Annotated in this window: 53 protein-coding genes and 1 pseudogene (1 of these 54 running past the window's edge); 26 read left to right on the plus strand and 28 right to left on the minus strand. The window is 54.0% G+C overall.

Going from position 1 to position 57,671, the window contains the following annotated elements:
• The coding region (locus tag RHK62_RS03170; protein ID WP_310453261.1) for a transposase at positions 1-191 on the plus strand (191 nt) is incomplete at its 5' end.
• A gap of 199 nt (positions 192-390) precedes the next feature.
• Positions 391-702: pseudogene (locus tag RHK62_RS03175) on the plus strand (transposase); the annotation flags it as partial.
• On the opposite strand, the gene mreD reads toward RHK62_RS03175, so the two are convergent.
• From mreD to RHK62_RS03200, 5 genes are all read right to left on the minus strand, one after another.
• Positions 654-1,181 (minus strand): rod shape-determining protein MreD, encoded by a 528-nt coding sequence (gene mreD, locus RHK62_RS03180; RefSeq protein WP_310437856.1) that lies wholly within the window; start codon positions 1,179-1,181, stop codon positions 654-656. The pseudogene RHK62_RS03175 and the gene mreD sit on opposite strands and share 49 nt — an antisense overlap.
• Positions 1,147-1,911: a rod shape-determining protein MreC gene (gene mreC, locus RHK62_RS03185; protein WP_302676619.1), complete on the minus strand. Its 765-nt coding sequence runs from the start codon at positions 1,909-1,911 to the stop codon at positions 1,147-1,149. Before mreC ends, mreD begins: the two co-directional genes overlap by 35 nt.
• A gap of 12 nt (positions 1,912-1,923) precedes the next feature.
• Positions 1,924-2,964, minus strand: a complete 1,041-nt coding sequence (locus RHK62_RS03190) for a rod shape-determining protein (RefSeq protein ID WP_302679000.1) — start codon at positions 2,962-2,964, stop codon at positions 1,924-1,926.
• A gap of 188 nt (positions 2,965-3,152) precedes the next feature.
• The gene (locus RHK62_RS03195) at positions 3,153-3,512 is read right to left on the minus strand and encodes a YtxH domain-containing protein (protein WP_206201310.1); all 360 of its coding nucleotides are present in this window, start codon (positions 3,510-3,512) and stop codon (positions 3,153-3,155) included.
• On the minus strand, positions 3,509-3,823 hold the full coding sequence (locus RHK62_RS03200) for a hypothetical protein (protein ID WP_302676622.1): 315 nt from the start codon (positions 3,821-3,823) through the stop codon (positions 3,509-3,511). The genes RHK62_RS03195 and RHK62_RS03200 overlap by 4 nt, the downstream gene beginning before the upstream one ends.
• A gap of 232 nt (positions 3,824-4,055) precedes the next feature.
• Here RHK62_RS03200 and RHK62_RS03205 point away from each other — a divergent pair, with 232 nt between their 5' ends.
• From RHK62_RS03205 to RHK62_RS03220, 4 genes are read left to right on the plus strand one after another with little or no spacing between them, the layout of a single operon-like run.
• The gene (locus RHK62_RS03205) at positions 4,056-6,164 is read left to right on the plus strand and encodes a transglycosylase SLT domain-containing protein (protein ID WP_302678999.1); all 2,109 of its coding nucleotides are present in this window, start codon (positions 4,056-4,058) and stop codon (positions 6,162-6,164) included.
• A gap of 41 nt (positions 6,165-6,205) precedes the next feature.
• Positions 6,206-6,928 carry a M15 family metallopeptidase gene (locus RHK62_RS03210; RefSeq protein ID WP_302678998.1) on the plus strand — a complete coding sequence of 241 codons (723 nt, stop codon included), beginning with the start codon at positions 6,206-6,208 and terminating at the stop codon, positions 6,926-6,928.
• Positions 6,925-7,629: a 3-oxoacyl-ACP reductase FabG gene (fabG, locus tag RHK62_RS03215; protein WP_206201306.1), complete on the plus strand. Its 705-nt coding sequence runs from the start codon at positions 6,925-6,927 to the stop codon at positions 7,627-7,629. Before RHK62_RS03210 ends, fabG begins: the two co-directional genes overlap by 4 nt.
• Positions 7,630-7,640: 11 nt before the next feature.
• Complete coding sequence (locus tag RHK62_RS03220) at positions 7,641-7,802, plus strand: hypothetical protein (protein WP_190278145.1); 162 nt, start codon at positions 7,641-7,643, stop codon at positions 7,800-7,802.
• On the opposite strand, the gene RHK62_RS03225 is transcribed toward RHK62_RS03220, so the two are convergent.
• The 4 genes from RHK62_RS03225 to RHK62_RS03240 are packed head-to-tail and all read right to left on the minus strand — an operon-like array spanning position 7,789 to position 12,990.
• Positions 7,789-8,988, minus strand: a complete 1,200-nt coding sequence (locus tag RHK62_RS03225; protein ID WP_206201305.1) for an LL-diaminopimelate aminotransferase — start codon at positions 8,986-8,988, stop codon at positions 7,789-7,791. The genes RHK62_RS03220 and RHK62_RS03225 overlap by 14 nt on opposite strands.
• The gene (ftsY, locus tag RHK62_RS03230; RefSeq protein WP_206201304.1) at positions 8,985-10,370 is read right to left on the minus strand and encodes a signal recognition particle-docking protein FtsY; all 1,386 of its coding nucleotides are present in this window, start codon (positions 10,368-10,370) and stop codon (positions 8,985-8,987) included. The genes RHK62_RS03225 and ftsY overlap by 4 nt, the downstream gene beginning before the upstream one ends.
• 28 nt (positions 10,371-10,398) lie before the next feature.
• On the minus strand, positions 10,399-11,259 hold the full coding sequence (locus tag RHK62_RS03235; protein ID WP_310453262.1) for a 3'(2'),5'-bisphosphate nucleotidase CysQ: 861 nt from the start codon (positions 11,257-11,259) through the stop codon (positions 10,399-10,401).
• On the minus strand, positions 11,260-12,990 hold the full coding sequence (locus tag RHK62_RS03240; RefSeq protein WP_302678996.1) for an ABC transporter ATP-binding protein: 1,731 nt from the start codon (positions 12,988-12,990) through the stop codon (positions 11,260-11,262). It abuts the gene before it with no gap.
• A gap of 57 nt (positions 12,991-13,047) precedes the next feature.
• Here RHK62_RS03240 and RHK62_RS03245 point away from each other — a divergent pair, with 57 nt between their 5' ends.
• The gene (locus RHK62_RS03245; protein ID WP_206201301.1) at positions 13,048-14,310 is read left to right on the plus strand and encodes a PAS domain-containing sensor histidine kinase; all 1,263 of its coding nucleotides are present in this window, start codon (positions 13,048-13,050) and stop codon (positions 14,308-14,310) included.
• Here the strand turns inward: RHK62_RS03245 and RHK62_RS03250 are convergent.
• Entirely contained in the window at positions 14,305-16,623 is a 2,319-nt protein-coding gene (locus tag RHK62_RS03250; protein ID WP_310453263.1) for a diguanylate cyclase domain-containing protein, read from the minus strand. The two genes, RHK62_RS03245 and RHK62_RS03250, sit on opposite strands and share 6 nt — an antisense overlap.
• 443 nt (positions 16,624-17,066) lie before the next feature.
• Between RHK62_RS03250 and RHK62_RS03255 the strand changes: the two genes are divergently transcribed.
• From RHK62_RS03255 to RHK62_RS03280, 6 genes are all read left to right on the plus strand, one after another.
• A complete protein-coding gene (locus tag RHK62_RS03255; protein WP_310453264.1) occupies positions 17,067-18,938 on the plus strand; it encodes a serine/threonine-protein phosphatase in 1,872 nt (623 codons plus the stop codon).
• Positions 18,938-20,002: a tRNA preQ1(34) S-adenosylmethionine ribosyltransferase-isomerase QueA gene (gene queA / locus RHK62_RS03260; RefSeq protein ID WP_206201298.1), complete on the plus strand. Its 1,065-nt coding sequence runs from the start codon at positions 18,938-18,940 to the stop codon at positions 20,000-20,002. Before RHK62_RS03255 ends, queA begins: the two co-directional genes overlap by 1 nt.
• A 444-nt stretch (positions 20,003-20,446) precedes the next feature.
• Entirely contained in the window at positions 20,447-20,644 is a 198-nt protein-coding gene (locus tag RHK62_RS03265) for a hypothetical protein (RefSeq protein ID WP_206201297.1), read from the plus strand.
• 60 nt (positions 20,645-20,704) lie between these two features.
• Complete coding sequence (locus RHK62_RS03270; RefSeq protein WP_302676632.1) at positions 20,705-21,517, plus strand: carbon-nitrogen hydrolase family protein; 813 nt, start codon at positions 20,705-20,707, stop codon at positions 21,515-21,517.
• 120 nt (positions 21,518-21,637) lie between these two features.
• A complete protein-coding gene (locus RHK62_RS03275; protein ID WP_206201295.1) occupies positions 21,638-21,835 on the plus strand; it encodes a hypothetical protein in 198 nt (65 codons plus the stop codon).
• 173 nt (positions 21,836-22,008) lie between these two features.
• Positions 22,009-22,875, plus strand: coding sequence for an alpha/beta hydrolase (locus RHK62_RS03280; protein WP_310453265.1), 867 nt, complete (start codon positions 22,009-22,011; stop codon positions 22,873-22,875).
• A gap of 12 nt (positions 22,876-22,887) precedes the next feature.
• Here the strand turns inward: RHK62_RS03280 and RHK62_RS03285 are convergent, their stop codons facing one another.
• Positions 22,888-23,421, minus strand: a complete 534-nt coding sequence (locus RHK62_RS03285; RefSeq protein ID WP_206201293.1) for a P-loop NTPase family protein — start codon at positions 23,419-23,421, stop codon at positions 22,888-22,890.
• Between the two features lie 163 nt (positions 23,422-23,584).
• On the opposite strand from RHK62_RS03285, the gene RHK62_RS03290 reads away from it, so the two are divergent.
• From RHK62_RS03290 to RHK62_RS03310, 5 genes are all read left to right on the plus strand, one after another.
• Positions 23,585-24,232, plus strand: a complete 648-nt coding sequence (locus RHK62_RS03290) for a DUF3386 domain-containing protein (protein ID WP_302678993.1) — start codon at positions 23,585-23,587, stop codon at positions 24,230-24,232.
• Between the two features lie 2 nt (positions 24,233-24,234).
• On the plus strand, positions 24,235-25,443 hold the full coding sequence (locus RHK62_RS03295) for a ribonuclease Z (protein ID WP_310437861.1): 1,209 nt from the start codon (positions 24,235-24,237) through the stop codon (positions 25,441-25,443).
• Between the two features lie 135 nt (positions 25,444-25,578).
• A complete protein-coding gene (locus tag RHK62_RS03300; RefSeq protein ID WP_149817400.1) occupies positions 25,579-25,809 on the plus strand; it encodes a hypothetical protein in 231 nt (76 codons plus the stop codon).
• Positions 25,810-25,863: 54 nt separating this feature from the next.
• Positions 25,864-27,033, plus strand: coding sequence for a cysteine desulfurase family protein (locus tag RHK62_RS03305; protein WP_310453266.1), 1,170 nt, complete (start codon positions 25,864-25,866; stop codon positions 27,031-27,033).
• Positions 27,034-27,042: 9 nt separating this feature from the next.
• Positions 27,043-27,492, plus strand: coding sequence for a hypothetical protein (locus RHK62_RS03310; protein WP_206201289.1), 450 nt, complete (start codon positions 27,043-27,045; stop codon positions 27,490-27,492).
• On the opposite strand, the gene RHK62_RS03315 is transcribed toward RHK62_RS03310, so the two are convergent.
• Positions 27,489-31,211, minus strand: coding sequence for an EAL domain-containing protein (locus RHK62_RS03315; protein WP_310453267.1), 3,723 nt, complete (start codon positions 31,209-31,211; stop codon positions 27,489-27,491). The two genes, RHK62_RS03310 and RHK62_RS03315, sit on opposite strands and share 4 nt — an antisense overlap.
• A gap of 712 nt (positions 31,212-31,923) precedes the next feature.
• Between RHK62_RS03315 and RHK62_RS03320 the strand changes: the two genes are divergently transcribed.
• The 4 genes from RHK62_RS03320 to RHK62_RS03335 are packed head-to-tail and all read left to right on the plus strand — an operon-like array spanning position 31,924 to position 34,467.
• Entirely contained in the window at positions 31,924-32,079 is a 156-nt protein-coding gene (locus RHK62_RS03320) for a hypothetical protein (RefSeq protein WP_206201287.1), read from the plus strand.
• Between the two features lie 44 nt (positions 32,080-32,123).
• Positions 32,124-32,372, plus strand: a complete 249-nt coding sequence (locus RHK62_RS03325) for a hypothetical protein (RefSeq protein ID WP_310453268.1) — start codon at positions 32,124-32,126, stop codon at positions 32,370-32,372.
• Positions 32,373-32,385: 13 nt separating this feature from the next.
• Positions 32,386-33,762: a magnesium transporter gene (gene mgtE, locus RHK62_RS03330; protein ID WP_302676640.1), complete on the plus strand. Its 1,377-nt coding sequence runs from the start codon at positions 32,386-32,388 to the stop codon at positions 33,760-33,762.
• Positions 33,763-33,765: 3 nt separating this feature from the next.
• The gene (locus RHK62_RS03335; protein WP_310437864.1) at positions 33,766-34,467 is read left to right on the plus strand and encodes an MgtC/SapB family protein; all 702 of its coding nucleotides are present in this window, start codon (positions 33,766-33,768) and stop codon (positions 34,465-34,467) included.
• Positions 34,468-34,472: 5 nt separating this feature from the next.
• Here the strand turns inward: RHK62_RS03335 and RHK62_RS03340 are convergent, their stop codons facing one another.
• The 10 genes from RHK62_RS03340 to RHK62_RS03385 form a co-directional block, all read right to left on the minus strand.
• Complete coding sequence (locus tag RHK62_RS03340; RefSeq protein WP_206201284.1) at positions 34,473-34,874, minus strand: hypothetical protein; 402 nt, start codon at positions 34,872-34,874, stop codon at positions 34,473-34,475.
• 139 nt (positions 34,875-35,013) lie between these two features.
• The gene (leuC, locus tag RHK62_RS03345) at positions 35,014-36,417 is read right to left on the minus strand and encodes a 3-isopropylmalate dehydratase large subunit (RefSeq protein WP_310437865.1); all 1,404 of its coding nucleotides are present in this window, start codon (positions 36,415-36,417) and stop codon (positions 35,014-35,016) included.
• Between the two features lie 145 nt (positions 36,418-36,562).
• On the minus strand, positions 36,563-37,228 hold the full coding sequence (locus RHK62_RS03350; protein WP_310453269.1) for a hypothetical protein: 666 nt from the start codon (positions 37,226-37,228) through the stop codon (positions 36,563-36,565).
• Positions 37,229-37,245: 17 nt separating this feature from the next.
• Entirely contained in the window at positions 37,246-38,247 is a 1,002-nt protein-coding gene (locus RHK62_RS03355) for a DNA methyltransferase (RefSeq protein ID WP_310454353.1), read from the minus strand.
• 67 nt (positions 38,248-38,314) lie between these two features.
• Positions 38,315-39,271, minus strand: a complete 957-nt coding sequence (gshB, locus tag RHK62_RS03360; protein ID WP_310437889.1) for a glutathione synthase — start codon at positions 39,269-39,271, stop codon at positions 38,315-38,317.
• A gap of 5 nt (positions 39,272-39,276) precedes the next feature.
• Positions 39,277-39,540 (minus strand): glutaredoxin 3, encoded by a 264-nt coding sequence (gene grxC / locus RHK62_RS03365; protein ID WP_250682073.1) that lies wholly within the window; start codon positions 39,538-39,540, stop codon positions 39,277-39,279.
• Positions 39,541-39,636: 96 nt separating this feature from the next.
• On the minus strand, positions 39,637-40,950 hold the full coding sequence (locus RHK62_RS03370; protein ID WP_310437868.1) for a CO2 hydration protein: 1,314 nt from the start codon (positions 40,948-40,950) through the stop codon (positions 39,637-39,639).
• A gap of 15 nt (positions 40,951-40,965) precedes the next feature.
• A complete protein-coding gene (locus RHK62_RS03375) occupies positions 40,966-42,441 on the minus strand; it encodes an NADH-quinone oxidoreductase subunit M (RefSeq protein WP_206201277.1) in 1,476 nt (491 codons plus the stop codon).
• 27 nt (positions 42,442-42,468) lie between these two features.
• A complete protein-coding gene (locus tag RHK62_RS03380; RefSeq protein WP_310437869.1) occupies positions 42,469-44,304 on the minus strand; it encodes an NAD(P)H-quinone oxidoreductase subunit F in 1,836 nt (611 codons plus the stop codon).
• 163 nt (positions 44,305-44,467) lie between these two features.
• A complete protein-coding gene (locus RHK62_RS03385) occupies positions 44,468-45,802 on the minus strand; it encodes an HlyD family efflux transporter periplasmic adaptor subunit (RefSeq protein ID WP_310437870.1) in 1,335 nt (444 codons plus the stop codon).
• Positions 45,803-46,099: 297 nt separating this feature from the next.
• Here RHK62_RS03385 and RHK62_RS03390 point away from each other — a divergent pair, with 297 nt between their 5' ends.
• Positions 46,100-46,474 (plus strand): FHA domain-containing protein, encoded by a 375-nt coding sequence (locus tag RHK62_RS03390; RefSeq protein WP_206201274.1) that lies wholly within the window; start codon positions 46,100-46,102, stop codon positions 46,472-46,474.
• A complete protein-coding gene (locus RHK62_RS03395; protein ID WP_399377943.1) occupies positions 46,465-47,091 on the plus strand; it encodes a biotin transporter BioY in 627 nt (208 codons plus the stop codon). The genes RHK62_RS03390 and RHK62_RS03395 overlap by 10 nt, the downstream gene beginning before the upstream one ends.
• A 10-nt stretch (positions 47,092-47,101) precedes the next feature.
• On the opposite strand, the gene cobN is transcribed toward RHK62_RS03395, so the two are convergent.
• Positions 47,102-50,779: a cobaltochelatase subunit CobN gene (gene cobN / locus RHK62_RS03400; RefSeq protein WP_310453271.1), complete on the minus strand. Its 3,678-nt coding sequence runs from the start codon at positions 50,777-50,779 to the stop codon at positions 47,102-47,104.
• 158 nt (positions 50,780-50,937) lie between these two features.
• Here cobN and RHK62_RS03405 point away from each other — a divergent pair, with 158 nt between their 5' ends.
• Positions 50,938-53,130 (plus strand): ATP-binding protein, encoded by a 2,193-nt coding sequence (locus tag RHK62_RS03405; RefSeq protein ID WP_302678986.1) that lies wholly within the window; start codon positions 50,938-50,940, stop codon positions 53,128-53,130.
• Here RHK62_RS03405 and coaE read toward each other — a convergent pair.
• The 3 genes from coaE to RHK62_RS03420 all read right to left on the minus strand — a co-directional run bounded on the left by coaE (position 53,101) and on the right by RHK62_RS03420 (position 55,291).
• The gene (gene coaE, locus RHK62_RS03410) at positions 53,101-53,712 is read right to left on the minus strand and encodes a dephospho-CoA kinase (protein WP_206201271.1); all 612 of its coding nucleotides are present in this window, start codon (positions 53,710-53,712) and stop codon (positions 53,101-53,103) included. The genes RHK62_RS03405 and coaE overlap by 30 nt on opposite strands.
• Complete coding sequence (locus RHK62_RS03415) at positions 53,705-54,268, minus strand: FxLYD domain-containing protein (RefSeq protein ID WP_206201270.1); 564 nt, start codon at positions 54,266-54,268, stop codon at positions 53,705-53,707. The genes coaE and RHK62_RS03415 overlap by 8 nt, the downstream gene beginning before the upstream one ends.
• A 99-nt stretch (positions 54,269-54,367) precedes the next feature.
• Positions 54,368-55,291, minus strand: a complete 924-nt coding sequence (locus RHK62_RS03420) for a DUF928 domain-containing protein (RefSeq protein ID WP_310453272.1) — start codon at positions 55,289-55,291, stop codon at positions 54,368-54,370.
• A gap of 156 nt (positions 55,292-55,447) precedes the next feature.
• Here RHK62_RS03420 and RHK62_RS03425 point away from each other — a divergent pair, with 156 nt between their 5' ends.
• Positions 55,448-56,185: a 7-carboxy-7-deazaguanine synthase QueE gene (locus tag RHK62_RS03425; RefSeq protein WP_225901699.1), complete on the plus strand. Its 738-nt coding sequence runs from the start codon at positions 55,448-55,450 to the stop codon at positions 56,183-56,185.
• A gap of 13 nt (positions 56,186-56,198) precedes the next feature.
• Here the strand turns inward: RHK62_RS03425 and RHK62_RS03430 are convergent, their stop codons facing one another.
• Together RHK62_RS03430 and RHK62_RS03435 are read right to left on the minus strand one after the other, a co-directional pair.
• Positions 56,199-57,383 (minus strand): hypothetical protein, encoded by a 1,185-nt coding sequence (locus tag RHK62_RS03430; protein ID WP_206201267.1) that lies wholly within the window; start codon positions 57,381-57,383, stop codon positions 56,199-56,201.
• A gap of 113 nt (positions 57,384-57,496) precedes the next feature.
• On the minus strand, positions 57,497-57,671 hold the end of the coding sequence (locus tag RHK62_RS03435; RefSeq protein ID WP_302678983.1) for a PAS domain-containing protein. It continues 839 nt past the right edge of the window; only the last 175 of its 1,014 coding nucleotides appear in the window; its start codon lies beyond the right edge, outside the window; the stop codon is at positions 57,497-57,499.

Here is a 57,671-nt window from a genome sequence, read left to right on the forward strand (position 1 = left end):
CACCGATTCATCCAAAAGGGGCGATTCAGGCAGTGGTGAAAGCGGCGGGTCACGAGGTGTTATTTTTACCGAAATACTCTCCTGATTTGAATGTGATTGAGCACGACTTTAGTGCGCTGAAGCGAGCGCGGATGTATGCAGGGTCAAACAGTTCGATTGATGAGGTGATTCGCAAGTATTGTGCTGGATGATATCTCATTCCTTATTGGAATAGCTATACAACTTCAGTTGAATTTCATCAAAACCACCATTCAGTGACCTTCATAAACGCTCAGAACGCCGACTGTCCGAGTGGGGATACTGCAACAGACGAATGCCAGAGCAGCAGAAAGCGTGAAGCCAACGGTAGAAGCACTCGGAGACTGGGGATTTTGCTGATTCCACGCGGCGGGCAGCCGTCTACGAGCAGAGTTAGAGACCCTATTAAGTGAGGGATTTGCAGGGGTACTCGTCTCGGATGACTTCAGCGTGTATAACGGTGATGAGGTGAAAGGGCAACAGAAATGTCTGGCGCATCTGAGGCGAAGTTCAAAAGGTGGGCAAGCTCAAACAGGGGCATCGAATGGGCATTCGGCTTTATGGGTGAAGTGCAAGCAGCGATTGAGTAGTGGCTGCCGCAAGTTGGGCATGAGGCGGGTTTATTGTTGCGCTCTCTACTCCTGCTGTCGCAACCACGTCCACCAGCGATTCAGGGGGGCATAGAGCAAGGGTGCCCAAAGACTACTCATAATGGCTGAACTAAGCGCGACTTGCCGATGGTGCTGCCAAATCTCCTCGAGGGGAAAGCTACTGCCAAGGCTCATTTGCATTGCCATGACCGTTTGCTGAAGAATGGCCATTGCAAAGGTAATCAAAGCAACCGAAATAAAATCCTCAGAAACAAAGCGCTGCTTTTGCATCAGGGCGGTCAGCCCTCCCACCAAAGCTAAGCTGACTGCGTGGCTAGGATGAGCACTGACCAAGCCATCTTGAATCCAGCCAAGGGCAATACCCGCCAGTACCCCTTGCCACCACGATCGCTTGACACTCCACACCACCACCCAGATTAAAAACCAGTCGGGCACCAATAGATGCAGGTTGGGTAAGTGAATAAAGCTCAGCAGGGCACAGAGTCCCACAGAGCTAATAATAATCAACCAGTTGAGGCTAGTTCGGCGTAAACGTGTCTGTCGGTTCAGCATAGGGAATGACGGTGACCCACTCAAGGCGATCAATCGGTGCGCCCAGAATAACAGTGGCATGGGGGCGGGTGGGATCGCTCAGTTCTACCGATTGCACCTCACCAATGGGAATGCCCGCTGGATAGAGACTACTCAAGGCTGAGGTATAGAGGACATCCTTGGGCTGTACCTTCGGGTCTTTCTCTAAAAACTCGACAATCACCTGCTGGTTGAGTTGTCCCCGCAGAATCCCCATCTGCCGCGTCCGACCCACCACAACCCCCACTCGACTGGCGGGATCCGTGAGCAACATCACCCGACTGGTATTGGGGGTAATGCTGGTAATGCGCCCGACAAGGCCACCGTTGCCCACCACGACTGAACCGATGGTGAGACCCTGACGACTGCCTTCCCCCAAGAGGAGCGATCGCCACCACTGATCGGAACTGCGACCAATCACCGGCACAACGCGGCCATTGAAATTGGCCAGCATCGGTGCATTCAGCATTTGCCGCAACCGCTGGTTTTCCGCTTGGACGGCGGCCAGTTGCTGCTCCAGTTGCCACGTACGGGCTTGAATCAAGGCTTGCTGATCGTCCACTGTGCCTTGAAAGGGCAAACTAAGAAGGCGGTACAGTTCACGAATCGCTGCCCCATTGGTCTCACGCAAAATCCAAGCACTTGTGAGTACCAAAGCAACAAGGACTAAGCCACCTGCATATCGTCCCCACCAGCGCAGCAGAAAAGCCATAGCTGCTGATCCTTAACCAATCACTGCCGATTGTGTGGAAAAGACACGAGCGAGGTCTTTGAAGTTTTCCAGTACCCGACCGGTACCCATGACCACACACCGCAGGGGATCCGCTGCTACATGAACGACAATGCCCGTTTCATGGCTAATCAGAGTATCGAGACCCCGTAGCAGAGCACCGCCGCCAGCCAGCATAATCCCGCGATCCACAATGTCTGCGGCTAGTTCTGGGGGCGTCCGCTCAAGGGTACGCTTGATGGCTTCAATAATCGCCGAGAGGGGCTCGGCCATGCTTTCGCGAATTTCTTCTGCTTTGACCGTAACTGTGCGTGGTAGGCCAGAGAGTTGGTGCAGTCCGCGCACTTCCATGGCTTCGGAGTCATAGCTGTCATTGGGGTAGGCAGAGCCAATGCGAATCTTGATCTCCTCAGCCGTGCGTTCACCAATAATCAGGTTGTGTACTTTTTTCAAATACTGGACGATCGCCTCAGAAATTTCATCGCCAGCAACGCGGACGGATTCACTCAAAACGGTGCCCTGCAAACTGAGAACCGCCACTTCAGTCGTGCCACCACCAATGTCCACAATCATGTTGCCCGTCGGTTCTTCCACGGGTAAACCCGCACCAAAGGCGGCGGCAACGGGTTCATCAATCAAATACACTTCCCGCGCCCCAGCACCCCGCGCAGCATCCTCAATGGCACGGCGTTCGACACCGGTCACGCCACTAGGAATCCCAATCACCACACGGGGGGCAAACAAATTCTTACCGCCGTGCACTTGGCGCATAAAGTGCTTGAGCATCAGTTCCGCACGTTCAAAATCCGCAATCACACCATCCCGCAGAGGACGCACGGCCACCACATTGCCCGGTGTCCGCCCCAGCATTCGCTTTGCCTCAACGCCAACGGCAAGGGGTTGTTTGGTATTTTGGTCAATAGCAACAACAGAGGGTTCCTCTAAAACCACCCCCCGCCCAGACACATAAACTAGGGTGTTGGCTGTGCCCAAGTCAATGCCGATGTCTCGTGATAGCCGACTAAATACTCCCACGATGGTGTACCCCTTCTTTGAATCCTGTTGGTTGTAACAGTGCTGTTACCAAAAAACGTGATGGCAAGATTGTATTACGTTTTGTTTGGAAAATCTCGGTGGGTTCTCCCTCGGTCGAGATTGTTTGATAAAGGGATAACTCCTCATTATCTTGGCTCATGATTTCTTGACTCATGACCCACCGCAGGCTATTGATTGACAGCATCCTCTTCGTCAGGGTCACTCAAGGCCATGCCATTGGCTTCGCGCCGCAGGGTTTGCCGCTGCTGCTGCGTGACTTCGATACCGACGGCGATCGCTTCCTTGAGCCGTTCTAAGGTGGCTTGCCAGCGTTCTTGGGTGGTTTCTGAGAGGCGATCGCGATGTTGCTCAAAACTCGCAGTAATGTCTTCGAGCAGTTCGGGCAGGGCATCAGCGGATTTGCGCAGGAGTTGTCGGGTTTCCTTGCCAGAGCGGGGAGCCATCAACAGCCCCACGACTGTCCCGATCGCGCTCCCTAGGAGCAGTCCCCCCCAAAAAGCACCACCGCCACCCTGTTGCTGACTCATCGCTTTCTCCTTTGCAGGCGGATACCATGTCGCCCTATCCAGCTTATCAAGGTTAAAAACAGACGAACATTGCGCTGTTGCCGCCGCCATTTGGGCAATTGCGATCGCAAGCCCGACACCCCCCGCTGGCCAATGATAATCACCTCAGGGGCACCGCCTAAGACCCCGTGGGTACTCCGCTCCGCATCTAGTAGCGCACGGGACACCCCCCGCAGAATCTGGCGCAGCTTGACCAACTGCCATGCCAACCACAGGGCAATTAGCGCAATCAGGCAATTGCAGCCAATCACAATCCAGACCATTCGTGGCATAGGGGGCATCGAAGTTTACGATTGTTGGTTTATCTTTTCATAGATTGCCATAGTGGAGGGCGATGTGCGGGTGAGGTCGTTAATTCGATTTCCTTCAGCGCGATCGCCCCTCGCTAGCACCCAGTTGCCACTGCTGCATCCAAGACCGCCACATACTTAATAAGAATAGGGTTGTACTCCCTAGTTTACTGTGGAGATTGGAGAGCGGGGTTGCTGGCTGGAATTGCAAATTATGGTTAAATCACTCCCAAAACGAAAGCAGCGGCGAGGCATACGGCCTTGGCTGGTGTCGCTGTTGTTGGCGGCACTGATGGTTGGCGGTGGGCTGTTCAGTTGGTACCATTGGCGATCGCCTTCGCCCCTTTACACGCTGACTGTTGAAGCGCCGCCCCAAAGTCCGCAAGAGTTAAAGCAATGGGCAGAGTCTGCGGATCCCCTCAAGCGCGATCGCGCCCGCTATCTTTTGGCCGTAGAAAGCCTGAGTCAACAGCAACCCCAAGCTGCCCTGCAGTGGCTCCAAGATCTTGAGCAGACTTACCGTCCCATGGCCGCACCCATTCTCCTGCTGCGAGCGGAGGCCTATCGGCAACGGGGAGATAACCGCAAGGCGAAGGAAACGTGGGAACAGTTGCTACGGGAGTATGGCAGTGAACCTGAAGCGGCAGTGGCACTCCTGAGCCTCAATCAACCGCAAAAGGCGATCGAACGCTTTCCACAGCATCCTGCCGTCGTCAACTATGTGGCGCAACAGTTAGAGAAAAATCCCGATCAAGTGCCCTACCTGAAGCTGGTGGCACGCCACGGCCTCTTTCTTAAGGCATACGGCACCTACCTTGAAATTTTGCGGCAGCGCTACGCCGATCAACTGACGCCCGCCGATTGGGAAGCGATCGCCTTTGGCTATTGGGAGAAAATGCAGTATGCTCGGGCAGCAGCGGCCTATGCCAAGGCACCACCAACCCCCTTGAATCTCTATCGGGTGGGCCGGGGACGCCAATTGAGTGAGGACACCTCTGGGGCGATCGCCGCCTATCAAGCCCTGATCAACCGCTTTCCCCAAAGTTCCGAAGCAGCCCTTGCCCAACTGCGCCTTGCCCGTTTAGTCAAAACACCGGCGGAGCGTCTCCCTTTGCTGGCCAAGTGTCTTCAGTTAGCGAGGCAAAATCAAGCACCCGCGATCGCTGCCGATGCCCTTCTGGCACAGTACCAAGCTCATCAGGAACTAGGCAACACCAAGGGGGCACAACAAAGCCAACAACAACTCTTCAAGACCTATCCCCAAAGCAGCGCCGCAGCGGAACTGCGCTGGCAACTGGCCCAAGGGGCTGCCCAAAAACGGCAGTGGTCTCAGGCACAACAGTGGGTTAGCGAAATTCTCAAATTGAACCCTGAGAGTGAGCTGGCACCGCGAGCCGCCTTTTGGCAAGGAAAATGGCAAGGGGAAGCAGGACAACCCCAAGGGCAACGCCAAACTTGGCAACTGGTCATAGAGCGCTATCCCCACACCTACTATGCTTGGCGAGCCGCCAGTCTGCTCAAGAAACCCGTGGGCACCTTTACAACCCTGCGACAACAGCGACCCTCAGTGGCGAGCGATCGCAAGCCCCTCCTTCCCTTGGCCACGGGGAGTGCCACCCTACGCGAACTGTACCTGCTGCGGCAATTTCAGGAGGCTTGGCAGCGCTGGCAGTGGGAATTCCACAATCGGGTGACACCGACAGCGGCAGAACAACTCACTGATGGCCTGATTCGCCTTGGCGTTGGGGAATACCTCGATGGCATCTTTATGCTGCAAAACTTGTTTACGCGCTCAGCCAGTGAACCGGAGGTGGCAACGTTCTTTGCGCCCATTCGCCGCGATGTCCGCTTCTGGTATGCCCTTTACCCCCTGCCCTACTGGGAATTAGTGGAAAAGTGGTCCCTAGCTCGCAACTTAAATCCTCTATTGGTGATGGCCTTGATTCGCCAAGAATCTCGCTTTGAAAAGCAGATCCGCTCAGTGGTGGGGGCAACGGGGTTGATGCAGTTGATGCCAGAGACGGCTGCTTGGATTGCCGAAAAGTTGAACCTAGAGAGCTATTCCCTTGTGGATCCAGAGGACAATATCCGCTTGGGCACATGGTACGTTGACTACACCCACAATCAGTACAATCAAAACACGCTCTTAGCCTTGGCCAGTTACAATGCCGGGCCGGGAAATGTCAATCAGTGGTTGCAGCGTTTTGATATGACCGATAGCGATCGCTTTGTGGAATCGATTCCCTTTCCTGAGACCTATGGCTATGTCAAGAGTGTCTTGGAGAACTACTGGAACTACTGGCAACTGTATGCCCAGCCCTAGGAAAAATCGTCTATTCTCATAAAAAGGCACGGGACTGCGTCATGGATCAAGATATTCCTGTTGCGGAGCGGCTACAACCAATCACTCAGGGCAAAGTAGAACCTCGGCGAGGGGGGTGGGCGATCGCCAGCACCCTTGTCCTTGTGGGCCTAATGGGCGTGGGAGCTGTGTGGTTCCTCAATCGTCCCACGGAATCGCCAACGGCTACGGAAACGGAGCCAACGCTAACGCCAACAGAAAATCTGCTGGGACATCTGCCCTATGAAGAGGCGCCCCTCTCAGAACTTGAACCGGTGAGTGCCGATGGCCAAATTAAATTACGGCGAGCCGCAGCAGAACGGTTCCGGGCGATGGTCGCCGCTGCGCAGCAGGAGGGGGTGGTGTTGATGCCCCTCTCTGGATTTCGCTCCAAACAGGATCAGGACTATCTTTTTTTTGAGGTCAAGGAGCAACGGGCACAACGGGCAAGTGAGCGGGCATTGGTGAGTGCGCCCCCCGGCTATAGCGAACACCATACGGGCTATGCCATTGATATTGGCGATGGCGCCCGACCAGACACCCATCTCAAGGAGACTTTTGAGGACACCCCCGCCTTTCGCTGGCTGGAAAAAAATGCAGCGCGTTTTAGCTTTGAACTGTCCTTTCCCCGTCATAACCCGCAGGGGGTGAGTTATGAGCCTTGGCACTGGCGATTCGTTGGCGATCGCCACAGTTTGCAAACCTTCTACAGAGCACGACAACTCACACCGAGGGATCAGCCATGAGGGGATTTGCCCATCGCGCGGTTTTAGTGACAGGCGGCACAGGCGGACTCGGTCAAGGGGTAGTGCCGGTTCTCCTCAGTCAAGGCTATACGCTGACGGTGCCCTACATTGATGCGGCTGCCCGAGACGCCCTCGAAAAGCAATTGGCGGCAGCGGAGTTGGCCAACGTGCGGTTTGTGGCAGCGGATTTGAACAATGAAAGTGAAGTGGCCGCTCTCGTGGAGCGCATGCCGCAATTGGATGCCGTGGTTCACCTTGTCGGTGGCTTTAGCATGGGCGCAACGGCACAATTTGCCCTCAGTGATTGGCAGCAGAGTTTTCGCCTCAATGTCGAGACCACCTTCTTGGTTTGTAAGCACGCCCTCAAACGTATGCAGACTCAGCAATATGGGCGCATTGTCACCATTGGCTCACGGGGTGCCGTTGAACCAGCGGCTGAACTGGCTGCCTATTGTGCTGCTAAAGCCGCAGTCGTGGCCTTCACGCGGGCGATCGCTGCCGAAACCAAAGGCAAAAACATTACCGCCAATGTCATCCTTCCCAGCATTATCGATACCCCTGCCAATCGGGCAGCGATGGGCGAAGCGCAAGCGGTCAATTGGGTGAGTCCTCGGGCGATCGGTGACCTGATTGCCTATCTCATTTCCGAGGGAGCGGCTGCGATCAGTGGTGCCGTGATTCCCATCTATGGCAATGCCTAGAGCGAGTTGCCATGTTCTTTATCATTTTGCTCATTCTTCTTTGTACGGTCACCCATCTCTTTACGGAGGTGCTAGTTTTAACTCCCCTAGAGGTGTTGCGCTCCATTCATATTCCTGCAATTGTCCTTTGGGGCGGCCTGATCCTACTCTTGGCATGGATCATGGGCGATTAGCGCCCGACACCTGAACGACCGTTTGGCTAAATTCGGCAATTTGGGCAGCCGCCACTTCTAAACAGGGGCGATCGCGCACGAGGGCAAAGCGCACATACCCCTCTCCCCCTTGACCAAAGCCAGAGCCTGGAGCGGCGGCAATCCCTGTTGCCTTAACAAGGGCTTGGCAAAATCCCAGGGAATCCCGCTGCCAAGGGTCAGGGAGTTTTGCCCACACGTACATTGTCGCTGGCGGGAGGGGCACCGGCCAGCCATGGTCGCAAAGCGCTTGGACAAAGGTATCACGCCGCTGGCGAAAGATCTGCCGCGTTTGCTGGACACAGGTTTGATCTCCCGTGAGGGCGGCAATCGCACCCCGCAGGATGCCAGCGTATTGGTTAAAATCAATCACCGATTTAATTTGGCGCAGGGCAGCAATAATGTCGGCACGGCCAATGGCAAAGCCAATGCGAAACCCACCCATGTTGTAGGACTTAGACAGGCTATAGAATTCAATGCCCACTTGGCGATCGCGATCCACTTCAAAGATCGAGGGTGCCCGCTCCGCATCAAAGACGAGATCAATGTAGGGAAAATCATGCACCAGTAAAATCCCGTGGCGATCGCAAAACTCAACTGCTGTCTTGAAAAAGTCCAAGGGCGCAACCGCCGTGGTGGGATTGTGGGGATAGCTGAGAATGAGAAGTTTGGCCTGCTCTCGCACCGGCAACGGAATGGCCTCTAAATCCGGCAAAAAGTGATTTTCTGCCCGCAAGCGCAAGGGATACAGTTGTCCCCCCGCAAGATACACCCCCCCCGCATGGGAGGGATACCCCGGATCAAGCACTAGCGCATACTCTTGGGGATTCATCACTGCAAGGGGCAAGTGCGCCGTCCCCTCCTGTGAACCAATCAGCGTCAGCACTTCCCGCTCGGGATCTACCCTGAGGCCAAAGCGGCGTTCAAACCAAGTGGCCACTGCCTGTCGAAAGGCCGCTGTACTGGCAAAGAGTTGATAGCCGTAGGTACTGGCATCACGCACGGAAGCTTCAATGGCTGCAAGAATATGATCCGCTACCGGTAGATCTGCAGACCCCAAGGAGAGATCAACAATTGGCTGTCCCGTGGCCGCCACCGCCGCCTTCGCCCGATCCATGGCGTCAAAGACATTGCCTTGGAAATACCGCAGGCGATCGGCCAGCTTCATGCTGCCACCTCCACCTCACTGGAGAGCAAGGCCTCGACAAATTCAAAACTGGAAAAGGGGCGCAGATCCTTAATGCCCTCGCCCGCACCAATGAAGCGAATCGGTAGTCCCAATTCCTGCACTACCGCCAAGGCCACTCCCCCTTTGGCCGTCCCGTCCAGCTTGGTTAAGATCACGCCAGTGAGTTGCGCCGCTTCTGCAAACACCTGTGCTTGGCGCAAGCCATTTTGGCCGAGGGTGGCATCGAGAACCAGTAGCGATTCAATTTGAGCATCACCCGCTTTTTTATCAATGATGCGACGGATTTTCTTGAGTTCCTCCATCAGGTTGGCCTTGTTTTGCAAGCGGCCAGCGGTATCCACTAGCAGCAATTCTGTGCCTCGGGCTTGGGCAGCGCCAATGGCATCAAAGACCACAGCAGCAGGATCGGTATTTTTGCCGGGGTTGGCAATCACCTCGACATCGGAGCGCTGTCCCCAAATTTTCACCTGCTCCGTGGCGGCTGCCCGAAAGGTATCTGCCGCTGCAATCAGACAGCGATAGCCTGACTGGGTGGCAATGTGGGCCAGTTTACCAATGGTGGTGGTTTTACCAACGCCGTTGACACCGGCAATCAACCAGATATTCAGCGTGCCTTTTTTCGGAGCAAAGTCGCGGCGGTAGCCGGCTTCAAAGGGGCGATCGAGAATGTCCCGCAGAATTTCCTTCAGGTAGGCGATCGCCTGATCGGCAGGGAGTGTTTCTTGGCGAATTTTTGTTTGCAGCGCCGCAATAATCTGATCCGTGGCCTTGACCCCCACATCCGACTGCAACAGCAGCATCTCAATTTCTTCGACGGCATCCCGACTTAAGGGGCCTTGGCCGACGATCGCCCGCAGTTGATGTACTAGGCCACGACGGGTTTTGCCCAGACCTTGGCGCAGACGTTGCAACCAAGTAATTTCCTCAATATCCACCTCCTCTGGGCGCCGGCCTTGGGCGGCAAGCACCTCCGCCGACCACAAAAAGCCCTCATCAAGGACAAGGGAGGAGTCTGGTTCTACCGACTCAGCTTCCACAACGGGCTGGACAGGGGCAGGTTCAGCAACAGCGGTCTCTTCAGACTCGATAGAGACGGGAACGGGGGCATCATCGGCAGGCGGTGTTTCTTGAGTTTCTTCAGCGGTTTCAATGGTTTCAATCGTCGCGGCACTCTCCGATTGCTGTCGCGCTTGAATCGACTGGAGTGCCGTTTTTGCCCAGTTGAGGATGCCGGGGGAAGCAGTGGATTCAGTTGTAGATTGCGGGGATTCTGCGGATGGCGCTGCCGTTGGGGTTTCTGCAGGGGGCGATGGCTCCTCACCACTGCCACCAAACTTGCGTCGAAACCAATTAAAAACCATGGCCTATCCTCTGTGCGACTGAACTTGCCTATTTCCCAGAATAGCCTTGATTTTCGTGTAAAAAGGCTTGCAGGCGATCGCCCACCGTGCGACTCAAAGCTGGATGACACACCACTAGGGGCGGCCAATGCTGCACATCGGCGCGATTGTAGCGGGGCAACTCACCATTGGCATAGGTAAAGGCTCCCCCCGCCTCCTGCATGATCAAATCCGGTGCCGCTAAATCCCAGTCCTTCGGGGCACTGCGCCCTGTGAGATTGACGTACAGATCTGCATCCCCTTGGCAAATACTCGCCGTTTTACAGCCCATACTCCCCATCGGAATTTGCTGTACGCATCCTAGGGTTCTTAAAAAGGCCTGTAGGCGCTCTCCGCCGTGGCTCCGACTCATCACCACCCGCAACGACTGCCCCTCAGTGGGGGGTTGTACCCGCAGTCGCGTCGTACCTTGGCGCGTCTCTCGATAGGCACCTGCGCCGGCAATGGCAGTGTAGATCACCTCCTGCTCTGGCCAGACGACAGCGGCTAAACAAGGGCGATGTTCATGGACAAGGGCAACGTGAATCGCATACTCCCCCGTTTGCTGCAAAAAGTCGTAGGTGCCATCGAGGGGGTCAATGATCCACTGGTAGGGCTGGGGCAAGGGCTGCCCTGGGGTGTAGGTCTCTTCGGTTAAATAACCAAACTGCGTCGGCGGAAAATGAGCTTGGAGGGCGTGGCGCAAAAAGCAATCAACCGTTTCATCGGCAAGGGTGACAGGATCACCGCCTTTGTCCTGCACCGTTAGATCCTGCACCTGACGGTAAAACTGGCGCAGTTGCTCAAGGGCTTGCCAAAGAAGCGGGCGCAGGGTGGCAAGGGTATTCTCAAGATCAAGGGCGGGGGACATCTAGGCTGCCTCAAGGGAAAGACCACGGGGAATCGCGGCAATTAGCGTGCGAGTATAGTCGTGCTGTGGCTGTTGGTAAACGGTTTCCGCGTCACCCATTTCCACAATTTCGCCATTGTACATAACCATGAGGCGATCGCTCATGAATTTCACCACACTGAGATCGTGGGAAATGAAGAGGTAGGTCAGTTGAAACTCCCGCTGGAGTTCTTTGAGCAAATTCAGGACTTGCGCCTGCACCGACACATCCAAGGCCGACACTGACTCATCACAAACGACAAACTCAGGATTCAAGGCCAAGGCACGGGCAATACAAATTCGCTGCCGCTGCCCCCCGGAAAATTCATGGGGATAGCGATTCTGGGCTTGGGGGTCAATGCCCACCCGTTCAAGGAGATAGGCCACCCGCTCTTGGTGTTGCCGTCGCGACTGATGACGGCGGTGAATCCGCAGGGGTTCTGCCACCAACTCGCCAATGGTCATGCGGGGATCTAGGGAACTATAGGGGTCTTGGAAAATGAGTTGCATCCGTTGCCGCAGGGGACGCAATTGGCGAGGCGATAAATGGCTGATGTCGCGATCGCCAAAGATAATTTTTCCCTGTGCGGGTTCTAGGAGGCGCAAGAGGGTCCGTCCCAGTGTTGTTTTGCCACAGCCCGATTCCCCCACCAAGCCAAGGGTCTCCCCGGCGCGAATCGTAAACGAGACATCCCTGACGGCAGTGACAAAGCGCTGCTTGCCCGCCACGGGATACTTGACCCAGAGATGTTCAACCCGCACCAAGGGGGGTTGGCTCGCCAAATGCGCCAAGCGTTCCTGCTGCTGCGCTGCGGAAATCACTTCTAATCGCGGGGGCGTGGCCGCTAGAAAATCCGCCACTGTTGGCAGAATCGCCAGACGCTGATCCAAGCGGGGACGACAAGCCAGTAGCCCCTTGGTATACGGATGTTGGGGGTGACGAAAGACCTGCTGAACTGTCCCCGATTCAACAATTTGCCCTTGGTACATGACAACGACCTGATCCGCCAATTCCGCAATCAGATTCAAATCATGGCTGACAAAAATCAATGAGAGAGGGTACTGCTGCTGCAACTCCCGCAACAGCCGTAGGATCGCCGCTTGGACAGTGACATCGAGGGCAGTGGTGGGTTCATCGGCAATTAAAAGCGCTGGCGAAGCGGCCATGGCCATGGCAATCATGACCCGCTGAATTTGTCCCCCAGAGAGTTGGTGCGGATAGCGACGGAGAAACCGCTTTTTCTCCTCCAGGGGGGCTGCCGCTTTGAGAAGATGCACCTGCTCAAGGAGAGCGATCGCCCGCTGTTGACATTGCCCTTGGGGCAGTCGTTGCTGCGGATCAATGGCCTCTGCCAGTTGAAAGCCAATGGAATAGACCGGATTGAGAGAACTCATCGGTTCTTGGAAGACCATACTGATTTGGCGACCCCGAATCTGTTGCATTTGGCGGGGGGGGCAGCGCAGCAAGTCAATGGCCTCCCCCTCTGGCTCTGGCTGAAACCACGCTTCGCCGTGGCTGATCTGTCCCGGCGGCAGGAGTAACTGCAAAAGTGCCAAACAGGTCACCGACTTCCCTGACCCCGACTCACCCACAATGCCAAGGGTCTGACCCCGCTCCAAGCGAAAGGAAATGCCATCCACTGCCCGTAGGGTTTGATCGGCTTGGCGAAAGTCAACGGTAAGTGCTTCCACACGCAAAAGGGGTGATGACATCACAGGGCAAACCAACTCGGAATAATCCTAGAATAGAGGCGATTCTGACACTTAGGCATGGAGTTGATCTTTTTTGGGGTTGGCCTGCTGTTGGGGCTAATGGTCTGGTTCTGGCAGTGGCAGCAAGTGCGACACGCTTTGGAGACGCTCCTTGAGCAGTACGCGGCTCGCCCCTTCAAATCCTCACCGTGGCAACGCTTGCGAACCCTACTCAGCCAACAGCTTCAGGAACAAGAACGCTGCCGTCAGAAAATGCTGCGCTGTCAAACGCTCCTTGAATATGCCCCCATTGCCTATTTGGAGGTGGATGAGGCCAATTGCGTGGTCTGCTGTAACGAAGCGGCGCGATCGCTCCTTGGTTTGGTGCATCCCGAAGGCCGCCTTGTTTTGGAACTGGTGCGCTCCTATGAATTGGACTGTCTCATCCAAGAGGTGCGCCAAGAGGAAACGATGCGGGAGCAGGAATGGCTCTATGCCTACCTCACACCGACGGGGCAAACCAAGCGCAAACCCCTGCGGGCACGGGGACTCTGCCTTGGCGAGGGGCATGTGGGTGTATTTATTGAGGACTGCGAAGAGGTGGTGCGGCTGCGGGATGAGCGCGATCGCTGGGCAGCGGATGTCGCCCATGAACTGAAAACCCCCTTGACCTCCCTGCGCTTGGTGACTGAAACCCTACAACAACGGGTGCCGGAGTCCTTACGGGATTGGGTCGATCGCCTCCTTGAGGAAATTATTCGCCTCAGCCTCCTTGTTCAAGAACTCCTAGAGTTAAACCGCCTGAGTCACACTCCCGCCGATAGCCTTGAGCGGCATCCCCTTGACCTTGTCCAACTCATTGATACTGCGTGGCAATCCCTCGCCCCCCTCGCTGCGGCTAAAAACATTCACCACGAGTACACAGGCCCAGAGCAATTTTCCTACTGCGGCAATGAATCGCAACTGTTTCGGCTCCTGGTCAATCTTTACGACAACGCCATTAAATACGGCCCTGTGGGTGGTCAAGTGCTGACGCGGCTGCTGAGCGATCGCGAGGGGGGCTATCTGTGTCTCGAAGTCATTGATACGGGCAGTGGCTTTCCCCCCAAGGACTTACCCTATGTGTTTGAACGCTTTTATCGGGCACAGGCACGGCGGCATCGCTTTGTGATTCCTACGGATAGTGAAGGACGGATGCCCCCCGTCGGTAGTGGTAGTGGCCTAGGATTAGCCATTGCTCGCCAAATTGTTGAATGCCATGGCGGCTATATGCAGGCGGCGAATCATCCCGACTATGGCGGCGCATGGCTGCGTATTTATCTGCCTCTGACTTCGCTATAGTTCCTTGGCGACCCAGCGATCGCGCCCAAGGGTCTTCGCCTCGTAGAGACACTGATCCGCCAGATGCAACAACATGGCTGGCTCATGCTCTGGAGTGGGCAGCGTCGTTGCAATCCCAAAGCTGGCCGTTAGCTTTGGCCCAACGGTACTTTTAGCATGGGTGATATTAGCCTCCGCCAGCGCTGCCTGAATCTTCTCAACAATATGGATAGCTCCCCTTTGGTCGGTACTGGGCAGCAAGAGGGCAAACTCTTCCCCACCAAAGCGCGCGGCCAAATCCCCTGCCCGCTGCAGATGGCTTTCTAAAATTTCTGCTACCTGCTTGAGAATTTGATCGCCCTGCAAATGGCCGTAGTGATCGTTGTAGGCTTTGAAGCAATCAATATCCAGCATCACTAAACTTAACGGTTGTTGCTCCCGTTGACAGCGCCGCCATTCCTTTGCAAAGAGTTCATCAAAGCAGCGGCGATTGCCAATATCCGTTAGACTGTCAATGTACACCATCTGCTGCAGATTGGCATTGGCGGCTTCCAATGCGGCATACATCTCCGCCTGCTGCAGTGCCACTGTTAGGGGTTCAGCAATCCGTTGCAGTAGGAACAACTCCTCCCGCTGCCAGAGGCGAGGGCCACGACACTGGTGGGCAATTAGGAGTCCCCACAGGTTATGCCCTTGCAGCAGGGGCACTACTAGATTCGCCTGAACTTGCAAGCTACTTAGGAGCTCACGATAGCAATCCTGTAATTGCGCTTGATTGACATCGCTAATGGTCACAGTGCGCCCTTCCAGAAACCGCTGCGCTGTCTCTTTACTAAAACAGGGATCGTGAATCACTTGACCTAGGATTGAATACTGCGGCGAGGTGGTGGCTTCCACTTCCACAACGCCACTGCCATCGGCTAAAAAGCGGTAAATCAGTACGCGATCGCTCAGAAGCAGTTGTTGAATACTGGTGACTGCCCGCTGCAAAATGTCCTCTAAGCGAATCGACTGGCGAATGTCCTGAATGATTGTGCTGACAATCATTTCCCGCTCTAGGGCAGTTTTTAGCCGCTCTTCTGTGCGCTGTTGCTCCGACACATCTAACAGCACCCCATGGAGCATGTGACTCTGGGGATCTAGCTGCCCGCGATCGCTCAACCAGCGGAAACAACCATCGCGGTGTTGAATGCGATAGGTGGTACTGTAGGCACGCTGCTGCCGAATTGCCTGTTCAATATCCCGTTCCGCCAAGGCCAAATCCGGCGCTGGGATAATCTGGCGCAGATCCGGTAAATCTTGGGGAAAGTAACCCGTGAGGTGATAAATCTGATCGCTAACATAGCTAAACCGCCACAGGCGATCGCGATCGCGCCGATAGATCGCAACGGGCAAATGACTAATCAGAGTGTTATAGCGCTGTTCGCTCTCCGTAATCGCCACCGTAATCGCCTGTTGCCGTGACAGTTGCCAGCGCAGTTCCGCCGTGGCCTTATTGAGCTCTTGGGTTAGCACCTGAATCACCCCTTGAGCTTCCGTAATGTCAATGGCCGCCAAAAGATTACTTTGGGTCACAATCCCCACCATTTGACCATCATCGTCCACAACCACCACCCGCCGCACTTGGTGCTCCTTGAGGAAATGATTCACCTGCCACAAACTTTGATTGGGCTTCACGGTCAGCACGGGCTGAGACATAATACTGCCAACGGTTCCTGTGAGCACTCCCCCTTGGCCCTGCAGTGCCTCAAAAATATCCTTTTCCGTAATAATGCCGCGCGGCAGCACACCCGAGGCGGATGTCTCAGGAACCACTAAACTGGTGACCCCCCGTTCGGTCATCAGGACAGCGGCCTCCTGTAGCGAAGCTTCCGCTGCAATGGTGGCCACATCGGGTACCATCACCTCCGCCACCCGTTTAATTCGCAGGAGATCCACAGGGCGCAGGCTCTCCCGAAAGGCTTGGCGGGTCAGCAGTCCTTCAACCCGTCCCGATTCATTGACCACGGCAAGGGCATCCACGCCCAAGTAGCGAAAACGCCCTAAAATCGCCAGTGGATCATCCAGATCACTGAGGCGCAGGCAATAATCCGATGGCAGCATGATCTGGGCAGCCGTGATCGCCTGTGGCGAGTAACCCTTACCAAGGGCACGGATCACTTCCCGTTGGGTGATCAAGCCCCGAAACTGTCCCTGCTCTTCGACGACTAAACCCAATCCTTGGTTGCTTTGTAATCCTTGGAGAATCTCATTGAAGGAGCCCCTTGGAGCGATCGTCACTAACTGAGCCTGTACCAAGGCTTGCAAATTTAAGCCTGAATTCAATTGCTCCATAGTGCCCCTCTTTCGCCAAAATATACTGTTAAAGTGATGTCTAAAGTTGCGTCTACCGTTTTTAATTGTTCTGATAAATAAAAATAACACTTACAAAAGTTTGTATCACTAATTGTGATCCTTTTTACCGCGGATTAATTATTCTAATTCTATCTTGATAGTTCGTGGCAACATCAGGGATGTTGACAGGGCTGAATAAGCCCTTGTCTAAAATATGGGATGTGAGTCTCTTCTGTAGGGGCTTTCACCGTTTTGAGTGTGTTCGCTCCATCGCCAAAGAGCTGTCACTGGGATATTCCGCTGTTGCCGGAGAAAAGCTAGGATAGGGAATTGAATGTATTCTATTCGCTGCTGCTATGGACTAGCGAATTACTGGATCAGAGACGTTGTGCGTACCTGCTGCGGGTGATTGTGACTGCGGCAGCCCCCTCAGGATTGAAGCGATGAATCCACTTGCACCTAATCTCATTTGCCCAGAGTGTGGCACTGCAAATTCCATTCACCAAGTTGAGTGTTGCCACTGTCAGGTGCCACTCCTGAAACGCTACTTGTGGGCGATCGGTTCTGGTTTGGATCCCTACAGGGTGGGTGAACTGTTGGGCGATCGCTATCTAGTGCAAGGCAAACACTTGCTCTTAGACCTATTGCCGGGGGAGCCAGCGCCCAGTGTGGACAACACCTCCCAGCTCTACCGTCCCTATCTGCGCCTCTTTCCCAAGCGTCCCCATGTCCCGGAATTATTTGGCGCCCTTTCCCTCCCTGAAGGTGAACTGTTGCTCCTTGAGCATGCCCCCGTCAGTTGCATTGACATTGCCGATGCCAAAATTGCCCCCGGTCTCACCCATGCTGCTCCCCTCACCACCATCTGGGAGAAAGCCAATTTAGTGCGCCGCCTCAACTGGTTATGGCAAATCATCTCCCTTTGGCCAGCCTTGGTGGCAGAAAATGTGGCTCTCACACTGCTCAATCCCCAGCTTTTGCGAGCCGAGGGATCCCTTGTGCGGCTGCTGCAACTGCAAGCAGGCCATAATCCCACCTTGGCTGACCTTGGCAAATTCTGGCAAACCCATTTCAGCTTTGCTGATCAAGGGGAAAACTTTCAGCAGGCCTTCACGATCCTGTGTCAACACATGCAGGATCCTCAGCAAACCACCCCTGAATCTATTCGCGCAACCCTAGAGACGCTGTTTCAACAGGCCCTCGATCACCTTGGTTATGAGTACCACTACGATATTGCTAGCCGCTCCGACCAAGGGCCTAGTCGGACACGCAATGAGGACAAGTGTTTTCCAGAGCGGGATCTCACGAGCCAATCACAGGTGTTCGCCCTCGTGTGTGATGGCGTCGGGGGGCATGAAGGGGGCGATGTCGCTTCCGGTTTGGCCATTGACATTCTTGAGGAGACGCTAACCCCCCTCAAGCTGCTGGAGATGTCCCCTGCTACAGTTGAACAGGCGATTCAAACCGCTATTCGCCGCACCAATGATGCAATCAATCAACGCAATGATACGGAGCAGCGCCACGAACGCCAGCGCATGGGAACCACAGTTGTCGGTGCCCTGATTGAACACGCCCATCTTTACCTTGCCCACATTGGCGATAGCCGCGCCTACTGGATCAACCGCTGGGGCTGCTACCAGCTCACCCTCGATGACGATGTGGCCAGCCGTGATGTGCGCTTGGGGATGAGTACCTACCATCAAGCCCTTGAGCTGCCCTATGGTGGTTCCTTGGTGCAAGCGTTGGGGATGGCACCCTCCCAGCATCTGCACCCCACAGTAGAACGCTTTTTACTGGATGAAGAGGGAATTCTTTTGCTGTGTTCCGACGGCCTCAGTGATTTTAATCGTGTCGAAACCTACTGGCCACAGTACCTCCTGCCTGTGCTCCAAGGTCAGCTTGCCCTCACTGCTGCGGCCGAACAACTCATTGATCTTGCCAATCGCCTCAATGGCCATGACAATGTGACGGTGGTGCTCATTCACTGTCGGGTGAAGAATGCAGCGGGTGTCATTGACTTGGACTACAGCGATATTGTTTGTCAAGGGGAGTTGCCAGAGGTGACAGACATTACAATGGGCTACGTCCCCCCACCCGATCCAGCGGATCTCGACCTGACGGTTTCCCAGATTGTGGAACCCCCTCAACCCCAACCTAAACCGCCGCCAGCCCAAAGGTCTCGTTTCCAAGCGTGGCTGCTACTGCTGGTGGCTGTGGGCGTTGCCACCGCTGCCCTTGGCTTTCTGGCTGTGATGACTTCTATGAATCGCTCTGTGGTAGAGCCATCCCCCTCACCGTTGACCCCACCCCAATAATGCCGAGTTCTGACGATTTTTCCCTCGACGCCTACGACTATCACCTGCCGCCGGAACGGATTGCCCAACAGCCCGTTTCTCCCCGCGATCATTCCCGCCTGATGGTGGTGGCACAGGAGACTGCTACCGATCACCACTTCTATGAGCTACCGCAACTGTTGCAACCGGGGGATTTGCTAATACTCAATGATACACGGGTGATTCCGGCACGGCTGAGGGGTCAAAAAGTGGGCGGCTCTGGCCGTACCGTTGAGGTGTTTCTTCTCGAAGAATTGAGCGATCGCCAGTGGCTAGCCCTTGTCAAACCGGGACGAAAATTGCGCCCTGGAGCCGTGATTCAAATCGGCACACTGCAAGCAACGGTACAGGCCATTGATGAGGAGACCCGAGGCCGGGTGATTGAATTTGACCTGCCGCCGGGCGATCGCCTGTGGTCCTATCTTGATCACCTAGGGGAAGTGCCCTTACCTCCCTACATTGACAACCCCATTGAAGATACTGAACAATACCAAACCGTCTATGCTCGCCGTCCCGGTGCTGTGGCTGCGCCAACCGCTGGCTTGCACTTTACCCCCGAACTCTTGAGTAAGTTGGCCTATCACGGCATTGATCATTGTTTTTTGACGCTCCACGTGGGCATTGGCACCTTTCGTCCTGTGGAGGCCAGCGATATTCGCCATCACCATCTCCACGAAGAATGGATTGAGGTACCAGCTGCTACCGTCGAGCGGATTCAGGCCGCCAAAGCTGACGGAGGACGGATTATTGCCGTCGGTACCACTGTTATTCGCTCCCTAGAAACGGCAGCCCAATCCGGCACCCTTCAGCCCTTTTGTGGCAAGAGTGATCTCTATATCTATCCGGGGTATCAGCCCAAGATAGTCGAGGGCTTCATTACCAACTTTCATCTGCCCCGCTCTAGTTTGATGATGCTCGTCAGTGCCTTTATTGGCCGCGAACGGTTGCTTCAGTTGTACCAACAGGCCATCGATCGCCAGTACCGCTTCTATTCCTTTGGCGATGCCATGCTCATTTTGCCCAGCGCTTGCCACAATACCGTTTGAGTGTGCTATCTTAAAGCCAGTTGTTTTGCAAACTACCGTTCAGGGAGAGGGAGGTGATGCCCATGGCAGATAGTAGTAAACGCTTGGGTCGTCGTTTTGGAGTAGCTCAGCTCTAGGGAAGAGTTGTTCTCCATCTGTTGATTTGAAATCACACCTAGGAGGCCACTTCTCCTAGCAGTTGATACCCACGATAACCACCAGACCGCTCCTAAGGCCCTCCTTGGGGGCGGATGGCTTTTTAGGGGCATGTTGGGGGCGTCTGAGCGATAGTGTAGTTTTGTGACTAGGCATTAAAAAACATTTCAGATGCTGGGTGGCGAATGGGGTAGCGATCTATAGTAGGGGCAACCGGAACATCGCCATTATTGGCCAGAGAAGACAAATTGAGAGTGGACAACGACTAATGATGGTGGACTCTGGAACTGTTGCGTTCTGAGAGCAGCCATGGCCGTTCAATTCCTACCCCAAAAAACACGGCAAAAAACGCCGCGCTTGCATCCCATTAGTGGTCCCAAGCTACTGCTAGTCGTGCTGTTGAACCTCTTTATTGCCGGCTATGTCTTTTGGGCATACCGCACTGCCCATGAGCATCAGCTCCCGACCCAACGCAATCCGATCTTCCGGAACCTGCGTTCTCGCTAGACTTGCCCTAGGCAGATTGCGACGATAGAATGAGAGGTTGCTGTCTTTTTTTCAATGGGCATGAAATCCTATCTCGCTGCCGCAGTACAAATGACGAGCCAACCGAATCTTGAGGCAAATCTGGCGCAGGCAGAAGAATTGATTGAATTGGCGGTGAGACGGGGAGCAGAACTCATTGGGTTGCCAGAAAACTTTTCTTTTCTCGGTGACGATCGCGAGAAGGTCGCCCAAGCGGCAACAATCGCTGAGCGGACTGAGGCTTTTTTGAAACGCATGGCGCAGCGATTTCAGATTACCTTAGTGGGGGGTGGCTACCCAGTACCAGCAACTGCAGGCAAAGTCTATAACACAGCAGTCCTCATTGGTCCTAACGGAGAAGAATTGAGCCGTTACCAAAAGGTGCATTTATTTGATGTCGATTTGCCCGATGGCAATATCTACCACGAATCGGGCACAGTGCTAGCGGGACGGCAGTTGCCCTCTGTCTATCCCAGTAAGGAACTGGGGAATATCGGCTTGTCGGTGTGCTACGACGTTCGCTTTCCAGAACTTTACCGCGCGCTCTCCCAAGCGGGGGCAACGGTGCTGTTTGTGCCGGCGGCCTTTACCGCCTTCACGGGTAAGGATCACTGGCAAGTTCTCCTGCAAGCGCGGGCGATTGAAAATACCTGCTACGTGATTGCACCGGCTCAGACGGGAATTCACTATGCGCGGCGGCAAACCCATGGCCATGCCATGATTGTGGATCCTTGGGGAACCATTTTGGCGGATGCCGGCGATCGCCCCGGCCTCGCCATTGCGGCCATTGAACCCAGCCGCCTCGAACAGGTGCGCCAGCAAATGCCCTGCCTGCAACATCGCGTCTTTTTCTAGGTTTTGGGCAAATTCTGCAATAAGTCGTAACATGGCATACAGCCGGGGGAAGTTTCCTACGCTATCGTAGAACCATAGGTGAATCCTTGCCCTCACTCCAAACCCACTAGGAGAGTATCTATGGATAGCGTTACGGTTCCCAATCCGCAAGCCTCCGCCGAGGTTTGGAACTCCCTGAAGCGGGCGATCGCCCACAGTTCGGGTTTTCAGCGTTGGCTGAGCGAAAAGCAGGCCAGTGTTGTCGTTGAGCAGCCCACGGATCTTGATGCTTGCGTTACCGCTTACCTGCGTCAGGCTCTCGAAACCCTTGCCTATTAAAAATTGGTAAGAATTGTAAGCTTTGCCCCTATACGAGGAGCATTCTGACTCCTGAGGTCACATATTACCCTCACGGCGCATTCCTTGGGGGGGTTGATATTCGAGGTTGGGGCAACCCTATCCTTTGGCGTTCCCTTGGTTATAGTGGTAAAGTGCCAGCCCCCAAGGTGCATATGATTGAAGGCCCGTGGATCCATAAGTTTATTGTCTCCAATGGGATTCGTCTCCACTATGTCACCCAAGGAGAAGGGGAGTTAGTGCTGCTGCTCCATGGCTTTCCCGAGTTTTGGTACTCTTGGCGACATCAAATTCCTGTCTTGGCGGAAAAGCACAAAGTCGTTGCCCTAGATTTGCGCGGCTATAATCTCAGCGATAAACCCCAAGATACCGCTAGCTATGTTCTTGACGAGTTAATTCTCGACATTGTTGGTGTCATTGACGGCCTTGGCTATCGTCGCTGTCATTTGGTGGGGCATGATTGGGGAGGGATGGTGGCTTGGGGCGTGGCCTATGCGGTGCCGCAGCGGATTCAAACCCTGAGTGTGCTAGCCTGTCCCCATCCTGCTAAGTTTCAACTGTTGAGTTTCGAGCAATGGTTGCGCAGTAGCTATATGCTGCTGTTTCAACTGCCGTGGCTGCCGGAGCTGCTCTTGGAGTGGGGGGGCTATGGAGCGATCGCCCAAATCTTTCGCTGGGCAGCGGTGAACCAGCAGGCAATTCGGGCGGTGGACATTGCCCGCTATCAGGATGCGGCCGCCCAACGGGGTGCCCTATCGGGAATGCTCAACTACTACCGCGCCGGGTTGCAAAGTCTCTGGAGTCGGGAGTGGGGGGTTCTCGAGGTACCGACGCTGATGCTCTGGGGGCGGCAAGACCCCACCTTGGGCATTGAACTCACCTACGGCACGGAAGCCTACGTCAAGGAACTGAAAATTCAATACTTGGACTACTGTGGCCACTTTGTGCAGCAGGAGCAACCTGATTTGGTCAATGAGTATTTGCTAGAGTGGCTAGAGACCGTTTCTGCTGCCCTAAATTAGACCTAAACCAACCTAAATTAAACGCCGCAACTGTGTAATTTGGTCAGCGATCGCCAGCAGCGATTCCGGCATTTCAGGTCCCGTCAAGATCACATCCAGCGTCCGCGGACGATTCTCTAAAAAGTTCAATACCTCCGCTTCACTCAGCACCCCCAGTTGAATGGCCACACTCACCTCATCTAAGACCACCAGACGATACTCCCCCCTTTGCACCGTCGTTTGCAGATGCTGCCATAGCTCACGTACTGCCGCCTTTTCTTGAGGAGTCAGGGTGTCCGTTTCTCCTAAACAGCGTTGCAGCGCCGGTCGCCACCACGTGAGATGCTGTCCCAACTGAATCGGGTGTTCAATCCCCGTTTGAATTCCCCCCTTGAGCAATTGAACAATGATGACGCTGCTGCCTTGAGCAGCTACCCGCAACGCCTGCGCCATGACCGTGGTGAAAAAGTGCCGCTGCCGACAGGTAAACACCTGCACCACTCCCTCAATACCATAGGTTAGGGGCAAGCCTGCCTCAGAAACGGAAACCGCGAGTTGTGCCACCATCGTGTTCCTGTCCAGTTAAAAAGGAGAACGACCCCCTAGGGGTTATACATCTAGTGTAGTGCGCAATGATTTAACCCTAGTGAACACTAGATATACGTGGTCGTCAAGGGGTCAGAAAATTGAGTTATCTTAAAACAATGTGACTGTTACTGAGGATGCCCCCATGCCAGCGACACAGGCTCTTGATGCTGAGGCGCTCTTTCGCGCTGCCTACGAAAATCGTTACACATGGGATGAGAATTTTCCCGGCTTTACGGCCAAGGTCACGCTCATTGAGGGCGATCGCACGTACCACGGGCAGGTAAAAGTGAGCCGCGACTACGCCGTTGAAGTGAGTGGCATAGAAGACGAACAAGTTCGCGAATCCCTCTACAACCAATTGCGGGATGTGATTGTCCACCGCAAGCGCAACCGTTTTGAAGAGGCTCACGGCAAAAACACCTTCCAAACTGGGGAAACCGACGCCAGTGGGGCAGTGGAAATCCTCGTTAGCGGTGACGCCATGGGGTCGAACTACAAGGTGCGGGACAATCAAATTGTCTATGTCAGCCGTGTCATGGGGCGAGTTGCCTTTGCCATTACCCACCGTGAAGCCCTTGATACCGGTGCAGGCTACATTTCCACCAACTATGTGGCTGTCTTCCGCAATCCGCAAACCAACGAAGTGCTGCGGCAAATGGAGTTTGAGGATACCTATGTGCCCGTCGGCAATTACTACTTGATGAGCCGGCAGGTGGTGCGCACCCATGAAAATGGCCAAACCAGCACCGTGGAAATTCGTTTTGATGACCTGCAACTCCTAGACGACTAAGCGTGGAAATTACATTTCTAGGCACCAGTTCTGGGGTACCCACCCGCACCCGCAATGTTTCCAGTGTGGCTCTGCGGCTGCCTCAGCGCAAGGAAATTTGGCTCTTTGACTGCGGTGAGGCCACCCAGCACCAATTGCTGCGCAGTGACCTGCGAACCAGTCAGATCCGCCGCATTTTCATTACCCACATGCACGGCGATCACATCTTTGGCCTGATGGGCTTGCTTGCCAGTTGTGGCCTTGCGGGAACCGTGAGTCAAATTGATGTCTATGGCCCGCCGACATTGGATCGCTACATTGCCAGTTGTTTGCGCTGGTCTGTGATGCGGCTTCCCTACAAGTTGCAGGTGCATACCGTCGAGCCGGGGGAAGTCTTTAGTGATGGCGAGTTTACGGTGACCTGTCGGCTGCTGCATCATCGAGTACCTGCCTTTGGCTACCGCGTCACTGAGAGCGATCGCCCCGGTCGCTTTCATGTGGAAAAAGCCCAAGCCTTGGGAATTCCCTTTGGGCCACTGTATGGTCAACTCAAGCAGGGCAAAACGATCACCCTCGCAGATGGCCGCACCTTTGATGGCCGCGACTTCTGTGATCCACCGCAGCGGGGGCGCAGTATGGTTTATTGCACCGATACAGTCTTTTGTGACAGCGCGGTTGAATTAGCCCAGCAGGCGGATGTCCTCATCCACGAGGCGACATTTTCCCATCAGGAGGCGGATCTGGCTTTTGCACGGCTGCATTCTACATCCACGATGGCGGCTCAGGTGGCGACCTTTGCCCAAGTGAAATTGCTCTTCCTCACCCACTTTAGTGCCCGCTACGCCCCCGGCAACCCTGTGCAAGTGGAGGATCTGCTTGCGGAAGCACAAGCCATTTTCCCCAATACTCGTCTGGCGCGTGATTTCCTGCGCTATGAGATTCCCCGCAATGGCGTGATGTCCAAGGAAGTCTCCTGCAGCAATCCAGAAGTACTGGCAACGCCCAGTGTAGACAAAGGGGAGCCAACAGCAGATCAGGTGGCGCAGAAAAATACCCCCGCGATCGCCATCAACCGCGCCACCCGCCAGCAGATGCAGCAGAAACTGGGAATTGACGCTGCTACAGCCAATGCGATTTTGGAGCGGCGGCGGCAGCAAAAGTTTACCTGCCTAGAGGAACTCGAACGCCTGTATCCGCAGGTGGCATGGGACACCCTCAACGTAAAGTTCTAAAGAGCAACTATTTTCAGTCTCAAATAGGAACTTGTGATTGAGATCAACGTCTTTGTGTGCTGTTGATCACAGTTAAGCTTTGTGAAGCACTGGCATAGTTGAGACCATACACGCAAATTGCAAGGGGATTGGTGTATGACGCTGCTGGAGCTAATCCGCCGTATTCAGGCGACTCGGATCGTAACCCCTGCTCAAGAGCGGCAGATCAATGAATTGTTGTGGCAGCGTTCCCTGAGCGCCACGGAATATCAAGCAATGCAGGAGCTGGTTACGGGGATTATTGCGGGGGAAATTCAAGTCATCTCTCAGATTCAGCGGTTTGGCAGCAAAAAGGAGCTAGGGAATAATCGGTTACAATTGGCTTAAGGGACTGGGTTTTATGACAGTTCCGCCATTGGTTTTTGGGAGCTGCTCCTGCCCATGCAACTGTATTTCGACTATGGTGCAACAACCCCCTGTCGAGCAGAGGCTATTGCAGCGATGGTGGCGGCCTATGAACAGCAGTGGGGTAATCCATCGAGTATTCACGAGTGGGGGCAACGTGCAGCGATCGCCCTTGAACAGGCACGGCTGCAGGTGGCAGGGCTGATTCATGCCCAAGCGGATGAAATCATTTTTACCTCTGGGGGCACAGAAGCGGATAATCTTGCCCTGTGGGGAATTTGCCAACGCTATCGCCAACCTCAGCATTTAATTATTTCGGCGGTCGAGCATTCAGCGGTGGCCAAACCGGCGGCTGCCCTTGAAGCTCAAGGCTGGCAAGTGACCCGCTTAGCGGTGAATCCCTGGGGAGAGGTGGAACCCGCCCAACTACGGCAGGCCCTGCACCCGAACACGGTCTTGGTCTCGATCATCTACGGCCAAAGTGAGGTGGGCACGCTGCAACCCATTGCTGAACTCGCAGCCATTTGCCAAGAGGCGGGGGTGCTTTTCCATACGGATGCGGTTCAAGTGGCGGGACGAGTTCCCTTGGATGTGCAACGGCTAGGGGTGGATTTACTCTCGCTGTCCAGTCATAAAATTTATGGCCCTCAGGGAGCGGGGGCGCTCTATGTGCGATCGGGGGTACCCCTAGAACCGCTCTTGCGTGGCGGGGGACAGGAACTGGACCTCAGGGCGGGAACCCAAGCAGTGCCAACCTTGGTGGGTTTTGGGGTGGCAGCGGAATGGGCCGCCACTGAACTAGCGACAGAACCGATGCGCCTTGCTCAACTGCGCGATCGCCTGTGGCAGCAGTTGCAGGATCATCCGCAAGTGGAACGAACAGGGCATCCATGGCAGCGGTTGCCCCATCATTTGAGTTTGATCGTGCGCGATCGCCACGGCCAGCCCTTGAATGGCAAAACCTTTGTACGGCAACTCAACCTTGCGGGCATTGGCATTAGTGCGGGATCCGCCTGTCAAAGTGGTCAAACCCAACCCAGTCCCACCCTCTTGGCCATGGGCTACGATCCTGAAACCGCCAAAGCGGGAATACGCATTACCTTGGGGCGAGAGACCACCGCTGCCGATGTCGATTGGCTGGCCATGGTGCTGCGGCAATATCTTGCAGAGGCGATCGCCCCCCCCTTAGCGGTATCTCTTTCCTAGGGTGTATCCATGGTGTGGGCGGCATTATCTGCACAGGGGACTTGGGCACTGGCCAGCTATGGCGTGGTTGCCACCCTGATTCTGCTGTGGACAATTCTGCGATCGCTACAACACCCCTCGCAAAAAGCCGCCCTCGAAGCCGAAGTCGTGCGACTGCAAGATCACTGCAATCAACTCCAGCACCAACTTCAGGCAATAGCCGCCGAAAATCAACAATTGCGAGCAGGCAGCGATTACTGGCAACAGCAACACCAAGCCCTCAATGCTCAACTCACCACCCTAGAAACCACCTATCACCAACTGGAGATGAACCTTCAACGTCTCGAACAGGAGCGCGATCGCCTGCAACAGGCACTGCAACAGCCCGCCGACTGGTGGCAGGAAATGACGAAAAACTATCAAAGTTGGTGGGAAAGCCTGCCCTTTCTTCCCCATGAGGATACCAGCAGCAAGTCCTAGGACAAGCGATTAATCGGCAATGGTGGATAGAAGAGGTAGCCTTGGCCATAGCGACAACCGAGGTCGATTAATTGGGCGGCTTGGGTTGCTGTCTCCACCCCCTCTGCCACCACATCTAAGCGCAGGCTTTTACCGAGGGCAATCACGGCACCAATAATTTCCCGTGCCGCTTGGCTTTTCTCTAAGTTCTGGACAAAGGAGCGATCAATTTTCAGGGCGTGGATCGGCAACTGATGCAACCGACTCAGGGAGGAATAGCCCGTGCCAAAGTCATCAATGTTGAGGGCAACCCCCAGTTGTTGCAGTTCCTCGGCCACCTGCAATGTGGCTTCAAGGTTGCGGATCATGGTCGTTTCCGTAATCTCCAGATGAAGGAGATGGGGGGGCAATTGGGCACGGCGCAGCGCTGCCAAAATATCACTGACAAAGTTGGCATCCACCAGTTGTTGAGGCGAGATATTAATGCCCAAGGTCATGGTCTGGCGACGGCTGTCCTGTTGCCGCCACTGGCTGAATTCCTGCATCGCCCGTTCAAAGACCTGTCGGCCAAGGCTAACAATGAGACCGGCTTGCTCCGCAAGGCCAATAAATTCGGCGGCAGGAATTTCACCCTTTTCAGGATCAAACCAACGGCTCAGGGCTTCAAGACCCACGATCGCCCCCGTCTCCAGTTGAACAATGGGCTGAAAATAGACCTGTAGCTCACTGTTGGCGATCGCCTGATGCAGTTGACTCTCCAGCGTAAAGCAACTCTGGGCTTGGGTGTGCATTTGCGGGTCAAAAATCCGATACTGCCCCAGCCCCTGTTTTTTCGCTTGGTACATGGCAATATCGGCATCCCGCAACAGGGTAGTGGCCGAGGTGTCGGCGCGATCGCTAAAGGTGACGCCAATGCTGGCACTGAGACTTAACAGATGGCCATCAATGACCAAGGGCTCCTGAATCACCCGCTCTAGATCGGCAACCCGTGCTTCTACCTGAGCCACCATTTGCTCAGGATCCAGATCTTCACACAGCACCACAAACTCATCGCCACTCAGGTGAGCCAAGGTATCCCCCTCCGGCACCACACTTTGCATCCGCTGGGCAAGGGTAATCAGCACCTGATCTCCTGCTTGGTGTCCCAAGCTATCGTTAACCCGCTTAAAGCGATCAATATCAATAAAAACAACCGCAAAGGGGCGATCGCGATGGCGTTGATACTGCCGCCAGCAATGCTGCAATCGGTCTTGGAGCAGCGTACGGTTCGGCAGTCCCGTTAGGGCATCGTGGAGGGCATCGTGAATCAGCTGCTCCTCCATTTGCTTGCGGCGGGTAATGTCGCGTCCCACACATTGATACTCCACACAGCGACCCTGGTGATCAAAAAAAGCGCGGGTTGTCCATTCAAACCAAAGAATCTGGTCTTGGGGCAATGTCACCCCACACTCAATTGTGCTGAGGGGCTGCGCTGGTGTGAGGGCTTGCAGATGCTGTTGGAAGCGTTGCTGGGTCACCGCATCAAAGGGATGCTGGAGCACATCCCCCAGATCACAATTGATGCCCGCAGCAGCAAGATAGCGAAAGAAGGCGGGATTGCCAAAGGTGAGGTGTCCTTCAGGGGTACAGCGGTAGAGCAGTTCTGTTTGAGCCTCCAGCACCCGCCGATAGCGTTCTTTTTCCTGATGCAGCCCAGTCACCAGTTCGGCGCGGTTGATGCCAAAGCCCAGTTGTTCGCCCAGTTGGCGGATCAATTCGACCTCGTCACTTGCCCAAGGTCGAGGAGAAGAGCAGTGGTGGCACAGGAGTAATCCCCAGAGACGTTCCTCCTCAATAATCGGTACCACTAAGAGGGCACGCACCTGCAATTGGTTGAGAAAGTCGCGATGACACTGGGTTATTTCAGCGGTGTTAATATCAGCAACCGCCAGTACCCGTCCCTGAAGATAGGCTTCGGCAGACTCACGGTCGAAACAGGGGTCATAGAAGGTGCGGTGCATGAGAGAAAACTGCGGTGCCGCCACCGATTCAGCCACCACCTCACCCCGGCCATCGGCATAGAACTGGAAAAGCAGTGTGCGATCGACCCCCAGCAGTTGACGCACTTCCTCAAGGGCGGTTTTAAGAACTGTTTCCAGATCAAGGGAACGGCGAATTTTCAAGGTTAGCCGATGCAGGAGTTCCGCTTGGGTTTGCCGTCGCTGTAACGAAGTAGTGGAGTCCACCTGAAGCGTAATATTCCGGAAGAAAACGGCAAGGCCTCGGCCAGTGGGAAAAGCCCGTACCGCAAACCATTGGTTCAGCCCCTCATAGAAGGCTTCAAATTGGACGGGAGTTTGCTCTGCCATTGCCCGCCGACTTTGGCTTTCAAAAATTGAGTTGCGCTCATCGGGAAAGAGATCCCAGAGGTTTTGCCCCAGCATCTCTGAGGCAGATTTCCCCACTAGACGGCAAAAATTCCCGTTGACATAGATAACTGTGAAGTCGCGATCCACTTCAAAAAAGTGATCCGACATGCTCTCCAAAATATCAGTCACTTGGTTGTAGGCCGCTTGCAGGCGATCGCTAAATTGGCGCTGTTCCGTGACATCCCGTGCAGCACCATAGATGCGCCCTTGACTGAGCAGGCCTTGCCATTCGTACCAGCGATAGTCTCCCCCTTGGGTGCGCAGGCGAATTGTGTGGTTACTGATTTGCTCCCCAGCAAGGAGACGTTGCTGCATCTCCCGATGGCGGGGGCGATCGCCGGGGTGGAGAAATTCCTCAAACTTTGCCCCTGCCAACCGATTCAGGTCATAGCCCAGGCAGGTATGCCAGTGTTGATTCACCCGCCGCAGCCGTCCCTCACTATCGGCAATCATAAATAGCTCTAGGGAGGAGCCAAAGAAATACTCTAATTCAGCCGTTTTTTGGGCAATTTCTGCTTGCAGACGCATGCGATCGCTAATGTCCCGCTGCACACCAAAGTGGCCAATGATTTCCTTATTTTGGTTGTAGAGACACACATAATTCCCCTCAACCCAAAAGGAGCTACCATCGCGGCGGTGCAGTTCAATTTCAATGTGAAAATAGCCCAGATCAAAGAGTGCTCGCCACAGCCGTTTGGCGAGTTCCAGATCATCCTTAAAGCAAATGCGCGGCGTCAGGCCAATCAGCTCCTGCGGCGGTAATTGATACTGCTGGGCAAAGGCACTGTTGACACGCGTAATCCGCTGATGATCAAGGACATACTCCAAGATTTCCTCTTTGTTGACCGTGTCATCCCAGCGAATGGGCTGATCCAACATCATGAAGAAGCAGGCCTCAAGGGATTGTTGAAAAAAGGCTTCCAGTAGTTCTTGCTTGGCTTGTAGCTCTAGCTCGAGTTGACGGCGACGGGTAATATCCCGCGATGTGGAGACTAAAAATAAAACATTTCCCCCTGCATCACAAATGGGGTGCGTGAGGGTTTCCAACCAAACATATCCGCCATGCTTTTTGCGGATGCGATAGGTTTCTATCACATTCACACTGCCTTGCAGGGCGAGGGCATGGGCACCACTGCGAATGCGCTCTGCATCCTCAGGATGAAATAATGTGTAGGGACTCTTACCAATCAGTTCTCCAGGAGAATAGCCTAAAAGGGTTTTGCTGGAGGGAGTCACATATAAATAGTTGCCATCCGGTTCGTGCAGGCAAATGAGATCATCGGTGTAGTTGACCAATAATTCAGTAAAGTGCTCAAATTCATCTATAATCATTCGCTAGAATCCACAATTTTTATCACGCATTAAGATACTTCTGGACGTTTTACACTATAAAACTTTAAGTAATGATTAACAATTTTAGCGAATGACAGCCCTTTCCTGAAATATCAGCGACATAACGGGAGTGCGGTGCTCTGCCATCGGGGCTTTTACCGGGGTGAGGGTGTTCGATCGCTGTGAAAAGGGCGATACGACCAGAAATGCCCCACTGCAATGCCCTAGCTGTTCATATGATCCTTGACAAAGACTTGCTCACCCCCTAAAATGCCTATTGGCAGTTGGAAGATTTCCTAGGCTGCTGGCATTTGTCTATTTTTGGAGATTTTCTTAATGGAGTCTAGTAGGAGTCACTGTAATGCTGCTTCTGGTGACCCCATCTCCGCTAATGAAGATCCCTGCCATAGGTGGAGCCTCTCTCCCCTAAGGATCGCCGAGGTGAATTCAGACTTGTCTGCTGCCTAATGGCTTGAACTTCTGGTTCATCTCCGCGCGTTCCAAGGCAGTCGATCTGCAAATGGAGATGGATCACGAAGCAAATTGGTCAATAGGTCTCAGTCTCGTATCTACCTGAGTCTGCCTAAGGTTGGCTGGCTCAAATCTGTTTGTTGTTGAGAGCGATCGCCCGTAGTCAAGCGTTTTTATTGAACGACTACTTTTCATCGCTCAAGTTGTTGCGTGGCAAAACCATTAGCAACGGAGAGTTTCTATGTTTGAAGTTTGTTTGTTCAGCATGATGGCCGAAATGCTGGGAATTACCCTTTCGGAAGTGCTGGGTGTTGCCCTTGGCCACCTGATGATTACGGTCATGAGCCAAGCGATCGCCCACTTGGGAGAGTTCTCACCCTTTGAGTTGTCTCGTTAAACCCTAAAACATCCTATTGTCGTTTCTCAATGGAGCTTAGAACCATGATAACCCACGATGCAAAGCAGGCATTTCTGTGCCCCTATACCCTTTACCGTGGGCACGTCACCCTAGACGCGCTGACCTTTGATGCCTACCTGCAGAAATTTGCTCAACGGGCAGGGTTTATTGCTGCTCTCCATACGAGTGGGAAACTTTCTACATCCGAAGCCTACAACCAGTTGGCTGATCTCTGGCATCAATTGAGCGAAGCCTATGCCCCTGTCTCACCCACCCTAAATTGTCAACCATAGAAGGAGCAATGCGATGGTAATCAATCCCCTCGATGATCTGCTGACCTATCCGCAGGGTCTCGGTGCTGCCAAGCGGACAGCCAACCAACTGACGATTCCTGAGCTAGTGCGCGCCCTGCGCCAAATTGACCCCCATAAGCGGGTATTGGCCTTTCGCCTCCTCGAAAAAGACAAGGCGATCGCAGTCTTTGAAGCCCTGACTCCCGATGAGCAGGCAACCCTCATTGAAGGGATGACGGATCCTGAGATTCTGCATTTTCTAGAAGCCCTTGAGGCCGATCAACGGGTGCGGCTCTTTGAGGAATTACCTGCCAAGGTCACCAAACGGTTGCTCAGCCAGTTAAGCTCAGAATCCCGCGACGCCGTGAACCTGCTGTTGGGCTATCCTGAGGGCACAATTGGTCGGCGCATGAATCTGCGCTACTTGGCGCTGCGGCAAGACTTGACCGTGGAGCAGGCGATCGCCGCTATCCGTGAGAGTTCCTTGGATATTAATGACCTGAGCATTATTTTTGTCATTGATGAACAGCGCTTTTATCGTGGCTTTGTGCAGCCGATCCAGTTGATGAAAGCAAATCCCCACCAGCCGCTTCAAGATTTGGTGCAAGGACAGGAACTGGCGATCGCTGTGACCGCGCCGGAACTATCCGCAGCCAAACTCCTCAAGGAATACGATGTCCCTGCTATTCCTGTGGTGGATCAAGAGGGGCGACTGGTGGGCGATATCACCTTTGATGATGTGATTGACCTGATTGAGGAGGAGGCAACGAGCACCATTTTGGCGCAAGCAGGTGTGGGCAACTTGCTCAACCGCGATCAAGCTTGGAGTGAACGACTGGTGCGCGGTCCCATTCGCTATGCAGTGCAACTGCGGATTATCTGCCTGATCATTACCCTCATTGGCGGTATGATTGTTGGCGGCGTGATTCAGTACTTTGAGGAAGTTCTGGAAGCCGTCGTTGCCGTAGCCATTTTCATTCCTGTGGTCATGGACATGGGAGGCAATGTCGGTACCCAATCCACCACTGTCTTTGCCCGTGGTCTTGCTTGGCAGCACATTGATATTCGTCGCTATGGCGGTTATCTCTTTCGCGAGTTTCGCATTGGTGCGATCATGGGTCTTATCTTGGGAACTGCTGGCGGCTTGATTGCCTTCTTCTGGCAAGGGCTACCCAACGACATTCCCCAACTGGGACTGGCTGTAGGGATTTCACTTTTTGTTGTAATTACCTTCGCGGCGATCTTAGGGGCATTGCTTCCTTGGGTGTTGCTGAAGTTGGGCTTTGACCACGGGCCAGCGGCGGATCCCTTTATCACAACCATCAAGGACTTTACAGGGCTGTTGCTCTACTTCTATCTGGTGAGTGTCTTCCTAGGGCTGTCGTTTTAACCGATGTCAACGAGTGATTTTATTGTCCGTTTGGTAGCAGCCTTTTGTCTTGGGGCAGCCCTCGGCTTGGAGCGACAATGGCGGCAACGCATGGCCGGTCTGCGCACAAATACCCTCGTGGCAACGGGGGCAGCACTATTTGTCATGCTCTCGGCTTTGACGCCGGGGGAAGCGAGTCCAACGCGGATTGCCGCCCAAATTGTCTCTGGTATTGGGTTTCTCGGCGGGGGCGTGATCCTGCGGGAAGGCCTCTCAGTACGGGGTTTGAATACGGCCGCTACTCTCTGGTGTGCAGCGGCGGTGGGGGCACTGTGTGGTTCGGGATTACTCTATCAGGCAACCTTAGGAGCAGTGGCAGTGCTCGTGGCCAATCTGCTCTTGCGTCCCCTCGGCTATCGCATCAATCAGCAGCCCCTCAAGGGCACCGAAGTGGAGTTGTGCTATCGCTGTGATATTGTCTGCCGTGCTGAGGCAGAGGCTCATTTGCGGGCACTGCTGTTGCAGTCATTAGCGGGCAGTCGGCTGAAGTTGCGATCGCTCCTCAGCGAGGATATTGAAGACACCCCCGATCGCGTCCATATTGAAGCAGAACTCCTCAGTCAAGAGCGCAATGATGACTTTGTAGAAGGGCTGGTGAGCCGCTTGAGTTTAGAACCCAGTGTTCTTTCGGCGCGCTGGCGCATTACAGAGCAGGAGTATGGTTGATTTCTCTAGGGATAGAGGCGCATATTCAGACGAGCCGTGGTGCCCGCTTGCGGACATTGCAGACGCGGCGTATAAGTACCGCCAACTCGCCACACGGAAATATAGCGATTATCCCGTACCCATTGAATGGTTACTTCGCCACTACAGCCAAAATTACCGCCAAGATCGCGATCGCTAAAAAAGCCGCGCACGAAGCCATTGCCGCTTGCCGTGACGTTAATGGTGCCCTCATAAACTCGTCCATTGACTTTGGTGGTGTAGGGCAAGATATCTCCCGGCAAGGGGCTAAGCTGGTAGCCGTAAATTTCAGTCAGCCCGCTATCAGAAACTAGCGTCTCAGCAGCAGCAGGCAAAATAGAGGCCATACCCAGAACCACTGCCCCCAGCAAGCCCTGTAACATTTTCATAGACAGCCTCCTTTTGGAAAGATTGGAAACATAAACCGCTCCTCCCCTTGTCTCTATTGTCATTGTCTAGGAGGATAATTTCATACTTTAGGGAATGTGACAGGGCTGATAAAGAACTTGATATCTATTAAGCAGGACATCAAAGAAATGCCCGCACATCTGTAACTTCACCCGTAATAGCTGCGGCGGCCACCATCGCTGGACTCATGAGGAGTGTCCGTCCCGCTGCTGATCCTTGGCGTCCTTTGAAGTTGCGATTGGAAGATGAGGCACTGATCTGACGCCCTTGCAGCTTGTCGGGATTCATGGCGAGGCACATCGAGCAACCAGGATTGCGCCATTCAAACCCTGCGGCTTGGAAAATGACATCGAGACCCTCCGCTTCGGCTTGCGCTTTCACCCGTTCTGAACCGGGAACCACAAAGGCTTTGACACCGGGTTTGACTTTGCGCCCTTCGACAACTTTGGCAGCCTGCCGCAGATCACTGATGCGACCATTGGTGCAACTGCCAATAAAGCAGACATCAATCTTGGTGCCTTGAATGGGCTGCCCCGGTTGCAGATCCATGTAAGCATAGGCTTCAGCGGCGATCGCCCGTTCTGCCTCGGGCAAACTCTCTAGGGTGGGCAAGGTCTCATCCACCGCAACGCTTTGGCCGGGGGTAATGCCCCAAGTGACCGTCGGTGCAATATCCGCAGCTGCAAATGTGACAACATCATCGTATTCAGCATCGGCATCACTGACGAGCGATCGCCACCACACCAGCGCCTCATCCCAAGCCTTGCCCTGGGGAGCAAAGGGGCGGCCTCGTAAATAGGCAAAGGTGGTTTCATCGGGGTTGACATAACCGCAGCGGGCTCCCCCTTCAATGGCCATATTGCAGACGGTCATCCGCTCTTCCATTGAGAGCTGGGCAAAGGTACTGCCAGCAAACTCATAGGCATAGCCAACACCGCCTTTAACACCAAGGTGGCGAATAATGTGGAGGATGAGATCCTTGGCATAGACCCCAGAGCCAAGGGAGCCATTCACTTCTACTTTGCGAACCTTGAGCTTATTGAGGGCGAGGGTCTGAGTCGCCAACACATCCCGCACTTGACTGGTGCCAATCCCAAAGGCGATCGCCCCAAAGGCACCGTGGGTAGAGGTGTGGCTATCCCCGCAGGCGATCGTCATCCCCGGTTGCGTTAACCCCTGCTCGGGAGCAATCACATGGACAATGCCCTGACGACCAGAGCCAATCCCAAAGAAAGGAATATTGTGAGCACGGCAATTCGCCTCAAGGGCTTGCAGCATCTCTTCGGCAAGGGCATCTTGGAGAGGACGCGCCAGCGTATCTGTCGGCACAATATGATCCACCGTCGCCACGGTTCGCTGCGGATACAGCACCGCCAATCCCCGCTCCCGCAGCATGGCAAAGGCTTGGGGACTCGTCACTTCGTGAATCAGGTGCAGGCCAATAAAGAGCTGCGTTTGCCCTGAGGGCAGTGTCGCCACCGTGTGCTGTTCCCAAACCTTATCAAAGAGTGTGCCGCGACTCATAGACTCGTGAAAAAATCCAGCCTATCAATTATAGGCAAAAGGAAGAGATTCAGTACAGTGATTATACAAGGCAACTATCCGTTTTCAGTCGCATCACAGCCATGTTGCAGCTTGGTTTATGATGTTTAACTTTATGAAAAAAGCTTTAATCGCTATGATTAAGCCAAAACTCGCGAACCTTTGTAAAGTATTTCAACCGCCCTTCAATTTTGCTAATTTCACGGGGATAGAATTCAGCTAATGCATCACACAACTCAAGCATCCACTGCTTACGGGAGTAGCCACGGTTAATCGTTAAAACATTAGAGTTCGCAATCTGAATTTGCCCCCAACCCAAAGCGCCAATTGTTAAGCAGTCCCACCCCAAAAACTCGATTGGCAGAAATTGAACATTTTCAATACCGATACGAGTTCTTTGAGCCTCATAGGCAATCAGCAAAATTGCAAAAACATTTTCATCTGATTGATAGAAACGAGTGAGGCGTTCTACAGAAATTAAATTGGGCATATTAAACTGTGTACTCAATCTGTGGGTTTTCACGTCAATGACATAGTAAAATCCTTGATCATCCTTGAAAGCGAGATCAGCCATGGCTCTACGGGCAAAATGTGCTGAATAGTTTTTACAAATCTCTTCACCAAGAACCGCCTGTAGATGATTGGCAAGAATTTGCTGAACAGCATCGCCAACAGCTCTTGGGCTATTGATTGTCACAGCAGACAAGAAATCTTCCTGTGAGTTTAAGAGTTCTTTGATGTTTTCTTCGATCTGATCAATCTGATCACCATAGAAAATATGTCTTTTTTCCATTGATTCTTATGTTTCTCCTAGGGAAAAAGCTCTGGTTGGTGAAATAGTTTTTCGCACTGATACTGCTTTTGCGTAAAACGTCCTTGCTCACTTAATGTGTTTCTTTCCCAAAACACGCCATCAGCATAGCCCTGAATCGAAGCATCTACTTCAGCCATTTCAAGGCGCTTCTCCGCTAGGCAAGCATAAGTCTCATCCAGTTCAACCCCCAAAAAACGCCTACCGAGCTTCTTGGCAACGACAGAGCTTGTTCCGGAGCCGAGGAATGGATCAAAAATAATGTCATCTGGATTGGAGCTAGCTAAAATGACCTTAGCCAGTAGTTTCTCGGGCTTTTGGGTGGGATGATCTGTATTTTCTGGCATTGACCAAAAGGGCACAGTTAAGTCTGTCCACAGGTTAGAAGGATGCGTTAGGCGGTAATTTCCTTCTTCCGTGGCTTCCCAATCTTTGGGATGTCCATTGACTCTATAGGGAGCGATGACTTTACGCTTGAGCTTAACAGCCTCAACATTAAAGGTGTACTCATTAGAAACAGTGCAGAACCATATATCCTCGGAGGCATTTTTCCAATTCTTGCTTGCTCCTCGTCCTTTCTCGCGCTCCCATGTAATTCGGTTGCGGATTTGAAAACGGTCTTTAATGACTTCAAATACAGCAGTTGAGGATTCCCAATCAGAGCAAATGTAAATAGATGCAGTTGGTTTTAGAATTTTTTCAAGACTCGACAAGCAAGACTCTAGCCAGTTGATGTAATCCTCTAAACTTTTTTTCTTGAAGCTAATTGAGTTAAATACTTTGTTCAGGTTGTAAGGTGGATCAATAAACAGCAAATCAACAAATTGACTTGGGAGAAACTTGATGACCTCAAAGATATCTTGATGGATGGTGCGGTTAATGATTTCTGATAAGCTCACAGGATGACTCAACCGTAGGAGTCGCTGTCGATACTTCGCTTGTTCTTGCTCGGTCAACGTAATTGTTCTATTTCTGGGGGCGCGTTCTTTGCTGTGAACCATATCGCTTTATCAAAACTTGATTACTGGTTTGAATCACATCCCCTGAGTGGCTAAGCATAACTCAATGTTAGCCTAATAGCCAAGCCATCACCTGTTGACCAAGGCAAGTCCCATTGAGGCGATCAATCTCACGAACGCCCGTGGGGCTAGTGACATTCACTTCTGTCAAATAGCCACCAATGACATCAATCCCCACAAAGTACAGGCCATCGCGCCGTAGGGCAGGGGCTAAAGTTTGACAAATCTGGCGATCGCGCTCGGTAATTTCCACTGCTGCCACGCGTCCGCCGGTGGCCATATTGCCGCGAAAGTCATCCCCTGTGGGAATCCGATTCACAGCACCAATGGGTTCCCCATTGAGGAGAATGATTCGTTTATCGCCTTCCTTGGCCGCGGGTAGGTACTCCTGCACCATCACCGGTAGCTGTCCCCACTGAGTACTCATTTCAATCATGGAATTGAGGTTGCGATCGCCCGCCTGCAAAAAGAGAATGCCTTCTCCGGCTTTGCCCCCCAAGGGCTTGAGAACGGCCATGCCCTGCTGCTGCACAAATTCCCGAATGCGCTGCTTATCTCCTGTGACAATGGTCTTGGGAGTCACACTCGTAAATTGCAGGGCATACATCTTTTCATTGGCATGGCGCAACCCTGCGGGCGAGTTGAGGACAAGGGTGGTCTGGGGATCGATTAAATCAAGACAGTACGTGGCATAGAGGTAGGCGGTATTCACGGGGGGATCCTTGCGCATCCACACCGCTCGAAAGGTGTTGAGGGGTCGCCATTCCACTGCCCCCGTCTGAAACCAAGGTTGGGGAATCTGCCACTGGCTGGCCACTAGTTGCACGGGCGATAACTGGATCGGGGTGAGCGCTGCCCATACCTGACCTTCGCGGATCAGCAGTTGGGAAATTTCCGTTACCCACACCTGTGCGCCTGCCGCTTGCGCTGCTTCCATCAAGGCCACACTGGTATCGTGGCCGGGGTCAAGGCGGGCGATCGGGTCAATAATAAAGGCAATATCCACCGTCATTAAGCTGCCGCTTGCAACAGAGCGTCCAATTTCCCTTGTGCCTCTAGGGCATAAAGATCATCGCAGCCGCCAATGTGTTCGTTGTTAATAAAAATTTGCGGGAGCGATCGCCGGCCATGGGCACGTTGAGCCATTGCAGCACGAGCCGCTTCATCGCCATCAATGACGTACTCGGTAAATTTCACCCCTTTGCGCGTCAGCAATTGCTTTGCTCGAATACAAAAAGGACAACGAGACCACGTATAGATTTCGACGTTGGCCACAACTTTACCTCGTTACAAAAATTCACTTTGATTCCAGCCTAGCAAAAAGGGAGAAGAGACACACCCCCTCTCCCTAATGTCCTGTCCTACAACTCCCTACAAATAATTGGGATCTTGGACATTGCGAATTTTGCAGGCTTCAGCAATGCCGTACTGCGGTCGCAAAAAGCGATCCATCTGAGCCACAAAGAAACGCCGGTTGGCCATGAGATGCTCCGGATTGGGATCATCTAAGGGGTAGTAGAAGGCGGCACGGGTTGCTTGCAAAACAGCGGAGGTCACCGTGTACATCGCATGCTGGAAGGCAATTCCCAACTGCACCAAAATATCATCCTCGCCGCGACAGTGCTGGTGGAAGTAATCCTTCAGGTACTGGGGTAGGAAGTGATACATGTCCTGATGCAGCAGTGTGGGGGGAATCCCCGCCGTCCCCACCGGGAATTTATCGGCAAAGAGAATGCCATAGTGGAAGTCCACCTGATCAGTGGGCACCTGATTGGCTTGGGCATTGTAGGACTTCGTTCCCCGGAAGGGCGCCGTGCGGTAAAAGACCGCTTCCACATAGGGGAAGGCTGCTTCATAGAGCCACATAAAGCCCTTTTCCTTGGGCACAAGGACATGCACCTCGCCATCAATATAGACGTGGTGGTAAATCGGGCGACCGGCAATGGCAAAAATTCCATTGACCAAGAAGTTCATGGCATCCTTGACGCTGGTAATGCTGCCCTCGTCATAGCGATCGCTCATCTCGAAGAAGACGGGTGCCATCACTTCCCAAAATAGCCCCAGCACGTTCATGTAGGTGGCTTGGCGAGCCTGCTCCAAGAAGAGGTCGGGAAAGAGCTTGTACAGCCCGAGCATCAGCGGGTTGCCTTTGAAGTAGGCGCGGATTGCCCTATCGGCGGCGGCTTTGTACTCTTCAGAGTCAAGGTAGATATCCAGCTGCCCGCCCATGCGATGCCACATCATTGAGCGCGCCAAGCTTTCGGAAAACTCCATGTTGATGCGGTCGTGCCAAAGGTGGTGGAGCAGACGCGGCATTTTCCCTGTTTCCCCCTTTGCAATAAATTCCATCAATTCGGGGTGGGCATGGGCAGGGCCACGCCAAATCCGCAGATCCGCTGTATCCCCAGCATAGTGATTGGCCAATTCAAAGTAGTCCTTGGTTGGAAAATACTTGAAGAAGGGAAAAGGATGGATAAATACCCGCTCACCGAGGTACAGCAAATTCCGCCAGTAAAAGTCCATTGGAATGGCGTAGGCCTTGTACATACCGATGATCTTCATCAGGTTCACTGGCGTGTCGGGAATGAGGGCACCCCCCGCCTCAAGGCGGTAAATAATGTCGGCGAGGGGGTGATCCAGTGGGGGCAGTTTTGCCGAACTGGGACGCTCAATTGTTTCAACCATGGTTTCCTCTCTGAGCTATAGGGGTAAACTGGCAACGGTTTCGGTGGCAGTGGGGATGGCGGCAACCAGCTGCGCACTGGTGGTTTCACTCCAACGCACCAGCCATGTTGGTTGGATGCCCAGAACCAGAATCAGCAGTGTCAGTACCATAGCGGGGAACTTCTCTGACCAAACCACCCGTGGGTAGTAGGCAGTGGCATTGTCAAGACGACCAAAGCAGGTGCGGTTAATCAAAATTACAAAATAAACAGCCGTGAGGCCGGTGCCCACCACCGCAATTAGAGTTGGCATCGGGAAGGTACCATAGCTGCCTTGGAAGATTAAAAATTCCGCCACAAACCCCACTAATCCTGGAATACCGGCACTGGCCATCCCCCCCAAAATGAGGAGAGCACTGGTGGTCGGTAACCCCCGCAGAGGATTGAGCAAGCCATTGAGCACATTGAGTTCGCGGGTGCCAACTTTCGTTTCAATGACGCCAACCAAATAGAACAGCAATGCCAAAATCAGGCCATGGCTAATCATTTGGGCAATGGCGCCGACGATGCTGAGGTGGGTATGGGCTGCTGCCGCCAACAATACGTAGCTCATGTGACCAATGGAGCTATAGGCCACCATGCGTTTAATGTCCTTTTGGGCGATCGCAGCCAGTGCTCCATAGCTAATGCCAAGAGCCGCCACAAGGGCCAGCAGGCCAGAAAACTGCCCCCAAGCCTCTGGAAAACAGCCTAAGGCAAACCGCACTAGGCCATAGGCACCCAGCTTAGCTAGGATCCCCCCAAGGAGAATGGCGGTTGGCATTGAGGCTTCCACATAGGCATCGGGCAACCAACTGTGGAGGGGCACCAAGGGCATTTTGATGCCAAAACCTAGGATCAACAGCAGCAGCAGAATCCCTTGGGTCGTCGGTGCCAAGCCAGCAACCTGAATATCTTGATAGTCAAAGCTAGGAGCGTGGGTGAGCCAGCCCATCCCCAAAAAGGCAGCTAGCACGAGAATTCCTGAGACTGCCGTATAGATCAGAAACTTGATCGCTGCCTGCTCGCGACGCTGCCCGCCCCAGATCAAAATCAACAGGTAAAAGGGCACCAACTCAACTTCGTAAAAGAGAATGAACAGCAGCAGATTTTGTGCTGCGAACGCCCCGGTAATTCCCGCATTGGCCAAAAGAACAAGGGCATAGAAGAGCCGATGGCCACTTTTTTCACCCGTGAACACAACCACAAGGGTTAAGAACGTTCCCAAGACAATCAGCGGGAGGGACAACCCATCCACACCAAGGGAATAGTTCAATCCCAAGGGCGACAGCCACGGCACAAATTCCGTAAATTGTAGTGCGGTCTGCTGGACATCAAACTGCGTCAGCATCCAGAGGGACAGGGCAAAGGTGACACCAGCGCTCACCAAAGCAACCGAACGCAAGGCTCGTTCTGGCAGCAGCGGCATCAGCAGCGCACCGATGACAGGCAAAACAATTAACAGCGTCAGCATAGGGCAAGAACCTCAAGGAATGGAGCACTAAGCCAGCAGTGGCCAACAAATGGCAATCACCAGAAGGGCGACCCCCATCAAAATGGTGAGGATATAGGCTTGGGATTGACCCGTTGTACTGTACTTCAGGCGATCGCCCCCCAACAGGGTTGCCCCGCCAAAGGCATTGCCAGTGCCATCCACAAACGTGCGATCAAACCAAGCAGTCATGCGGGAAATCATATCCACTGCTCCCACCACGGTGGCTTTGTAGAGCTTGGGCGTATAGAAATCGTAGGCCAGCAGATCCTGTACCGACGGTAGGGGAAACTGCACCGGCTTGGGAATGGCTTGGCCGAGATAGACCCATGCGGCTGCACCCCAGCCCAAGATAGCGGTTACCGTCAGGGCAGCTGCTGTGGTTAAGGAAGGATCTGTCCAAATCACCCAATCAAAGCGCCCCATGAGAATGGGCAAGTGCAGCACCAGACCCAGATCAACGGTCATCGGCAAAATCATCGGCCAAAAGACCTCGGGCGATCGCGCCGTCATTGGTTTGACCTCACCGCCCCAAATCAGGCAGAACGTGCGACCAAGACTAAAGGCAGCAAACGCATTCATCAATAGAAGCACCACCCCCACCCAAGGCAGTTGGGCAAAGGCCGTATCCAGCAATTCTGCCTGTGGGAAAAAGCTGGCCAAGGGGGGAACCGCCAGCAACCCTGCAGAACCAACGAGAAACGAAATACCGGAAATGGGGCGCCGCGACCACAGCCCGCCCAATAGGCGCAGATCTTGGGTAATGCTATTCCAAATAATGCTGCCAATGCTCATCATCAGCAGTGCCATGGCCACGCCGTAGGTGAGGATAAAGACAAAGGCTAAGCCCGGCTCCTTGAGACCAACGGCAATAAACACCCAGCCCATGTAGGCACTCACCAAATAGGAGAGGGCGCGTTTAATGTCCACTTGGGCAATGGCAATCAGGGTTCCTCCCAAGGCAGTGACGCTACCAATGACCAGCAAACCTGTTAGAGCGACAGAGGAAAGGCTCAGCACCGGCGTCAGCTTCACCAGCACCCATGCCCCCGTGCCCACAACAATGGCATTCCGCAGAATAGAGGCAGGCACAGGGCCTTCCATGGCCTCATCCAACCACAGATGCAATGGGAATTGGGCACATTTCCCCATTGGCCCAGCAATCAGCGCCAAACAAATTAGGGTAATGAGGGTGGGATCCACCTGAGCCGTAGCTGCCCAAGCCGCTAAATCGTCGTAGTTCCAAGAGCCAGCAAGGGGATAAATCGCCAACACCCCCATCAGCAGCACCAAGTCTCCCACCCGCTTGGTGAGGAAGGCATCGCGGGCACCGGTCACCACCAGCGGTTGGTTAAACCAGAAGCCAATGAGCAAATAGGTCGCTAGGGTCAGAATTTCGAGCATGACATAGTTAAAAAACAGAGAATCCAGCAGCACCAGCGCCCCCATCCCCCCCTCAAACAGAGCCAATAGGGCAAAAAAGCGCGCCCAGCCCCAATCCATCTCCATGTAGCCGATGGCAAAGATCTGAGCCATGAGGTTCAAACCCGTAATCAGCATCAGGGCGGTGGTGGTCAAGATGGAAATTTCCACCGGAATGTCAAAGTGCAGACCCGCCACATCCAGCCACGTCCAGTGCAAAGACTGCGGCGGTTGGTTGGCGATCGCCACCGTGGCCAACAGTGCATGAACAAAGGAGAACAACGTGAGCAAGAGATTCAAATAGCCCGCTGGACGAGGTCCCGTTTTCCGGGTGATCCCCGGTGACCAAATCAAGGACAGCACCATTCCCGCCAGCGAGTAAAAGGGAATGAGCCATACTGTGTCCGCAAATGATTGCAACATAAACCCCGCTTATGCCTATGGACAAGACTAATTAGATTTAATCTTATCTATGAATGGCACCAGACCTTCCAGGGCTAAGTGCAAAGTTGCATCAATATCTCTTATCGCCCAGATAAAAGGCAACTATGAAGGATTGAGCATTGTTTAGGATAGCTATAAACGCTTAGGGGGAAATTTGAAAGGTCACCCGTGCAGTGTAGCCCACATAACAGAAATTGCCTTCACCCCAGTCTTGATCAGCGTCTAATTCAACGCGCACTTGGCTTTGACGCGGATAGTTTTCGGGAATCGGGATCACCTGATCGTCGCCGGGGTTGAGGCGACCCAAGCCAGAGCGAATGTTGGTGACTGTGCCCCAAACCACCTTGCCTTTGCTGCCATAGAGTTCAATTTTGGCCTTGGTACCGGGGTGGATTAGCCGCAGGGACTGTTCCTCTACAAACACATCAATCCAGCGCCGTTGACAATCCAATAACTGCAAAATTTGATCCCCTTTGCCGAGAAACATCCCCGGACGGGCATCCACCCGCCAGACATAGCCGGCAATGGGAGCCGTTACCTTCACCACCTTGCGCTGAGCAACCTCCTGCCAGGCTTGGGCAACCTGTCGCTGTTGAGCCGCAATTTCCCGTTTCAGCCCTTGGACGATCGCCTGCTGTTCGCTAATCTGAATTTTTAGCTCCTGAAGCCGCAGGCGGGGGTCATAGTTGCTGCGAGTGTTGCGCAGGGTCAGTCCCAATTCAGCGGCACGGGCATCGGCCTTGAGCGCCTCTACCCTATCAGCGGCAGCCTCCACTTCCCGTTGGCGAGCAGCCACTTGCGCTTGGCTTTGCTGCAATTCCGTTAGAGCCGCATCTGCTTGGGCTTGGGGTACCGCTCCCTGCTGCGCCAACTGGCTAAAGCGCTGGTAGTTAATTTTTGCCAATCGATAGCGTGCCTTGGCATCGGCCAGATTCGCTCTAGCAGCCCCTAGTTCCGCTTGGGCAGCCGCCACTTGGCGATTGGTTTGTTTTACCTCAAGCAGCTGTTGATGGCGTTCATCCCCTTGGGCAGAGGCGAGGAGTCCCTGCAACTGAGCCAGTTTTGCCTGAGCGGCTTCTAGTTCACCCTGCCGCCGTTCCAGCCATTTTTCAACTTCCTTGAGGTTGCCTTGGCTAAGGTAGGCATTTTCTAGCACGGCTAGGGGCGTCTCCTCCGCTGGCTTGATAAATTGCCCCACCTTTGCCCTCAGTTGCTGGAGGGTTCCTTCCTCCGGAGCCCGCACATTGACAATGACGCCATTAATGACCGCATCACGACTGCGCACGGTTGTTAAATGGCGGTAGAGAAACAAGCCTGCAAAGGCAAGGATGCCACACCCGGCTGCGAACACTAACAAATTGGCAAGGAGCGATCGCCGTAGCTTCAGTTGCTGAGTCGGTACAACCTGATTTTTAATCTCCGTCAAAGGGGAGACTTGGCTTAAACTAGATGCAGAATCTGAAGCTGGCTTTTTCATAGAAAACTCACAACAAGTCAATTAAAGTGAATAAAATCGCCCAGCTATTTTGCATAATTGACAGGTAAAAGCTTTGTGCTAAAAACGCCTCATGTTTCCCTCACAATTGAACCTTAAAGAGTCTTGAATATTTTTTTACTAGCTTCATCTAAACATACTCACTAACCTTTTGTTATCCGTACAACTACTGAAGCTGACAGACATCCAATCTTGGATTACCACAGGTTTTCAGAGCCTTAGCCCGCCCCAAAAGTATGGATAGAGTACGTATGATAAAAGTATCCGTGGCAGACCCCTATGACCCACCTTCCAGACGTTGACAAACAAGCATGGCTAATTGTGCGCTCCCAAGGTACGGTGGTCGGCAAGTATCACCTCGCAGGAAAGGCGTTCTGGAAAATTGGCCGCGCCAGCGACTGTGACATTATTATTCACGACCCCTATATTTCCCGACATCAGGCAACCATTGAACTACGCCCTCGGGGCAATGCCCTGGTGTACCTGATCCGTGACAACAATAGTCGCAATGGCACATTAATTAACGGTACACCCCTGTCGGAGGAGCGAGTCTTATACCATGGAGACCTTATTATGATGGGGGATACGGATCTCGCGTTTCACTATACAAGTCCGACCCCGTCTGTCCCGCCTAATGTGTTGCAGTGCTCTTGAGAACCAACCTGTCACCCCTCGATGAATTTTTGTGGGCCATTTTAGGCCTCCTGCTGACAGTGGCTGGAACCTTCATGGAGGCGGCGATCGCCCTCCCCAACCTCCTCAATGAGGAAGGGCAATTTGTTTTGCCCAGTTCATGGGCCGCCGTTCCCGTGTATGGGTTACCCGTCTCCTATCAAGTTGCGGCAGTTCTTCTAGTGGGCTGCATGGGGGGACGGCAAGCCGCCGCCCTCTCTCAGGTGGCTTATCTGATTCTGGGTCTCAGCGGGTTTCAGGTGTTTTCCCAAGGGGGAGGTCTGGACTACTGGCGTGAACCGACATTCGGTTACCTCTTGGGTTTTGTGCCGGGGGCTTGGGTCTGTGGTTGGCTGGCTTTTCGCCCCCAAAAGCGAGTGAGTTTAGAATGGTTTGCTTTGAGTGGCCTAGGGGGACTGGTGCTCATTCATGTCTGCGGTGCCCTCTACCTCAGTGGTCTGGCTCTTGCAGGGCAGTTGAGTCAACCCTTGGTGGAGCTACTAGAGCAGTATTCGCTTTTTGCCTTGCCAGGGCAGTTGGTGATTGTCTGCTTGGTGGCAGCGGTAGCGCGGGTATTGCGCTTGATTTTGCTGTATTAAAGCTAAACCATTAAAATTTGCCTTCAATTAAACCTTCGGCCTCTAGGGCGATCGCTCGCAGGCGGTCTAGGATCTGCGGATCCGGTGCTTGCCACAGTTGACGCTGGGCAGCTTCGAGGAGTCGCTCCGCCATGTCCCGCAGTGCCCAAGGATTATGCTGCGCCACAAAGGCTTGCATTTCGCTATCAAGCAAATAGGTCTGAGTAATGCCTGTAAACACATAATCGGGCACACAGCGAGCCGTAGCGGCATAGCCAAAGAGATAATCCACTGTGGCGGCCATTTCAAAGGCACCTTTGTAGCCATGGCGCTTGATGCCGGCTAGCCATTTGGGATTAATGACGCGGGAGCGATAGACTCGCAGCAGTTCCTCTTGGAGGGTGCGAATTTTTGGCTGCTCTGGCCGTGAGTGATCGCCAAAGTAAACCGTGGGCTGCTGCCCCGATCGCGATCGCACGGCAACGGTCAAGCCCCCCTGAAACTGGTAATAATCATCGGAGTCCAATAGATCATGCTCGCGGTTGTCTTGGTTTTGCAGCACCACTTGCAATTGACTCAGCCGCTGCTCTAGGGCTTCCGCTGCATTGTGGCTGTGGGCTTCGCCGGTGTAGGCATAGCTACTCCAGTGAATATAGGCGCGGGCAAGATCGTCATCCCCCTGCCAGTTTTGGGCTTCGATCAGTCCTTGGAGTCCCGCCCCATAGGCACCGGGCTTGGAACCAAAGATGCGAAAGCGTGCCCGTTCCTGAGCTTGATTCAGGGAGAGACCCTGCTGTTGCCAATAGGCCGTTTCTTTGGCCACTTGGGCTGCCAAGGGATTTTGATCCGCGGGTTCATCCAACTGGCTCACCCGCTGCACCGCTTCATCAAAAAGAGCAATCAGGTTGGGAAAGGCATCGCGGAAAAAGCCAGAAATCCGCAGCATGACATCCACACGCGGTCGTCCCAACAGCGACAGGGGAATCACCTCCAAATCCACCACCCGCCGCGAGGCGCCCTCCCAGACAGGACGAACCCCCAACAGGGCAAGGGCTTGGGCAATATCGTCGCCCCCGGTGCGCATGGTTGCGGTGCCCCATACCGAAAGACCTAGGGTACGGGGAAATTCTCCCTGCTCTTGACAATAGCGTTCGATGAGGGCTGCCGCCGATCGCTCCGCCAACGCCCAAGCAGCTTCCGTCGGTACCGCTCGCAAATCCACTGCATAGAAATTCCGTCCGGTGGGTAGGACATCCGGACAACCACGACTGGGGGCACCGGCAGCGCCACTGGGAACATAGCCGCCATTGAGGCCATGGAGAAAGTGGTCAATTTCTTGGCGGGTCTGTTGCAGGGCAGGGTAGAGCACCGTACGAATCCAATCCAGTACCTGCTGAGTTGCACGGCCACAGGGGAGATCAGGGGTGCCCTTCAGTAAGTCCTCCACCAGTTTTGCCGCGGTTTCCTCGAGGGCATGCTGCCACTCACCAACGGAACGGTATCCAGGTACAGGACTTGGATCGGTTGGGTTAGCGGTCAGGGGATCTAAATCAACCCCTTGATCCTTTGCTAAGGCACGAGTGAGACCCATGTGCTGGCCACTGGGACTGCGGGCGATCGCCACCATCAGATCTCGCAACTGCCGTCCCTGGGGGCATTGGCCAAGAATATGCAGGCCATCGCGAATCTGGGCATCCCGCAGATCACAGAGGTAGCCATCGGTGCGCGCTAGCCACGCCGTCCAGGTTTCCTCAGGATTGGGGGCACCAATTTCTTGATCGAGATCGAGTTCTTTGACGAGGGCTTCAATCTGCTGCCGCAGCACACTCAAACGGGGGCGATCGAACTGCTCAGCGGCGTAGTATTCCTCAATGTAGTGGCTGAGGGTCTCTAGACCACCGTACAGCTCAGCACGGGTGAGGGGGGGAGTCAGATGATCCAAAATCACTGCTTGAGCACGGCGTTTGGCTTGGGCACCTTCACCGGGATCGTTGACAATGAAGGGGTAAAAGTGGGGGACAGGGCCAAGGGCAATTTCGGGAAAACAGGTGTCACTGAGGGCAATGCCTTTGCCAGGGAGCCATTCTAGATTGCCGTGCTTGCCGACATGGACAATCGCATCCACCCCAAAAACATGGCGCAGCCAAAAGTAAAAGGCGAGATACGCTGGGGTGGGTTCCAAATCGGGGGCATGGTAATTCAAACTGGGGTCGCGATCGTAGCCCCGACTGGGTTGGACACCGACAAAAATGTTGCCCCAACAGTCACCAGCAATGGGGAGGTCTGTGGTGGGCGACGGCCAGCGTTCGTTAATGGCCGCCTGTACCGCCCTTGGTAGGTTCTGAAAATAGTGCTGGTAGGCCTCAAGGGGAAGGGTGTAGCGGGGCTGCCGCCAGTGATTGCCTTCGGGGTCGTTGGTGCGGTAGCGGCTGAGGTGGTGGATCAGGGCATCGCCATCCTTGGGCAACGGGTCAGTACCCAGATCATAGCCAGCCTGCTGCAATGCCTTCAGGAGTGCTACCGTACTGTTGGGGGTGTCGAGACCGACGCCATTGGCAAGACGACCATCGCGGCAGGGATAGTTGGCTAAAATCAGGGCAATGCGGCGCTCATGGGGGGCTTTGTGGCGCAGTTTCAGCCAGTTGGCTGCCAGATCACTGACCCAGTGCAGGCGATCGCCCGCCGGGGCATAGGTGGTCACGGTGGTTTCCACATCTGTTTGAATTTGCGACACCGCCTTAAAGGACACCGCACGGGTAATGATGCGGCCATCCACCTCCGGCAGGACGACGTGCATGGCAAGGTCGCGGGGCGTCAGTCCTTGGGGATGGTGTTGCCAAGTCTCGTGGGTGCTGCTGCTGAGAATGACCTGTAGCACGGGGACATCCAATTGCTGCCAAAAGTTGACCTCCTTGGGCTTGGCGATCGCGAACCCCGTCGTATTGAGAATCAATTCCACCTTGCCCCGCCATGCCGCCAGCAGTTCCCGTTGAATGTCTAGATCTTGCAGCGAGGAGACAAACAGGGGGACAGGTGCCAATTGCCGCTGCAGCAAGGCCTGAGCGAGGGCATCCATCACCGCCGTATTGCCCGCTAAGTAATGGGCACGGTAAAAGAGAATCCCCACCTGCGGCCAGTCGCTGGCTATCTGCCCCGCAATCGGATAGCTGCCCCAGCGGGGAATCCTTTGGGGGGGTGGGGGGGGCTGACCCCAACCGCAACCGTAGTGGCCAATGAACTCTAGGGCACGCTGAATATTTTCCTGTCCGCCCTCACGGAAGTATTGCCAGAGGCGATCAACTTGGGCCAGCGGCCAACTGGAGAGGCTCATGAGTTCTAAGTCGGGGCGATCGTCCCCCGGCAATAAGATCAACTGCCCACCGCGATCGCTGACCATTTGCTGCGCCACCTCTAGGCCATAGCTCCAATAGCCCCGTCCCCCCAAGAGGCGAATCACGACCACGTCGGCCTTGGCTAGGACGCGATCGCCATAGTCATCAATGGCTGCTGCTGCTTGTAAATGCAGTAAATTCGCCAAGCGTAGAGGGGGAAAGTTCTCGGGTAGCTGCTTGTAGGCTTGAGCCAGCAGGGCAATATCCGTATCCGCTGCCGTTAAAATAATAACGGGAGCACTGCTTTGCTGTAGAAATGCAACATCGCTGTTATCTGTGGCAACAGTCAGATCATTTAATGTAAGAATTCGATGCATGCGTTGACAACAATCATTAAAGAAACTGGTGGGTTTTCCCCCCTGTCCCCCTTGAGCCGCTACAACAGAAATTAATGGGAAAAGCCTCTAGCGATCGCAACCCGCATGGCAATGCCACTTTCTGTGATGAACCGATCAAGGATTGAACTTCAAAAACTATGCGCCAGCCCGTCTTTGATCGAATTTTACCAGCATTTTTCTACGAGCGAATCGCCACAGTCCTGCTCGCAGAAGCTAGCCATCGCGGCGCAACTGTCCTTACCCGTGAAGAGGTGATAGCGTCTGCCGATGCCCCTTTTCTCGTCGTCGTGGCAGAGACCTTTGCGCTGCTGTTGCAGGCAGAAACCGTACCGCAGATGAGTGCCTATCGGGTAAAAATCCTCACTGAGCCGGTGGCGATCGCTCGCTTTCTGCGCAAAATTCGCAGCCAGACACCCCTAGGCCAGCGTTCCCTGATCCGCTCAGTTTTGCAGCAGTTGATTCCCTTGACCGCCAAAGACCAAACGTTGCCCGCCGACTTGGCCCTTTCGCTGATGAATGTGCTCAGCGAAGACATGGCTCAGCAGTGTCAAAATTGTGCTCCCCTTGTCACTGCTGCCTTGAGCGAACGACAGGCCAAAGAGCGCCTGCTGCATCAGGTCACCACCCAAATTCGCCAAAGTCTGGAGCTACCAGAACTGTTGAAGATGGCAGTGGATCGGATTCGCGAATTTTTAGGTGCCGATCGGCTACTGGTGGGACAGTTTTACAATTCTACTGGTCAATTGCAGGGGCAAATTGCCTACGAATCTTGCCGCCATGGCGGAATTCCGTCGGTTCTTGGGCTCTGGGATGACTGCTGGCAGTGGTCTGCCCTACCCAGCAGTAGCTATCAGCGTCTCAGTCGTGGCCAAACCATCACAGTCAGTGACATTGACGAATTTTATCAAGAGGTTCCCTGCCTACAGGCCTTTGCCGCCCGCTGGCAGATCAAGGCTTGGCTAATTGTGCCAATCATTGTTCAAGAAAAACTTTGGGGAGTGCTCATTGCCCACCAGTGCGATCGCCCCCGCCAATGGCAACCCCAAGAAGTTGAGTTTTTGACCCATTTGAGTCAACACCTGAGTATTGCCATTTACCAAGCGCAACTCTACAGCGAGCTGCAACAGCAAAAGGCTACCCTTGAACAGCGCGTGAATGAACGCACCCAAGCCCTGCGGGAAGCCCTGAGTGCCATGGAAGCCGCTCATCGGATTAAGAATGACTTTTTGGCCACCATGAGTCATGAGTTGCGCACGCCCCTCACCTGTGTGATTGGGGTTTCGGCCACCCTCTTGCGCTGGCCCCTCGGTCCGCTAACGGAAAAACAGCGGGAGTATTTGGAAATTATCCATGAGAGTGGCACGCACCTGCTGGAGTTAATTAACAGCATTCTTGATCTCTCCCAAGCGGAATTGGGGCGATCGCGGCTGCATTACAGTGCCTTTTCGATTCGGCAACTCTGTACCGACTGCCTCGAAGTGGTCAAATCCCAAGCCCAGCGCCATCAAATTCACTTGCAGCATCAACTGATGATCCCGCCAAGTCGCGATCGCTTTTGGGGAGACTACCGCCGCATCCAGCAAATTCTCATTAACCTGCTCAGTAATGCCATTAAGTTCACGCCTGCGATGGGGGAAGTGATTCTGCGGGCATGGTGGAAAGAGGATGAACTGATTTTCCAAGTGCAGGACAATGGCATCGGCATCCCTGCGCACCTGCAACCCTTGCTCTTTCAGAAGTTTCAGCAGTTGGATAGCTCCTTTGGCCGTGCCTATACCGGCGCTGGTCTCGGCTTAGCCCTCACCAAGCAATGGGTGGATCTGCACAATGGCTGGATTGAAGTTGAGTCCACTGAAGGCAAAGGCAGCACCTTCACCGTTGGCTTACCTGCAACCTCTACGGACACCCTCTTGGAGCCGACCAAAGTCAAATTGGATGTGCCGCCCCTCGCCACAACGGATGTACTGGTCGAACCGGAGGGGCGAATTGTGCTTGTGAGTGAAGAGGAAGCCACAGCCACCCTCATCTGCTCGATTTTAACCACAGCGGGTTACCAAGTGATTTGGCTCGTCGATGGTGAAGTGGAACGGTTGCTAGCCCTGACGCCCATTGCCGTTCTTTTGGCAGAACCCTTTAGCTCTGGGGATTTGCAGGAGCTTGTAGATCAATTGCGACAACGCTGTACCCCTGAGCAACTGAAGATTTTTATTTTGGGATCAGAGCGCCCTTATCGGGGGGCCGATCGCCACATTTCTCTGCCCATTCATCCAGAAAGTTTTCTGCAACAGGTAACGATGGGGCTAACTTCCCTTGCGATCCCTGCCCAGTAGGGAAAAGGCTTGATCCACTTGACGGTAGAGTTCTTGAAGACCACTTGTATTCCAAAGAACGGTGTCTGCTCGTCGAATTTTCTCTTCTAGGGGAAGTTGACTGGCTAGGCGCAGGGCGGCGGCACTTTCAGAGAGACCATCCCGCTGCTGAAGGCGAGCTAACTGCTGTGCAGGTGTGGTGGCAACGACCCAAATCTGATCCACTAACCCTTCGAGGTGGGCTTCGAACAATAGGGGAATCACGAGGGTCAGCAGGGGCTGATCACATGCTTGAATGGCTTGCTGCATCTGGGCAATAACCCAAGGGTGAATTTGCGCTTCTAGCCAGTGGCGCTCTTGGGGTTGGGCAAAGACAATTTCCCCTAAACGGGAGCGATCGAGGCTGCCATCATCACGGCAAATCTCAACACCATAGCGATCGAGAATCGCTTGATAAATGGGCGTTCCGACGGCAACCGCCTGCCGCGCTAACTGGTCGGCATCGACAATAGGCACACCATACTGCTGCTGCAAATAGGCAGCCACCACCGATTTACCGCAGGCAATTCCCCCCGTGATACCGAGGCGAAGCGGTCTAGACACCCCCTTGGAGCCGCACCGCTGGCTGCATTAAGCGCACCCGTGCCCCAATATCCGCTGGCACAGTGGGGAGCATTTGTTGATAGGTCACTGTCTGACCGGGACCGACAGTTGCCGGTTCTGGCGTCGCTGCACCCGTTTGTAGAATTTGGCCATTAGGCCCCACGACCTCATAGTTAACGGATTGAATCGTTACCGGTTGGCGGTTATTGTTCGTCACGGTACCGGTCACCACTGAAGAGCCTGGTAACTTCAGTACAGGTTGAAGCTGCGGCTGCCCCACACGGATATTGCGTAGGAGCTGTTGTTCCAGAACTTTGGGATCGACTTCTTGGGGCGTCTCTGATGGTGTTGGCGTAGAAGCGGCTGCCGTTGCGCCAGAAAGGTTGAGCAAATGATTCCAGTAGCGTTGATTGCGTCCCCACTCATAGGGAGAGTTGCCAATAATCACAATGTCGCCCGCAGCCCGCTGTGCCAAGGCAGGGAGGGGGGCGATCGCTCCAAGAAGCACAATACTGGTTAGCCAAAGGGGAAATGGCGATCGAGTTATCTTTAGCATGGCGCACGCTCCTGTCAATGCAGCCTACTCTCCATCCTACTGCAACTTGATGTGGGGTTTGGGGTCAGCCAACCGCCCTCAATATCGGCACAGGGGCAGCTATCGCAACAGCGGCATATTAACAATTTGGGGATCAATACCGGCACTCTTGAGCACATCTTGCCACTGCTGTTTGATGGCAGCGTCATTGGGATTGCTTTGCTGCAACTCCACAAGGGTTGCCAAGGTATCGTTCCAGAGTTGACTGGTGGCCAAAAGGGGCAGGCGATCAGCCGGAGGCATGGTGGTAATTACCTGGGCAAGGTTGCTGTCCAGCTCAGCCCGCTCAATCCAGCCCGTCACAAAGGGATTGGCATCGGGTTCATTGGACTTACAGGTGAGGGAGAAGATCCACTGGTATTTTTGCCCCGGTTGTAGCTTCGCCTTACTGGCATCCACTGTCACAGGTAAAATGCCGGCTTTACCATTCAGGGGCACTTGTTGGGTGAGGAGCAGATCGCCAGCTTCTGAGAGCAGCATCAGTTCCGCCGATTTGGCCGTGCTTTGGGGAACAAAGAAAAAGAGACTGGGATTGGCCGCAGCGGTCATCCCCAAGTTGTTATCGGGCACAAGAGCAACAATTTTTGTCAGATAGCCTTGGGTACATTCCCCAAAGCGGGTGGCGCCTGCGATCCGTTGCCCTGGCATGCCGCGATTTGAGGGTACAAAGGTGAGACGATTACTCGATTGGGCAGCGTAGCGATCGCGAGCAATATAGGCCTCGACATTACTAATCGCTGTGAGGGCATAGCGGTTACCGGGGCGCAGACTGAGGGCACGGCGGAAATTCACCAAGGCGGATGGATAGTCGCGTTTGGCGGTGAGTTGATACCCCCGCTGCATGTAGCGATCGAACTCACTGGCTTCGCTAGGGGAAGTTTGGCCAACAGCAGGTAACGATGGCAAAATAACTGGCAGGGCACCCATCCCCATTGCCAAGGTACCGACAAGCAGCCACGAAAGGCCAAAACGGTGGGTAGACATAGCACTTACCTACTGAACATGCTAACTATCTTTAAGGTACTATCGGGAAGAAAACCCGATTGTGATCAGGCTTGCACATCCCCTGTGATTTCCGTAAAAGAGCAGCAAACGAGCAATCATTCCTCCCTTGCGCCGATCACGCTTCCCTTGGTGGAGATGTTCTCAGCGATTCAAGGGGAAGGCGCTAATGTGGGGTGTCGGCAAATTTTTATTCGCTTGGCGGGTTGTGATCTCCGCTGCACCTATTGTGACAGTGCCCACACATGGTTTGTTCCCCCCCATGCCCTAATTGAAGCACAAGCGGGCGATCGCTACTTTCAAACCGTACCCAATCCCGTCACTGCCGCCCATATTCTCGAAGCCGTACAGCAGCTCAATACTCCCCCCATCCACGACAGTATTAGTCTCACCGGCGGCGAACCGCTGCTCCATGCTGCAACACTGGCACTATTTTTGCCCCTCCTCAAAGCCCATAGCTCCCTGCCCCTCTACCTTGAAACTGGCGGACACCATCCAGAAGCACTGGAGCAAATTCTTCCCTATCTCGATAGTGTCGGCATGGACATTAAGCTCCCCAGCGTCAGTGGTGAGTGCCATTGGTCAGCCCATGAAGCCTTTTTGCGCCTGTGCGATCGCGCCCCTGTCGAGGTCTTTTGCAAAGTGATTATTTCCCAAACAACGGATCCTGCTGATTTAGACCGCCTCGCTACCCTTGTGGCCAGCGTCAATCCCCATATCCCGGTCTTTCTCCAACCTGTAACGCCCGTAGGTACCGGTCGCTGTACCCCCCCACCCACCCCGGAACAACTCCTCAGGTGGCAAGCGCAATTGAAGGCACAGCTGACCCAAGTGCGCGTCGTCCCCCAAACCCATAAATATCTCGGCCAGCGCTAGGGGTATTTTTTAATTACTTTTTAATCAAAATGTACGCACGGACATAATTGGGGATGCGACGGGCAGCCGCTTGGTAGGTAGCACGGTCTGGAAAAATTCCCGCTAGAAAGTCCAACTGATAGAGATTGGGCATAAAGGCTCCCCCCGTATCGGCAATCACGCCGAGGCGCAGTTTAGGCTGACCGCCTTGGGTATCTTCAACCACAATGACTCGCCCAAGACCGATATTCCAGACATCCCCCGCAAAGGTCACCTCAGGTTGGGTATTGATTTTGTTTTCAATGGTGCTGCCATAGCCCTTAAGGAAAGGGACTTCACGAAAATACCAGTAGCGTCGCTGCTCGTAGGGATCAACCCCCTTGACGAAGGGAATATCATTATTGCGATCCACATTGAAAAAGGCTTCAGTGCCATCGGTAAATTGCACCAGAATCGTCCCCTGCATCAGGGCATCCTCAAGCCCTCTCCTCGTCAAGTAGGCCAAAGGCTTCACCCGTCCATAGAGGGAGCCACCCGGTTCAAAAATCCCTTCCAGTACCTGTTGCTTTGTCAGTTGCTTATAAAATAAGTCCTCGGGTTGATCGGGAACACGGGGCGGCAGAGCATAAAGCGCCGTATTGTACGTCTCTGTGCGGGTGCGTGATCCGCGATGGGTAAATACCGCATAGTTGGTGAGGCGCAATTCCTTAGTTTGATGCGGATTGCGGGGGTTGTGGGGCAGCCATTGAATGACGCGAAAGTGCCGATTAATAAATGCGGGGTCTTGCAAACGAATTGGGCGCTTGCGACTAATATCCTCCGTGAGCGTCGCAATCATAAAGTCTAGGGTGTCGAGGACTTGGGGCAGCGTCACCCCCTGAATCGCCAGAATGCCCTCCCGCTGGGTAATGGGGTCTGTTTCCCTAAAGTCTTGAAAATACTGGCGAGTGCTACGCAACACTTGCAGCAGCTTCATCGGGGCGGTGCTAATGCGGTGGGCGGGCAGGGGGCGATCGCGAAACAGGTTCCGCCCATCCACTTGAAACTGGGGCTGGCCAAACTCATCCAGCACGGTGTACAGGGGAGATACAGCCACAGGGGACGTTGTAACCGTTGCAGATGCTTCTACTGGTGCTGAGGGAACCGTTGCCGCTTGACAGCCCACTGCCAAAAACATCAGACTCAGACAACTTGCCGCACTCAGCCAATAGAAACGCATAAGCAGACCTTGAACATGTTTAGCCTGCACTCCCTAATCCTCGCATCGCAGGTGGGGGTTAAGGCGCGGCAATGTAGGGAAGCGGAGTGGCCAATCGATTCATCATCCTAACCTTATGTGGAAAACTCCACAAGGGATGCTGCTCTCACACCTATACGATAGACCTGCGATTCAAAGTCGGTAACAGTACCAGTGGCGGTGAGGGCTTGGATAAACTCTTCGCGGCGACGCGGATTGACATAGAGCTGACCAGCAATGTCAGTGATGTGAGCCTGTAGATCCGCTGGG

Origin of the sequence: Thermosynechococcus sp. HY213 (genome assembly GCF_031460975.1) — a bacterium.
Lineage (GTDB): Bacteria > Cyanobacteriota > Cyanobacteriia > Thermosynechococcales > Thermosynechococcaceae > Thermosynechococcus.

Excerpts from the sequence above, each read along its gene's own strand:
- RHK62_RS03305 (WP_310453266.1), top strand. The coding sequence starts at position 25,864 with ATGCAACTGTATTTCGACTATGGTGCAACAACCCCCTGTCGAGCAGAG.
- RHK62_RS03195 (WP_206201310.1), bottom strand. The coding sequence starts at position 3,512 with ATGAGTCAGCAACAGGGTGGCGGTGGTGCTTTTTGGGGGGGACTGCTC.
- queA (WP_206201298.1), top strand. The coding sequence starts at position 18,938 with ATGCCGAGTTCTGACGATTTTTCCCTCGACGCCTACGACTATCACCTG.
- RHK62_RS03335 (WP_310437864.1), top strand. The coding sequence starts at position 33,766 with ATGTCAACGAGTGATTTTATTGTCCGTTTGGTAGCAGCCTTTTGTCTT.
- RHK62_RS03210 (WP_302678998.1), top strand. The coding sequence starts at position 6,206 with ATGGATCAAGATATTCCTGTTGCGGAGCGGCTACAACCAATCACTCAG.
- RHK62_RS03220 (WP_190278145.1), top strand. The coding sequence starts at position 7,641 with ATGTTCTTTATCATTTTGCTCATTCTTCTTTGTACGGTCACCCATCTC.
- RHK62_RS03250 (WP_310453263.1), bottom strand. The coding sequence starts at position 16,623 with ATGGAGCAATTGAATTCAGGCTTAAATTTGCAAGCCTTGGTACAGGCT.
- mreD (WP_310437856.1), bottom strand. The coding sequence starts at position 1,181 with ATGCTGAACCGACAGACACGTTTACGCCGAACTAGCCTCAACTGGTTG.
- RHK62_RS03420 (WP_310453272.1), bottom strand. The coding sequence starts at position 55,291 with ATGTCTACCCACCGTTTTGGCCTTTCGTGGCTGCTTGTCGGTACCTTG.
- RHK62_RS03425 (WP_225901699.1), top strand. The coding sequence starts at position 55,448 with ATGTTCTCAGCGATTCAAGGGGAAGGCGCTAATGTGGGGTGTCGGCAA.
- RHK62_RS03355 (WP_310454353.1), bottom strand. The coding sequence starts at position 38,247 with ATGGTTCACAGCAAAGAACGCGCCCCCAGAAATAGAACAATTACGTTG.
- leuC (WP_310437865.1), bottom strand. The coding sequence starts at position 36,417 with ATGAGTCGCGGCACACTCTTTGATAAGGTTTGGGAACAGCACACGGTG.
- RHK62_RS03430 (WP_206201267.1), bottom strand. The coding sequence starts at position 57,383 with ATGCGTTTCTATTGGCTGAGTGCGGCAAGTTGTCTGAGTCTGATGTTT.
- RHK62_RS03275 (WP_206201295.1), top strand. The coding sequence starts at position 21,638 with ATGGATAGCGTTACGGTTCCCAATCCGCAAGCCTCCGCCGAGGTTTGG.
- RHK62_RS03320 (WP_206201287.1), top strand. The coding sequence starts at position 31,924 with ATGTTTGAAGTTTGTTTGTTCAGCATGATGGCCGAAATGCTGGGAATT.
- RHK62_RS03285 (WP_206201293.1), bottom strand. The coding sequence starts at position 23,421 with ATGGTGGCACAACTCGCGGTTTCCGTTTCTGAGGCAGGCTTGCCCCTA.
- RHK62_RS03370 (WP_310437868.1), bottom strand. The coding sequence starts at position 40,950 with ATGGTTGAAACAATTGAGCGTCCCAGTTCGGCAAAACTGCCCCCACTG.
- RHK62_RS03340 (WP_206201284.1), bottom strand. The coding sequence starts at position 34,874 with ATGAAAATGTTACAGGGCTTGCTGGGGGCAGTGGTTCTGGGTATGGCC.
- RHK62_RS03350 (WP_310453269.1), bottom strand. The coding sequence starts at position 37,228 with ATGGAAAAAAGACATATTTTCTATGGTGATCAGATTGATCAGATCGAA.
- RHK62_RS03290 (WP_302678993.1), top strand. The coding sequence starts at position 23,585 with ATGCCAGCGACACAGGCTCTTGATGCTGAGGCGCTCTTTCGCGCTGCC.
- RHK62_RS03415 (WP_206201270.1), bottom strand. The coding sequence starts at position 54,268 with ATGCTAAAGATAACTCGATCGCCATTTCCCCTTTGGCTAACCAGTATT.
- fabG (WP_206201306.1), top strand. The coding sequence starts at position 6,925 with ATGAGGGGATTTGCCCATCGCGCGGTTTTAGTGACAGGCGGCACAGGC.
- RHK62_RS03315 (WP_310453267.1), bottom strand. The coding sequence starts at position 31,211 with ATGATTATAGATGAATTTGAGCACTTTACTGAATTATTGGTCAACTAC.
- RHK62_RS03225 (WP_206201305.1), bottom strand. The coding sequence starts at position 8,988 with ATGAAGCTGGCCGATCGCCTGCGGTATTTCCAAGGCAATGTCTTTGAC.
- RHK62_RS03310 (WP_206201289.1), top strand. The coding sequence starts at position 27,043 with ATGGTGTGGGCGGCATTATCTGCACAGGGGACTTGGGCACTGGCCAGC.
- RHK62_RS03205 (WP_302678999.1), top strand. The coding sequence starts at position 4,056 with ATGGTTAAATCACTCCCAAAACGAAAGCAGCGGCGAGGCATACGGCCT.
- RHK62_RS03280 (WP_310453265.1), top strand. The coding sequence starts at position 22,009 with ATGATTGAAGGCCCGTGGATCCATAAGTTTATTGTCTCCAATGGGATT.
- RHK62_RS03265 (WP_206201297.1), top strand. The coding sequence starts at position 20,447 with ATGGCCGTTCAATTCCTACCCCAAAAAACACGGCAAAAAACGCCGCGC.
- mgtE (WP_302676640.1), top strand. The coding sequence starts at position 32,386 with ATGGTAATCAATCCCCTCGATGATCTGCTGACCTATCCGCAGGGTCTC.
- RHK62_RS03405 (WP_302678986.1), top strand. The coding sequence starts at position 50,938 with ATGCGCCAGCCCGTCTTTGATCGAATTTTACCAGCATTTTTCTACGAG.
- ftsY (WP_206201304.1), bottom strand. The coding sequence starts at position 10,370 with ATGGTTTTTAATTGGTTTCGACGCAAGTTTGGTGGCAGTGGTGAGGAG.
- RHK62_RS03200 (WP_302676622.1), bottom strand. The coding sequence starts at position 3,823 with ATGCCACGAATGGTCTGGATTGTGATTGGCTGCAATTGCCTGATTGCG.
- RHK62_RS03270 (WP_302676632.1), top strand. The coding sequence starts at position 20,705 with ATGAAATCCTATCTCGCTGCCGCAGTACAAATGACGAGCCAACCGAAT.
- RHK62_RS03240 (WP_302678996.1), bottom strand. The coding sequence starts at position 12,990 with ATGTCATCACCCCTTTTGCGTGTGGAAGCACTTACCGTTGACTTTCGC.
- RHK62_RS03255 (WP_310453264.1), top strand. The coding sequence starts at position 17,067 with ATGAATCCACTTGCACCTAATCTCATTTGCCCAGAGTGTGGCACTGCA.
- RHK62_RS03235 (WP_310453262.1), bottom strand. The coding sequence starts at position 11,259 with ATGTCCCCCGCCCTTGATCTTGAGAATACCCTTGCCACCCTGCGCCCG.
- RHK62_RS03385 (WP_310437870.1), bottom strand. The coding sequence starts at position 45,802 with ATGAAAAAGCCAGCTTCAGATTCTGCATCTAGTTTAAGCCAAGTCTCC.
- mreC (WP_302676619.1), bottom strand. The coding sequence starts at position 1,911 with ATGGCTTTTCTGCTGCGCTGGTGGGGACGATATGCAGGTGGCTTAGTC.
- RHK62_RS03245 (WP_206201301.1), top strand. The coding sequence starts at position 13,048 with ATGGAGTTGATCTTTTTTGGGGTTGGCCTGCTGTTGGGGCTAATGGTC.
- RHK62_RS03390 (WP_206201274.1), top strand. The coding sequence starts at position 46,100 with ATGACCCACCTTCCAGACGTTGACAAACAAGCATGGCTAATTGTGCGC.
- RHK62_RS03375 (WP_206201277.1), bottom strand. The coding sequence starts at position 42,441 with ATGCTGACGCTGTTAATTGTTTTGCCTGTCATCGGTGCGCTGCTGATG.
- cobN (WP_310453271.1), bottom strand. The coding sequence starts at position 50,779 with ATGCATCGAATTCTTACATTAAATGATCTGACTGTTGCCACAGATAAC.
- RHK62_RS03325 (WP_310453268.1), top strand. The coding sequence starts at position 32,124 with ATGATAACCCACGATGCAAAGCAGGCATTTCTGTGCCCCTATACCCTT.
- RHK62_RS03380 (WP_310437869.1), bottom strand. The coding sequence starts at position 44,304 with ATGTTGCAATCATTTGCGGACACAGTATGGCTCATTCCCTTTTACTCG.
- RHK62_RS03300 (WP_149817400.1), top strand. The coding sequence starts at position 25,579 with ATGACGCTGCTGGAGCTAATCCGCCGTATTCAGGCGACTCGGATCGTA.